This is a genomic window from Streptomyces sp. NPDC017890 (genome assembly GCF_044328675.1).
Taxonomy (GTDB): domain Bacteria; phylum Actinomycetota; class Actinomycetes; order Streptomycetales; family Streptomycetaceae; genus Streptomyces.
The window spans coordinates 1-55,018 of record NZ_JBIRHU010000020.1; the positions used below are offsets into that span (position 1 = coordinate 1).

At 72.0% G+C, this 55,018-nt stretch carries 51 protein-coding genes, 7 tRNA genes and 1 pseudogene (1 of these 59 cut by a window edge); 15 read left to right on the top strand and 44 right to left on the bottom strand.

Annotation, left to right across the window (positions count from 1 at the left end; translation table 11 throughout):
- Positions 1-154: 154 nt before the first annotated feature.
- From ACH4F2_RS25190 to pgsA, 7 genes are all read right to left on the bottom strand, one after another.
- On the bottom strand, positions 155-907 hold the full coding sequence (locus ACH4F2_RS25190) for a YebC/PmpR family DNA-binding transcriptional regulator (protein WP_398135011.1): 753 nt from the start codon (positions 905-907) through the stop codon (positions 155-157).
- Between the two features lie 51 nt (positions 908-958).
- A complete protein-coding gene (gene pdxT, locus ACH4F2_RS25195; RefSeq protein ID WP_398135012.1) occupies positions 959-1,567 on the bottom strand; it encodes a pyridoxal 5'-phosphate synthase glutaminase subunit PdxT in 609 nt (202 codons plus the stop codon).
- Between the two features lie 19 nt (positions 1,568-1,586).
- Positions 1,587-2,498, bottom strand: a complete 912-nt coding sequence (gene pdxS / locus ACH4F2_RS25200; RefSeq protein ID WP_398135013.1) for a pyridoxal 5'-phosphate synthase lyase subunit PdxS — start codon at positions 2,496-2,498, stop codon at positions 1,587-1,589.
- A gap of 123 nt (positions 2,499-2,621) precedes the next feature.
- Positions 2,622-3,164: a hypothetical protein gene (locus ACH4F2_RS25205; RefSeq protein ID WP_398135014.1), complete on the bottom strand. Its 543-nt coding sequence runs from the start codon at positions 3,162-3,164 to the stop codon at positions 2,622-2,624.
- 134 nt (positions 3,165-3,298) lie between these two features.
- Positions 3,299-4,462, bottom strand: coding sequence for a glycosyltransferase family 4 protein (locus tag ACH4F2_RS25210; RefSeq protein ID WP_398135015.1), 1,164 nt, complete (start codon positions 4,460-4,462; stop codon positions 3,299-3,301).
- Positions 4,459-5,391: a phosphatidylinositol mannoside acyltransferase gene (locus tag ACH4F2_RS25215; protein ID WP_398135016.1), complete on the bottom strand. Its 933-nt coding sequence runs from the start codon at positions 5,389-5,391 to the stop codon at positions 4,459-4,461. Before ACH4F2_RS25215 ends, ACH4F2_RS25210 begins: the two co-directional genes overlap by 4 nt.
- Positions 5,388-6,056 (bottom strand): phosphatidylinositol phosphate synthase, encoded by a 669-nt coding sequence (gene pgsA, locus ACH4F2_RS25220; protein WP_398135017.1) that lies wholly within the window; start codon positions 6,054-6,056, stop codon positions 5,388-5,390. The genes ACH4F2_RS25215 and pgsA overlap by 4 nt, the downstream gene beginning before the upstream one ends.
- 263 nt (positions 6,057-6,319) lie before the next feature.
- Between pgsA and ACH4F2_RS25225 the strand changes: the two genes are divergently transcribed.
- Positions 6,320-8,518, top strand: coding sequence for an elongation factor G-like protein EF-G2 (locus tag ACH4F2_RS25225; RefSeq protein WP_398135018.1), 2,199 nt, complete (start codon positions 6,320-6,322; stop codon positions 8,516-8,518).
- A 219-nt stretch (positions 8,519-8,737) separates the two neighbouring features.
- Positions 8,738-10,399: a hypothetical protein gene (locus ACH4F2_RS25230; RefSeq protein ID WP_398135019.1), complete on the top strand. Its 1,662-nt coding sequence runs from the start codon at positions 8,738-8,740 to the stop codon at positions 10,397-10,399.
- Between the two features lie 126 nt (positions 10,400-10,525).
- Here ACH4F2_RS25230 and ACH4F2_RS25235 read toward each other — a convergent pair whose 3' ends face one another.
- The 4 genes from ACH4F2_RS25235 to ACH4F2_RS25250 form a co-directional block, all read right to left on the bottom strand.
- Positions 10,526-11,074 (bottom strand): HIT family protein, encoded by a 549-nt coding sequence (locus ACH4F2_RS25235; RefSeq protein WP_398135020.1) that lies wholly within the window; start codon positions 11,072-11,074, stop codon positions 10,526-10,528.
- Between the two features lie 86 nt (positions 11,075-11,160).
- A complete protein-coding gene (gene thrS, locus ACH4F2_RS25240; RefSeq protein ID WP_398135021.1) occupies positions 11,161-13,137 on the bottom strand; it encodes a threonine--tRNA ligase in 1,977 nt (658 codons plus the stop codon).
- Positions 13,138-13,254: 117 nt separating this feature from the next.
- Positions 13,255-14,499, bottom strand: a complete 1,245-nt coding sequence (locus ACH4F2_RS25245; RefSeq protein WP_398135022.1) for a hypothetical protein — start codon at positions 14,497-14,499, stop codon at positions 13,255-13,257.
- Positions 14,496-15,062, bottom strand: a complete 567-nt coding sequence (locus ACH4F2_RS25250; RefSeq protein WP_210961489.1) for a DUF4365 domain-containing protein — start codon at positions 15,060-15,062, stop codon at positions 14,496-14,498. The genes ACH4F2_RS25245 and ACH4F2_RS25250 overlap by 4 nt, the downstream gene beginning before the upstream one ends.
- A gap of 171 nt (positions 15,063-15,233) precedes the next feature.
- On the opposite strand from ACH4F2_RS25250, the gene ACH4F2_RS25255 reads away from it, so the two are divergent.
- Positions 15,234-15,959, top strand: a complete 726-nt coding sequence (locus ACH4F2_RS25255; protein ID WP_398135023.1) for a 3'-5' exonuclease — start codon at positions 15,234-15,236, stop codon at positions 15,957-15,959.
- A gap of 144 nt (positions 15,960-16,103) precedes the next feature.
- On the opposite strand, the gene ACH4F2_RS25260 is transcribed toward ACH4F2_RS25255, so the two are convergent.
- The 9 genes from ACH4F2_RS25260 to ACH4F2_RS25300 all read right to left on the bottom strand — a co-directional run bounded on the left by ACH4F2_RS25260 (position 16,104) and on the right by ACH4F2_RS25300 (position 24,507).
- Positions 16,104-16,175 (bottom strand) — tRNA-Val (locus ACH4F2_RS25260).
- Positions 16,176-16,214: 39 nt separating this feature from the next.
- The gene (locus ACH4F2_RS25265; RefSeq protein WP_398135024.1) at positions 16,215-16,661 is read right to left on the bottom strand and encodes an SRPBCC family protein; all 447 of its coding nucleotides are present in this window, start codon (positions 16,659-16,661) and stop codon (positions 16,215-16,217) included.
- Positions 16,662-16,700: 39 nt separating this feature from the next.
- Positions 16,701-19,436 (bottom strand): Tat pathway signal sequence domain protein, encoded by a 2,736-nt coding sequence (locus tag ACH4F2_RS25270; RefSeq protein WP_398135025.1) that lies wholly within the window; start codon positions 19,434-19,436, stop codon positions 16,701-16,703.
- Between the two features lie 172 nt (positions 19,437-19,608).
- Complete coding sequence (locus ACH4F2_RS25275; protein ID WP_398135026.1) at positions 19,609-20,208, bottom strand: hypothetical protein; 600 nt, start codon at positions 20,206-20,208, stop codon at positions 19,609-19,611.
- A 12-nt stretch (positions 20,209-20,220) separates the two neighbouring features.
- Positions 20,221-21,114: a carbohydrate ABC transporter permease gene (locus tag ACH4F2_RS25280; RefSeq protein ID WP_398135027.1), complete on the bottom strand. Its 894-nt coding sequence runs from the start codon at positions 21,112-21,114 to the stop codon at positions 20,221-20,223.
- Complete coding sequence (locus ACH4F2_RS25285) at positions 21,111-22,112, bottom strand: carbohydrate ABC transporter permease (protein WP_398135028.1); 1,002 nt, start codon at positions 22,110-22,112, stop codon at positions 21,111-21,113. The genes ACH4F2_RS25280 and ACH4F2_RS25285 overlap by 4 nt, the downstream gene beginning before the upstream one ends.
- The gene (locus ACH4F2_RS25290) at positions 22,112-23,401 is read right to left on the bottom strand and encodes an ABC transporter substrate-binding protein (RefSeq protein WP_398135029.1); all 1,290 of its coding nucleotides are present in this window, start codon (positions 23,399-23,401) and stop codon (positions 22,112-22,114) included. The genes ACH4F2_RS25285 and ACH4F2_RS25290 overlap by 1 nt, the downstream gene beginning before the upstream one ends.
- Positions 23,402-23,903: 502 nt before the next feature.
- Positions 23,904-23,975: transfer RNA gene (locus ACH4F2_RS25295), tRNA-Val, on the bottom strand.
- Positions 23,976-24,054: 79 nt separating this feature from the next.
- Positions 24,055-24,507: a TIGR02611 family protein gene (locus ACH4F2_RS25300; protein WP_398135030.1), complete on the bottom strand. Its 453-nt coding sequence runs from the start codon at positions 24,505-24,507 to the stop codon at positions 24,055-24,057.
- 191 nt (positions 24,508-24,698) lie between these two features.
- Here ACH4F2_RS25300 and ACH4F2_RS25305 point away from each other — a divergent pair, with 191 nt between their 5' ends.
- Entirely contained in the window at positions 24,699-25,112 is a 414-nt protein-coding gene (locus ACH4F2_RS25305; RefSeq protein ID WP_004002642.1) for an SsgA family sporulation/cell division regulator, read from the top strand.
- Between the two features lie 338 nt (positions 25,113-25,450).
- Positions 25,451-26,011: a CGNR zinc finger domain-containing protein gene (locus tag ACH4F2_RS25310; protein ID WP_398135031.1), complete on the top strand. Its 561-nt coding sequence runs from the start codon at positions 25,451-25,453 to the stop codon at positions 26,009-26,011.
- Positions 26,012-26,098: 87 nt separating this feature from the next.
- On the opposite strand, the gene ACH4F2_RS25315 is transcribed toward ACH4F2_RS25310, so the two are convergent.
- Complete coding sequence (locus ACH4F2_RS25315; RefSeq protein ID WP_398135032.1) at positions 26,099-26,278, bottom strand: hypothetical protein; 180 nt, start codon at positions 26,276-26,278, stop codon at positions 26,099-26,101.
- Between the two features lie 208 nt (positions 26,279-26,486).
- Positions 26,487-26,936 carry a hypothetical protein gene (locus tag ACH4F2_RS25320; RefSeq protein ID WP_398135033.1) on the bottom strand — a complete coding sequence of 150 codons (450 nt, stop codon included), beginning with the start codon at positions 26,934-26,936 and terminating at the stop codon, positions 26,487-26,489.
- A gap of 192 nt (positions 26,937-27,128) precedes the next feature.
- Here ACH4F2_RS25320 and ACH4F2_RS25325 point away from each other — a divergent pair, with 192 nt between their 5' ends.
- Complete coding sequence (locus ACH4F2_RS25325) at positions 27,129-27,653, top strand: DsbA family protein (RefSeq protein WP_398135034.1); 525 nt, start codon at positions 27,129-27,131, stop codon at positions 27,651-27,653.
- 23 nt (positions 27,654-27,676) lie between these two features.
- Here ACH4F2_RS25325 and ACH4F2_RS25330 read toward each other — a convergent pair whose 3' ends face one another.
- From ACH4F2_RS25330 to ACH4F2_RS25340, 3 genes are read right to left on the bottom strand one after another with little or no spacing between them, the layout of a single operon-like run.
- The gene (locus ACH4F2_RS25330) at positions 27,677-28,501 is read right to left on the bottom strand and encodes a GNAT family N-acetyltransferase (RefSeq protein WP_398135035.1); all 825 of its coding nucleotides are present in this window, start codon (positions 28,499-28,501) and stop codon (positions 27,677-27,679) included.
- Between the two features lie 50 nt (positions 28,502-28,551).
- The gene (locus ACH4F2_RS25335; protein WP_398135036.1) at positions 28,552-29,373 is read right to left on the bottom strand and encodes an aminotransferase class IV; all 822 of its coding nucleotides are present in this window, start codon (positions 29,371-29,373) and stop codon (positions 28,552-28,554) included.
- Positions 29,370-30,422: a chorismate-binding protein gene (locus tag ACH4F2_RS25340; protein ID WP_398135037.1), complete on the bottom strand. Its 1,053-nt coding sequence runs from the start codon at positions 30,420-30,422 to the stop codon at positions 29,370-29,372. Before ACH4F2_RS25340 ends, ACH4F2_RS25335 begins: the two co-directional genes overlap by 4 nt.
- A 177-nt stretch (positions 30,423-30,599) precedes the next feature.
- Between ACH4F2_RS25340 and ACH4F2_RS25345 the strand changes: the two genes are divergently transcribed.
- From ACH4F2_RS25345 to ACH4F2_RS25365, 5 genes are all read left to right on the top strand, one after another.
- Positions 30,600-30,672, top strand: a tRNA-Gly gene (locus tag ACH4F2_RS25345).
- A 38-nt stretch (positions 30,673-30,710) separates the two neighbouring features.
- Positions 30,711-30,784: transfer RNA gene (locus tag ACH4F2_RS25350), tRNA-Cys, on the top strand.
- Position 30,785: 1 nt separating this feature from the next.
- Positions 30,786-30,857: transfer RNA gene (locus ACH4F2_RS25355), tRNA-Val, on the top strand.
- A 53-nt stretch (positions 30,858-30,910) separates the two neighbouring features.
- Positions 30,911-30,982: transfer RNA gene (locus tag ACH4F2_RS25360), tRNA-Val, on the top strand.
- A gap of 13 nt (positions 30,983-30,995) precedes the next feature.
- Positions 30,996-31,067, top strand: a tRNA-Val gene (locus ACH4F2_RS25365).
- 65 nt (positions 31,068-31,132) lie between these two features.
- Here the strand turns inward: ACH4F2_RS25365 and ACH4F2_RS25370 are convergent.
- The 3 genes from ACH4F2_RS25370 to ACH4F2_RS25380 all read right to left on the bottom strand — a co-directional run bounded on the left by ACH4F2_RS25370 (position 31,133) and on the right by ACH4F2_RS25380 (position 32,890).
- Positions 31,133-31,423, bottom strand: coding sequence for a zf-TFIIB domain-containing protein (locus ACH4F2_RS25370; RefSeq protein ID WP_398135038.1), 291 nt, complete (start codon positions 31,421-31,423; stop codon positions 31,133-31,135).
- 116 nt (positions 31,424-31,539) lie between these two features.
- The gene (locus ACH4F2_RS25375; protein WP_398135039.1) at positions 31,540-32,529 is read right to left on the bottom strand and encodes a phosphotransferase family protein; all 990 of its coding nucleotides are present in this window, start codon (positions 32,527-32,529) and stop codon (positions 31,540-31,542) included.
- Positions 32,530-32,707: 178 nt separating this feature from the next.
- Positions 32,708-32,890 (bottom strand): hypothetical protein, encoded by a 183-nt coding sequence (locus ACH4F2_RS25380; RefSeq protein ID WP_398135040.1) that lies wholly within the window; start codon positions 32,888-32,890, stop codon positions 32,708-32,710.
- Between the two features lie 589 nt (positions 32,891-33,479).
- Here ACH4F2_RS25380 and ACH4F2_RS25385 point away from each other — a divergent pair.
- Entirely contained in the window at positions 33,480-34,928 is a 1,449-nt protein-coding gene (locus ACH4F2_RS25385; RefSeq protein ID WP_398135160.1) for a protein kinase, read from the top strand.
- Positions 34,929-35,021: 93 nt separating this feature from the next.
- Here ACH4F2_RS25385 and ACH4F2_RS25390 read toward each other — a convergent pair whose 3' ends face one another.
- The 9 genes and pseudogenes from ACH4F2_RS25390 to ACH4F2_RS25430 form a co-directional block, all read right to left on the bottom strand.
- Positions 35,022-35,840, bottom strand: coding sequence for a TrmH family RNA methyltransferase (locus ACH4F2_RS25390; RefSeq protein WP_398135041.1), 819 nt, complete (start codon positions 35,838-35,840; stop codon positions 35,022-35,024).
- 1 nt (position 35,841) lies between these two features.
- Positions 35,842-37,074, bottom strand: coding sequence for a uroporphyrinogen-III C-methyltransferase (gene cobA / locus ACH4F2_RS25395; protein WP_398135042.1), 1,233 nt, complete (start codon positions 37,072-37,074; stop codon positions 35,842-35,844).
- A gap of 208 nt (positions 37,075-37,282) precedes the next feature.
- A complete protein-coding gene (cobT, locus tag ACH4F2_RS25400; RefSeq protein WP_398135043.1) occupies positions 37,283-41,329 on the bottom strand; it encodes a nicotinate-nucleotide--dimethylbenzimidazole phosphoribosyltransferase in 4,047 nt (1,348 codons plus the stop codon).
- Between the two features lie 397 nt (positions 41,330-41,726).
- Positions 41,727-42,953, bottom strand: a complete 1,227-nt coding sequence (cbiE, locus tag ACH4F2_RS25405) for a precorrin-6y C5,15-methyltransferase (decarboxylating) subunit CbiE (protein ID WP_398135044.1) — start codon at positions 42,951-42,953, stop codon at positions 41,727-41,729.
- A gap of 117 nt (positions 42,954-43,070) precedes the next feature.
- Positions 43,071-43,709, bottom strand: coding sequence for a GNAT family N-acetyltransferase (locus tag ACH4F2_RS25410; RefSeq protein ID WP_398135045.1), 639 nt, complete (start codon positions 43,707-43,709; stop codon positions 43,071-43,073).
- A 133-nt stretch (positions 43,710-43,842) separates the two neighbouring features.
- Complete coding sequence (locus ACH4F2_RS25415) at positions 43,843-44,670, bottom strand: MetQ/NlpA family ABC transporter substrate-binding protein (protein WP_398135046.1); 828 nt, start codon at positions 44,668-44,670, stop codon at positions 43,843-43,845.
- Between the two features lie 77 nt (positions 44,671-44,747).
- Positions 44,748-45,485, bottom strand: coding sequence for a methionine ABC transporter permease (locus ACH4F2_RS25420; protein WP_398135047.1), 738 nt, complete (start codon positions 45,483-45,485; stop codon positions 44,748-44,750).
- The gene (locus ACH4F2_RS25425) at positions 45,482-46,519 is read right to left on the bottom strand and encodes a methionine ABC transporter ATP-binding protein (protein ID WP_398135048.1); all 1,038 of its coding nucleotides are present in this window, start codon (positions 46,517-46,519) and stop codon (positions 45,482-45,484) included. The genes ACH4F2_RS25420 and ACH4F2_RS25425 overlap by 4 nt, the downstream gene beginning before the upstream one ends.
- Positions 46,520-46,943: 424 nt before the next feature.
- A pseudogene (locus ACH4F2_RS25430) lies at positions 46,944-47,171 on the bottom strand (HAD-IA family hydrolase); the annotation flags it as partial.
- 77 nt (positions 47,172-47,248) lie between these two features.
- On the opposite strand from ACH4F2_RS25430, the gene ACH4F2_RS25435 reads away from it, so the two are divergent.
- Positions 47,249-47,608: a hypothetical protein gene (locus tag ACH4F2_RS25435; RefSeq protein ID WP_398135049.1), complete on the top strand. Its 360-nt coding sequence runs from the start codon at positions 47,249-47,251 to the stop codon at positions 47,606-47,608.
- Positions 47,589-48,038, top strand: a complete 450-nt coding sequence (locus ACH4F2_RS25440; protein WP_398135050.1) for a hypothetical protein — start codon at positions 47,589-47,591, stop codon at positions 48,036-48,038. The genes ACH4F2_RS25435 and ACH4F2_RS25440 overlap by 20 nt, the downstream gene beginning before the upstream one ends.
- Positions 48,039-48,122: 84 nt before the next feature.
- Here the strand turns inward: ACH4F2_RS25440 and ACH4F2_RS25445 are convergent, their stop codons facing one another.
- The 4 genes from ACH4F2_RS25445 to ACH4F2_RS25460 all read right to left on the bottom strand — a co-directional run bounded on the left by ACH4F2_RS25445 (position 48,123) and on the right by ACH4F2_RS25460 (position 50,841).
- Entirely contained in the window at positions 48,123-48,620 is a 498-nt protein-coding gene (locus ACH4F2_RS25445; protein WP_398135051.1) for a GNAT family N-acetyltransferase, read from the bottom strand.
- Positions 48,621-48,678: 58 nt separating this feature from the next.
- Positions 48,679-49,173, bottom strand: a complete 495-nt coding sequence (locus tag ACH4F2_RS25450; RefSeq protein ID WP_398135052.1) for a sigma-70 family RNA polymerase sigma factor — start codon at positions 49,171-49,173, stop codon at positions 48,679-48,681.
- 73 nt (positions 49,174-49,246) lie between these two features.
- Positions 49,247-50,425: a glycerophosphodiester phosphodiesterase gene (locus ACH4F2_RS25455; RefSeq protein WP_398135053.1), complete on the bottom strand. Its 1,179-nt coding sequence runs from the start codon at positions 50,423-50,425 to the stop codon at positions 49,247-49,249.
- 188 nt (positions 50,426-50,613) lie between these two features.
- Positions 50,614-50,841, bottom strand: a complete 228-nt coding sequence (locus tag ACH4F2_RS25460) for a hypothetical protein (RefSeq protein ID WP_398135054.1) — start codon at positions 50,839-50,841, stop codon at positions 50,614-50,616.
- Positions 50,842-51,039: 198 nt separating this feature from the next.
- Here ACH4F2_RS25460 and ACH4F2_RS25465 point away from each other — a divergent pair, with 198 nt between their 5' ends.
- Complete coding sequence (locus ACH4F2_RS25465; RefSeq protein WP_398135055.1) at positions 51,040-51,714, top strand: lysophospholipid acyltransferase family protein; 675 nt, start codon at positions 51,040-51,042, stop codon at positions 51,712-51,714.
- A 166-nt stretch (positions 51,715-51,880) separates the two neighbouring features.
- On the opposite strand, the gene ACH4F2_RS25470 is transcribed toward ACH4F2_RS25465, so the two are convergent.
- From ACH4F2_RS25470 to ACH4F2_RS25480, 3 genes are all read right to left on the bottom strand, one after another.
- A complete protein-coding gene (locus ACH4F2_RS25470) occupies positions 51,881-53,413 on the bottom strand; it encodes an MFS transporter (RefSeq protein ID WP_398135056.1) in 1,533 nt (510 codons plus the stop codon).
- Positions 53,414-53,416: 3 nt separating this feature from the next.
- Positions 53,417-53,962, bottom strand: coding sequence for a TetR/AcrR family transcriptional regulator (locus tag ACH4F2_RS25475; RefSeq protein WP_398135057.1), 546 nt, complete (start codon positions 53,960-53,962; stop codon positions 53,417-53,419).
- A 139-nt stretch (positions 53,963-54,101) separates the two neighbouring features.
- On the bottom strand, positions 54,102-55,018 hold the 3' portion of the coding sequence (locus tag ACH4F2_RS25480; RefSeq protein ID WP_398135058.1) for an aldo/keto reductase. 55 nt of this gene lie beyond the right edge of the window; 917 of the gene's 972 nt are visible here — the last part of the coding sequence; the start codon falls outside the window, past its right edge; the stop codon is at positions 54,102-54,104.

Consider the following 55,018-nt stretch of genomic DNA (forward strand, 5'->3'; position numbering starts at 1 on the left):
GGCCCGGGGGGGGGGGGGCCCGGGGGGGGGGGGGGGGGGGGGGGGGGGGGGGGTTTCCCCCCCCCGGGGGGGGGGGGCCCCCCGGCCGGGGGGGGGGGGGGGGGGGGCCCCCCCCCCCCCCCCCCCCGCCGGAACCGTCGTGTGCGCGGCGGCGCTACGCGTCGACCTTCTCCATGACCTCGTCGCTGACGTCGAAGTTGGCGAAGACGTTCTGCACGTCGTCGCTGTCCTCCAGGGCGTCGATCAGCTTGAAGATCTTCCGGGCGCCGTCCTCGTCCAGCTCGATCTGCATCGTCGGGACGAAGTTCGCGTCGGCGGACTCGTAGTCGATGCCGGCGTCCTGGAGCGCGGTGCGGACCGCGACCAGGTCGGTGGCCTCGCTGAGGACCTCGAAGGTCTCGCCGAGGTCGTTGACCTCCTCGGCGCCCGCGTCCAGGACGGCGCCGAGGACGTCGTCCTCGCTCAGCTCGCCCTTGGGGACGATCACGACGCCCTTGCGGTTGAACAGGTACGACACCGAGCCCGGGTCGGCCATGGAGCCGCCGTTGCGGGTCATGGCGACGCGGACGTCGGAGGCGGCGCGGTTGCGGTTGTCGGTGAGGCACTCGATGAGCACCGCGACACCGTTCGGGCCGTACCCCTCGTACATGATCGTCTCGTAGTCGGCGCCGCCGGCCTCGAGGCCGCCGCCCCGCTTGACCGCGGAGTCGATGTTCTTGTTCGGGACCGACTGCTTCTTCGCCTTCTGGATGGCGTCGTACAGCGTCGGGTTGCCCTCGATGTCGACGCCGCCCATCCGGGCCGCGACCTCGATGTTCTTGATCAGCTTCGCGAAGAGCTTGCCGCGCTTGGCGTCGATCACGGCCTTCTTGTGCTTCGTCGTAGCCCATTTAGAGTGGCCGGACATCTGCCTGTCTCCTTCGCGTAACCCGTCTTTGAACGAACGAACGCAGGAATCCTACAAGGACTCCGCCGGCCGGTTCGCGCGCACCATGTCGGCGAAGAGCCGGTGCACGCGATGGTCGCCCGTCAGCTCCGGGTGGAACGACGTGGCCAGGGCGTTGCCCTGGCGGACCGCGACGATGTGACCGTCGTGCTCGGCGAGCACTTCGGCCGCTGCGCCCACGGACTCCACCCAGGGGGCGCGGATGAAGACGCCCTCCACGGGACGCCCCTCGACGCCCTTGATGCCGACGGCCGCCTCGAAGGACTCGTTCTGCCGCCCGAAGGCGTTGCGGCGCACGATCATGTCGATGCCGCCGACCGTCTCCTGTCCGGAGCGCGGGTCGAGGATCTTGTCGGCCAGCAGGATCATGCCTGCGCAGGTGCCGTAGACGGGCAGGCCGTCCCGTACGCGCGCGCGGAGGGGCTCCATCACTCCGAAGAGGACGGCCAGTTTGGAGATGGTGGTGGACTCGCCGCCGGGGAGGACCAGGCCGTCGACCTCGGCGAGCTCTTCGGGGCGCCTGACCGGCCTGGCCACGGCGTCGGCCGCGGCCAGGGCGACGAGGTGCTCCCGTACGTCGCCCTGGAGGGCCAGGACGCCGATGACGGGGGTGTCGCTCATTGGATCCGGTGTCCTCGTCCTACCAGCCGCGGTTGGCGTAGCGCTCGGTCTCGGGCAGGGTGTCGCAGTTGATGCCGACCATGGCCTCGCCGAGGTTGCGGGACGCTTCCGCGATGATCTTCGGGTCGTCGTAGAAGGTGGTCGCCTTCACGATGGCCGCGGCGCGCTTGGCCGGGTCCCCGGACTTGAAGATGCCGGAGCCCACGAAGACGCCCTCGGCGCCGAGCTGGCGCATGAGCGCGGCGTCGGCCGGGGTGGCGACGCCACCGGCGGAGAAGAGGACCACCGGGAGCTTGCCCAGCTCGGCGACCTCCCGGACCAGCTCGTAGGGGGCGCGCAGCTCCTTGGCGGCGGCGTACAGCTCGTTGTTGTCGTAGCCGCGCAGCCGGGCGATCTCGTTCTTGATCTGACGCAGGTGGCGGACGGCTTCGACGACGTTGCCGGTGCCGGCCTCGCCCTTGGAGCGGATCATCGCGGCGCCCTCGGCGATGCGGCGCAGTGCCTCGCCGAGGTTGGTGGCACCGCAGACGAAGGGCGTGGTGAAGGCGAACTTGTCGCTGTGGTTGACCTCGTCGGCCGGGGTGAGGACCTCGGACTCGTCGATGTAGTCGACGCCGAGGGACTGCAGGACCTGGGCCTCGACGAAGTGGCCGATGCGGGACTTGGCCATCACGGGGATGGAGACCGCGCCGATGATGCCCTCGATCATGTCCGGGTCGGACATCCGGGCCACGCCGCCGTCCTTGCGGATGTCGGCCGGGACCCGCTCCAGGGCCATGACGGCGACGGCGCCCGCGTCCTCGGCGATCTTCGCCTGCTCCGGCGTGACGACGTCCATGATCACGCCGCCCTTGAGCTGCTCGGCCATGCCGCGCTTCACACGGGCGGTGCCGGTCTCGGGGACCTGGTTTTCGGAGAGCGTGCTGGACACGGGTACCTCACTGAAGGAAAAGGGGGCTTCTGCAGCTCCGAGGAAACGCGAGTGGACCAGTCCACAGCAAGGGCCAATGGGCAGCCGGTGGATCCTTTTGGGCGGGGGCCCGGGCCGGAGCCGCTACGCCGCCCTGTCGACCAGGGCCGTCGGCGACTCGTCGTCCATCTCGAAGGCCAGCGGGAAGGGCGCGTGTCCGGCGAGACGGAACCAGCGAACCTTGCGGTGCTCGCGCAGCCTGCGGGCGCCTCCCACCGCGTCGTTGTGGAAACGCCGGGCCATCGGGACGCGCCGTACGGCCTCGGCCAGCTCGTGGACCGCTTCCACGCCCCCGGGCGCCTCGCGCAGGGCGTCCACCTGCTGCGGATCGGCGAACACGGCCCGCAGGGCCTGGCTCAGCTCGCTCTCGGCGACCTCACGCTGCTCCTCCTCGGCCTGCCGTGCGGCGTGCGCGGCCTCGTACAGGACGATGGAGGCCGCCGGATCGAGGACGCCCGAGGTGGCCAGTTCCTGCGCCACGGACGCCCTGCGCAGCAACTGCGCGTCGAGTGCGGCACGGGCGGCGTCGATCCGGGCGTGCAGCCGGTCGAGGCGACCCGCCGTCCAGCTCAGGTACATGCCGATCGCGACGAGGACGACCAGGATCCAGATCAGGGTTGCGGTCACGGGCCGCAACCCTACGGGAGCGCTCCGCCGGGTCGGCGGGGTGCCTCACGGTGACCGTCGCCGGGGGCTGCCGCTCCCAGACCCCCGCTTCGGCCTGGACGGCCTCGTCCTCGAACGCCGGACGGGCCGGTCACTCAGTCCCTGGCCAGTCCGAAGCGCGCCCGCAGTCCCGTCGCCCGGTCGTCCGTCGCCACCGCCGCCGCGCCCGCCGTGACCGTCTCGTAGACCGACAGGATGTCCGCGCCGACCGTGGACCAGTCGAAGCGCCGTACGTGCGCGCTGCCCCGCTCCCGCAGCGCCGCCCGGCGCTCCGGGTCCGCCAGCAGCCGCACCGCCGCGTCGGCAAGCGCGTCGGCGTCCTCGTTGGGGAACAGCTCGCCGGCCGCGCCCCGGTCCAGGACCTGGGCGAACGCGTCCAGGTCGGCGGCGAGCACGGGGGCGCCCGCCGACATGGCCTCGACGAGGATGATCCCGAAGCTCTCGCCGCCTGTGTTGGGGGCCACGTACAGGTCGACGCTGCGCAGGAAGCGGGCCTTGTCCTCGTCACTGACCATGCCGAGGAACTCCACCCGGGAACGCAGCTCGGCCGGCAGGGAGGCCACCGCCTCCTTCTCGTCGCCGCGCCCGGCGACCAGCAGCCGGGCCCCCGGGCGGGCGGCGAGGATCTTCGGCAGCGCCCGCATCAGTACCGGCAGGCCCTTGCGGGGTTCGTCGATGCGCCCTATGAAGCCGATCGTGTCGCCCTGCCACTCGGGGTTGGGCTCGGCGTCGGCGAAGAAGTCGACGTCGACACCGTTGGGGATGACGACCGCGTCCCCGCCGAGGTGCTCGACGAGGGTGCGGCGGGCGTACTCGCTCACCGCGATCCGGGCGCTGATCTTCTCCAGGGCGGCCTGGAGGATCGAGTACGCGGCGATCATCGCGCGGGAGCGCGGGTTGGACGTGTGGAAGGTCGCCACGATCGGGCCCTGCGCCGCCCAGCAGGTGAGCAGGCCGAGCGAGGGCGAGGTCGGCTCGTGGATGTGGATGACGTCGAAGGCACCGTCGTGCAGCCAGCGCCGTACCCGGGCCGCCGACAGGAAGCCGAAGTTGAGGCGGGCCACCGAGCCGTTGTACGGCACCGGCACCGCGCGGCCGGCCGAGACGACGTACGGGGGCAGCGGGGTGTCCTCGTCGGCGGGGGCGAGGACGGAGACCTCGTGGCCGAGACGGATGAAGTACTCGGCCAGGTCCCGGATGTGGAACTGGACGCCACCCGGCACGTCCCAGGAGTACGGGCAGACGATGCCGATCCTCACGAGGCGCCCTGCCCGTCGGCCGCCACGGGTGCCTTGGCGGGGTCGAGGTCCTTCAGCCACAAGCGCTGGAGCATGTGCCAGTCCTCCGGGTGGTCGGCGATCCCCGTGGCGAAGGCATCGGCCAGCGCCTGTGTCATGACGGACGTCTTCTCGGCCCGGGTACCTGACTCGGGGACCTCGACCGGCGGATGCACCCGGCCCTTCATGACGGGCGACTCGTCGTACCAGAGCGTCACCGGCAGCAGCCGTGCGCCGGTCTGCAGCGCCAGCAGGGCCGGCCCCGCGGGCATCCGCGCGGTCTCGCCGAAGAAGTCGACCTCCACGCCGGAGGCGGACAGGTCGCGGTCGGCGACCAGGCAGACCAGGCCGCCGTCGCGCAGCCGCCGGGCCAGCGTGCCGAAGGCCGTGCCTCCGCTGTGCGGCAGGACCTCCATGCCGAGGCCCTCGCGGTAGGCGACGAAGCGGTCGTAGAGAGTCTCCGGCTTGAGGCGTTCGGCGACCGTGGTGAAGGGGATGCCCAGCTGAGTGGTGACCCAGGCGCCCGCGAGGTCCCAGTTGGCCAGGTGCGGGAGGGCGAGGACCACGCCCTCGCCCGCGTCCATGCCGTCGGTGAGGTGGTGCAGGTCCTCCGCGGCGAACCCGGCCCTGATCCGCTCGGTGCTCCAGGCCGGGAGCCGGAAGGACTCCATCCAGTAGCGCAGGTACGAGCGCATGCCCGCGCGTGAGAGGGCGGCCAGGCGCTCCGGGCCCGCGCCCGGCACCACGCGCGCGTAGTTGCTCTCCAGGCGCCGTACGCCCGCGCCGCGCTGCTTCCAGGCGACGTCCGCGACGGTGCGGCCGAGCCGTACGGCGAGCGGCTCGGGGAGCTTCCTCACGGTGCTCCAGCCGGCGCCGTAGAGACCGTCGGTCAGCCGGTCCCTGGCACTCACTTCGCCGCCTCGGTGCCCTGGCTCTCCTGCGCCGCGGCGTCCGCCTCGGCGGCCTCCCGGCGGACCGTGACGACGCGCTGGACCAGCGTGACGAGGCTGCCGACGGCGACGATCCACAGGGCGACCGGCAGCAGGTACTGGATACCCGGCACGCCGAACGCGTGCAGTCCCGCGAGACCGGCCGCGACGAGCGAGACGACGAGCCGCTCCGCGCGCTCGACCAGCCCGTTGACGGCGACCGGCAGGCCGATCGACTCGCCGCGCGCCTTGGTGTACGACACCACCTGGCCGCTGGCCAGGCAGAAGATCGACACCGCGCACAGCACGATGTCGTCGCCGCCGCCCGCGTACCAGAGGGCGAAACCACCGAAGATCGCACCGTCGGCGACCCGGTCCAGCGTGGAGTCCAGGAAGGCTCCCCAGCGGCTGGAGCGGCCGAGCTGGCGCGCCATGTTGCCGTCGACCAGGTCGGAGAAGACGAAGAGCGTGATCACGACCGTGCCCCAGAAGAACTCACCCATGGGGTAGAAGACCAGCGCGCCCGCGACCACACCGGCGGTGCCGATCAGTGTGACCGTGTCGGGGCTGACGCCCCGGCGGATGAGAAACGCGGCGAACGGTGTGAGGACACGCGTAAAAAATGCACGCGCGTACTTGTTCAGCATGACCTTCCCGACGGTCGGTGTGGCCGCGGCCCCTGCTGGCCACCGGCTGGCCCATCGTAGTCACGCGCGCGCGTGGGCGACGGACGGGCACCCTGACCCCTTCGACGGGTGGCCGGTGGGCGGCGGGATCGGGGCCGTCGTATGGACGCGGCGTGACGGGAGTGGAAAGCTCGAAGAACCGCGGGCGTCGTCGGAGCCGCCAGTGCACGCGGTCCCGCGTGTCCGCGCCCACAGCGACCTCACCGTGCACGGGAGGCAAGGACATGGGCGACAAGGCTCACACCCACCCCGGAGCCGCCGGAAGGGCAACGGCGGCCGACCACCCCGCGTCCGTACGGAATGTGGTGCTGGTCGGCCACTCCGGTTCGGGCAAGACGACTCTGGTGGAAGCGCTCGCGCTGACGGCGGGAGCGGTGAACCGGGCGGGCCGCGTGGAGGACGGCGGCTGCGTCTCGGACTACGACGAGATGGAGCACCGCCGGCAGCGCTCCGTACAGCTCTCCCTGGTGCCCGTCGAGTGGGACGGCATCAAGATCAACCTTCTGGACACCCCCGGGTACGCCGACTTCGTCGGTGAGCTGAGGGCCGGTCTGCGGGCGGCGGACGCGGCCCTCTTCGTCGTCTCGGCCTCCGACGGGGTGGACGGTTCGACCCGCATGGTGTGGGAGGAGTGCGCCGCCGTCGGCATGCCGCGCGCCATCGTGGTCACGCACCTGGAGGCCGCCCGCGCGGACTTCGAGGAGATGACGCGGATCTGCGCGGAGGCCTTCGGCGGGGACGATCCCGACGCGGTGCTGCCGCTGTACCTGCCGCTGCGCGGGCCGCAGGCGCCCGACGGACACGCTCCCGTGACGGGGCTCATCGGGCTGCTGTCGCGGAAGCTGTTCGACTACGCGTCCGGCGAGCGCGAGGAGTCCGAGCCCGGCGAGGAGCACCTGCCGCTGATCGACGAGGCCCGCTCCGTGCTGATCGAGGGGATCATCTCGGAGAGCGAGGACGAGTCCCTCATGGAGCGCTACCTCGGCGGCGAGCAGGTCGACGTCAAGACGCTCGTCGAGGACCTGGAGCGGGCCGTGGCGCGCGGGGTGTTCTTCCCGGTCCTGGCCGCCGCTCCCGCGGCGGAGGGCGCCCGGCAGGGGCTCGGCACGGTCGAGCTGCTGGAGCTGGTCACGCGCGGCTTCCCGACCCCCTTGGAGCGCACGGCGCCTCAGGTCACCACCCCCGACGGCGCCCCGCGCGAGCTGCGGATGTGCGACCCGGAGGAGTCGCTGGTCGCGGAGGTCGTCAAGACGTCCTCCGACCCGTACGTCGGACGGATCTCGCTGGTCCGCGTGTTCTCCGGCACCCTGCGCGCCGACCAGACGGTGCACGTCTGCGGGCACGGGCTGGCCGACCGCGGCCACGAGGACCACGACGTCGACGAGCGGATCGGCGCCCTGTCGACGCCGTTCGGCAAGCAGCAGCGGCCGGTCTCGCACGTGATCGCGGGCGACCTGGCGTGCGTGGCCAGACTGAGCCGCGCGGAGACGGGTGACACGCTCTCCGCCAAGGACGATCCGTTGCTGATGGCCCCGTGGGACATGCCCGACCCGCTGCTGCCGCTCGCCATCCAGGCGCACAGCAAACCCGACGAGGACAAGCTCTCGCAGGGGCTCGCGCGGCTGGTCGCCGAGGACCCGACGATGCGCCTGGAGCACAACCAGGACACCCATCAGGTGGTCCTGTGGTGCCTGGGCGAGGCCCACGCCGACGTGGCGCTGGAGCGGCTGCGCGGCCGCTACGGCGTCCAGGTCGACGTCGTTCCCCACCGGGTGTCCCTGCGGGAGACGTTCGGGGACAGGGCGGCCGGGCGGGGGCGGCACGTGAAGCAGTCCGGCGGGCACGGGCAGTACGCCATCTGCGAGATCGAGGTGGAGCCGCTGCCGGGCGGCTCGGGCATCGAGTTCGTGGACAAGGTGGTCGGCGGCGCGGTGCCCCGGCAGTTCATCCCGTCCGTGGAGAAGGGCGTACGCGCGCAGGCGGCCAAGGGCGTCGCCGCGGGCCACCCGCTGATCGACGTGCGGGTGACGCTGCTGGACGGCAAGGCGCACTCGGTGGACTCCTCCGACGCCGCCTTCCAGACGGCCGGCGCGCTGGCGCTGCGGGAGGCCGCGGCTCAGGCGAGGATCCACCTGCTCGAGCCCGTGGCAGAGGTGAACGTGCTGGTCGGCGACGAGTACGTGGGCGCCGTGATGAGCGATCTGTCGGGGCGTCGCGGCAAGGTGCTCGGCACCGAGCAGACGAGCGGCGGGCGGACCCTGGTCCGGGCCGAGGTACCGGAGATCGAGATCGGCCGGTACGCGGTGGACCTGCGTTCCCTCTCGCACGGCACCGCGCGCTTCGACCGCCGTTACGCGCGGCACGAACCGATGCCGCCGCAGATCGCGGAACGTCTCCGGGAGGAGTTGCGGGCGACGTCGTAGGCACCGCTGAGACCCGCGCGGGCCGCCCGAGCCGGAGGTGTGCCACCCCGGCGCGCGACGGCGCACCCCGGGCATCAACCCGCGCGCGCGGGGGCGCCTTTACCCGTCCGGCGACGCATGTCGGTGGCGGCGGATACGCTGATGACCTGATCAACAGGTGTGCGGAACAGGGAAGTCGGGAAGGCCGCAGAACGACAGTGGTGGCGATCGGGGGCGGGAATGACCGTTGACGGCGGTTACGTGGACTTCTTCGGACCACAGGTGCCGCGTACGGACGACGGAGGGCAGACGGCCACCTTCGCGCTGGCCTCGGCTGCCTACCGGGACAGCGAGTTGGAGGAGATCAAGAAGGCCGACAACGAGTGGCATCAGACCACCGTCAACGCGGGCCGGTCCTGGGCCACGATCTTCCGTCCCAACCTCGGCGAGGCCTTCTCCCGCGCGGTGGCCGACCGCATGCTGGGCAGCGGCCGCAAGCCGCTCATCCAGTCCTTCGGGGCCGAGCCGCAGGTGGTCGTCGAGCACTGCCTGGCGGCCAACGGCATCCGCAAGGCGCGCGACGCCAAACTGTCCACGGTGATCGTGGTGTGCGGGCTGCTGTTCCTGCCCGGCATGCTGGTCTGGCTGCTCGGCTTCCAGATCCGCACCACCGTCGCCAAGGCCGAGAACAAGCAGGCCGGGGCACTGGGCACCGCGGTGCTCGTGGCGATCGCCGCGCTGGCCGTACTGTTCCTCGTCAAGATGCCCTTCAGCGGCTTCTGGGCCTGGTACGCACGGGCCGCGGTGGTGATGCCGGTCATCGGCTGGTTCTGGGCCAAGCGGATCTGCGAGGGCACGGCGAAGGATCTGCGGGGGCGCTGGGCGGGCCTCCTGTCGGGCGCGGGCGTCGGCGCCAAGGTGCCGGAGGCGGTGCCCAGCAATCCGGGCGAGACGGCGGCCGAGCAGCTGCGCCAGTCCCTGGCCAAGCTCGGCGCCGAGCAGCAGTCCAACTCCGTCTTCTACGCCGGTCCCAAGGGCATACTCGGCATGGGCACGCGCTGGGGCAGCTGGCAGCTCGCCGAGGACCTGGTGCCGGCCGACCCGACCCGGGAGATCCACCCCTTCCGCAGCTGGGACGTCATCCGGTCCATCCACGACCAGCTGCGCATGCTGGAGCGCGGCCCGCTGAACACCGGCGGTTTCCCCAAGCCGTCCATACGGCACTGGGTCGTGACCCCGATCGGGGAGAACGCCAAGGCGGTGTCCCGTCCGGAGGGCACGGAAGTCGAGGCGTACCAGGTGAAGCCGCACGCGATCCAGGACATCTGCAACAAGCAGCAGTTCAGCGCGGGCGACCGGCACTACCTGGGCGTCCAGTGGACGCTGTGGGACGGCCAGCTGGTCATCACCATGCTGATCACCGTGACCGTGCTGTACGAGACGCTGCGCATCGAGGTCACCGGCCATGCGCTGGGACCGGTGAACCCGCTCTTCACCACCGCGCCGGAGGCGCCCTCCAAGGAGGTCGCCAAGTCGTTCAAGCCGTGGGAGACGCGGAAGATCATGCTCCCCCTGGTCACCGCGAACGAGGTGGTCCGGCTCGCCGTCCGAGCCCCGCTCACCTGGTATCCGCCGCTGCTGAACTGGCTCGGCGGCACGATCGGGCTGCCGGAGCCGTTCGGGCTGCGGCACGCGTGGGCGGACCAGCCGTGGCGGCACCGCTTCATGGCCGACGACGCGTTGCGGGCGGCCACGCCGGTGCTACGGGTGGTGCACTCGGCGGCGATCAAGGTGCTGAAGGAGAACGGCGTGGACACGGAGAAGTTCGGCTCGCGGTCGGCGTTCCTCAGTACGGCCGTGCAGGATCCGGCGCCGCGGAAGGCCGACGTCTACGACGCGTAGGCCTCCGGCGGTCGTGCGGGGGTGTGGGGCCCTCCTCGAGGGCTGCGCCTCAGACCCCCGCGTCGGCCCGGACGGGCTCGTCCTCAAGCGCCGGACGGGCTGATCGATCCGCCCCCGGGCGGAAAGCTAAGCCGTGGGCCACGCCTCCGCCAGCATCTTGCGGGTGTCCCCCAGCAGCTGCGGCAGCACCTTCGTGTGGCCGACCACCGGCATGAAGTTGGTGTCGCCGCCCCAGCGGGGCACGATGTGCTGGTGGAGGTGGGCGGCGATGCCCGCCCCGGCCACCGTGCCCTGGTTCATGCCGATGTTGAAGCCGTGGGCGCCGGAGGCGGTGCGCAGGGCCGTCATCGCCTGCTTGGTCAGCTCGGCCAGCTCCGCGGTCTCCACGTCGGTCAGCTCGGTGTAGTCGGCGACGTGCCGGTACGGCACGGTCATCAGGTGGCCGCCGTTGTACGGGTACAGGTTGAGCACCGCGTACACGTGCTCGCCGCGCCGCACGACCAGCCCGTCCTCGTCGGACTTGGCCGGGATCGAGCAGAAGGGGCAGCCGTCGTCGGCGCCGGGGCCGCTCGGCTTGTTCTCGCCCTGGATGTAGGCCATCCGGTGGGGTGTCCACAGGCGCTGGAACGCGTCCTGCGTCCCCACTCCCGACTGCTGCTCCGGCTCACTCGTCATGCGTGCAGCATATGGCGTCACGTGCGGCGACAGGGAAAGGCCCCCGGATTCCCGGGGGCCTCGCCGAACCCTGTTCAGCCCTGCGGTCAGACCTGGGCCCGCTCCTCGACGACCTTCGCGATCTTCGCGATGGCCTCGTCGACGGGGATGCCGTTCTCCTGGGAGCCGTCACGGTAGCGGAAGGAGACGGCGTTGTTCGCCATGTCCTCGTCGCCCGCGATGACCATGAAGGGCACCTTCTGCTTCTGGGCGTTGCGGATCTTCTTCTGCATGCGGTCGGAGGAGGAGTCGACCTCGACGCGCAGACCCTGCTTCCGGGCCGCCACGGCGAACTTCTCCAGGTAGTCGACGTGCGCGTCACCGATCGGGATGCCGAGCGCCTGGACGGGGGCCAGCCACGCCGGGAAGGCGCCCGCGTAGTGCTCCAGCAGCACTGCGAAGAAGCGCTCGATCGAGCCGAACAGCGCACGGTGGATCATGACCGGCTGGGTCTTGGTGCCGTCCGCTGCCGTGTACTCCAGGTCGAAGCGCTCCGGCAGGTTGAAGTCGAGCTGGATGGTCGACATCTGCCAGGTGCGGCCGATGGCGTCCTTCGCCTGGACGGAGATCTTCGGGCCGTAGAAGGCGGCGCCGCCCGGGTCCGCCACGAGCTCCAGGTTCTGCTTCTCGGCGACCTGGCGCAGCGTCTCGGTGGCCTCTTCCCAGGCCTCGTCGGAGCCGACGAACTTCTCCGGGTCCTTGGTGGACAGCTCCAGGTAGAAGTCGGTCAGGCCGTAGTCGCGCAGCAGGTTCAGGACGAAGGTGAGCGTCTTGTCGAGCTCCTCCGACATCTGCTCGCGGGTGCAGTAGATGTGCGCGTCGTCCTGGGTGAAGCCGCGGGCCCGGGTCAGGCCGTGCACGACGCCGGACTTCTCGTACCGGTACACGGTCCCGAACTCGAACAGGCGCAGCGGCAGCTCACGGTAGGAGCGCCCGCGCGCGTCGAAGATCAGGTTGTGCATCGGGCAGTTCATGGGCTTGAGGTAGTAGTCCACGCCCTCGTCGAGCTGCATGGGCGGGTACATGCCGTCGGCGTACCAGTCCAGGTGGCCCGAGGTCTCGAAGAGTTTCCCCTTCGTCGCGTGCGGGGTGTAGACGAACTCGTACCCCTCCTCCTCGTGACGGCGCCGCGAGTAGTCCTCCATGACCCGGCGGATGATGCCGCCCTTGGGGTGGAAGACGGCGAGGCCCGAGCCGATCTGCTCCGGAATGGAGAACAGGTCCAGCTCGCTGCCGAGCTTGCGGTGGTCGCGCTTCTCGGCCTCGGCGAGGAACTCGAGGTGCGCCTTCAGCTCGTCCTTGGTCGGCCAAGCGGTGCCGTAGATGCGCTGGAGCATCGGGTTCTTCTCGCTGCCGCGCCAGTAGGCGGCGGCGTTGCGCATCAGCTTGAACGCCGGGATGTTGCGGGTGGTGGGCAGGTGGGGACCGCGGCAGAGGTCCTTCCAGCACAGCTCGCCGGTCTTGGCGTCCAGGTTGTCGTAGATCGTCAGCTCGCCGGCGCCGACCTCGACGTCCGCGCCGTCGTCGTGCGACGCGGAGCCCTTGAGGCCGATCAGCTCCAGCTTGTACGGCTCGTCGGCGAGCTCCTCACGGGCGGCGTCGTCGGTGACGACGCGGCGCGAGAAGCGCTGGCCGCGCTTCTGGATCTCCTGCATCTTCTTCTCGATGGCCTTGAGGTCATCGGGGTGGAAGGGCTTCTCGACGTCGAAGTCGTAGTAGAAGCCGTCCTTGACGGGCGGGCCGATGCCCAGCTTCGCCTCGGGGAACAGCTCCTGCACGGCCTGTGCCATGACGTGCGCGGTGGAGTGGCGCAGGATGTTCAGGCCGTCTTCGGAGGAGATCTCGACACCCTCGACGATCTCGCCGTCCTCGACCTCGTGGGCGAGGTCCCTGAGCTCACCGGACACGCGGGCGGCGACGATCGAGCGCTCGCCGGCGAAGAGCTCGGCGGCCGTCGTGCCCGTAGTCACCACGCGTTCTTCCCGCTCGGAATCGCGCTGGATGATCACACGGACGTCTGACACCGGTCTCTCCTGACTGAAGGTGGGGCCGCGGCGCCATACCAAAGCGCACGCATGAGGGCGATCGTACCGACCCGGGACCGTGCACCGCGAAATCATTCCCGCCGCCGGCCCCGGAGCTCAGTCGTCGCACTCCCCACCGCACGCCTCCTCGAAGAAGGCCGCCACCTCGACGTGCTCCTGCACCGCCTTCAGCAGCCGGTCCCGTTCCGCGTCGTCGACCTGCACGGGAGCGATCTCGCAGGCGCCGGTGAGCCGGCGGAATCCGCCCCGGCTCTCCAGCCGGCCGAGCACCCGCACCGGCAGCCCGACGAGATGGGCGTGCCCGGCGATCCGGTAGGCCTCCTCGTCCAGTGTGATCCGCACGTGCGGGACCTCGGCGCCGGCCAGCACCCGCAGTCTCACGGTGCCCGCGCCGCGCGGCCCGGGCCGGCGCATCCGGACGACGGTGCCGGTGATCCGCACCGGCACGGACGGCTCCACGCGCTGGTAGCGGGCGGCGGCCTCGCGCAGGGCGGGCAGGTCGCCGGGCGAGAACTCGACGGGCTCGGTGAGGGCGGCGCAGCCCTCGGGGGCACCGGCGGCCGGTGCCCAGTCGACGGCGACCCGCGCGCCCTCCGTGCCGCGGACCAGGGTGACGAGCGCCTCGGTGAGTTCGTGGCTGACGCCGGCCGCGACGGCCGTGTCGAAGGCCTCCATGCCGCCGGTGGCCCGCCGGTAGTCGACGGCCTCACGCGCGGCGTGCAGCGCCTGGTGGAGGCGCAGGGCGAGAGGACGGCCGGGGGTGACGGGCACGAACGCGGTGAGCCGGCGGCCGCCGGGCGCGGGGGCGACCAGGACGTTCTCCAGGACCTCGGCGGCGGCACGCCGGTGCCGGGCGCCGTAGTAGCCCGCCCGCGCGCGCGTGGCGAGCGCTCCGGCGAGCAGCATCCGGCGGGCGGCGGAGCGCAGCTGCTCCTCCACGGTCCAGGACGGGGTGTCGCCGGGGCCGGTCGGCACGTCGCGCGCCCAGCGGATCTCGTCGCTGGGTACGGCGAGGGAGAGCAGGATCTCGCGGGCGGCGGGCGTGCCGCTGCGGGACAGGGCGAGCAGGGCCTCGCCGAGCAGGTCGTCGCTGTCGGGGAAGGCCCGGCCGACGGGCACCAGCAGGCTGGTGGCGCCGGCACCGGGGCCGGGCGGGGTCCAGCGGCCGTAGCGGCCCGGGGCGCCGCCGCGCCGCCGCCAGCCGTGCCGGTGGAGCAGGGCGGTGAGGACCGCGGGGTCGACGGTGCCGGGCTCGGGCGGGTGGTCCGCGCTCCGGGCGGCGCCGTCGGCGGGGTGGGGCCGCACGGCGCCCCATGGCTCCCCGGTCGGGCGGTGCGTCATGGTTTCCCTCCCGTCCCGACCCGCGTCATGATCTCGCACAGCGCCCGGTCGTCGAAGACCCGCGCGGTCGGTATCCGCACGGTGGTGCGCCGCCGGCCGGTGACCGGGTGTCCGGCGAGGTTGGTCCAGTAGCAGCAGTGTCTGAGATCGAGCCGGTCGTGGCCGGCCCGCAGCCACTGGTCCCGGGACCGGGGGACGATCATCACGACCAGGATCTTGTGCACCGAGACCGGGGTGCGGGCGAGCTTCGCCAGATGGTCGTTGTCGAGCGTGAAGGAGAAGAAGCGGCCGGGCGGGCTCGGCGGGATCTGGTACGTCGCCTTGAGCTGCACCTTGATGGTGACCTCGTCGTCGACCGTGTGCCCGGGGGCGCTGTGGCTGACGTGCCAGTCGATGCCGTTGTCCGGAAAGGGCTGGGAGAGTGAGCAGCCCGCCGCCGCCGCGACCGCGTGGAGGTAGCCGACCTGCAAGGTCTCCATGCAGGCGGTGGTGGCGAGAGAGCCGCGAGAGGGCGCCGTGCGCTCGGGCAGCAGCCCGCCCCGTTCGGGCTGCGCTATGGCCATGGCCAACAGCCTTCCAGAACTGGTGTATCCCCGCTGCGGGTCGCTGAACTGCGCATACCCGTACTCCTGTTGTGTCCTTCCGGCGTACGTCGCAAACAGCCCGGGTATCACCGAACCGGGACAGAAGACGGCGCGTCAGCTGCCGTGTCCGGATGAGGAGTTGAGTGTCCTATGACGAGCTGGTTCGAGGGGCCGCTGGCCGCCTTCGACACGGAGACGACGGGTGTGGACGTCGAGGCCGACCGGATCGTGTCGGCAGCCCTCGTCGTCCAGGACGCGCCCGGCCTGAGGCCGCGCGTGACCCGGTGGCTGGTGAACCCGGGCGTGCCGGTGCCCGAGGCGGCGACGGCTGTGCACGGGCTGACGGAGGAGCATGTGCAGCGCCACGGCCGTTGGCCGGCGCCGGTGATGTGGGAGATAGCCGAGGCGCTGGCCGAGCAGGCCCGCGCCGGGCGTCCGCTCGTGGTGATGAACGCGCCGTTCGACCTCACGCTGCTGGACCGGGAGTTGCGCCGGCACCGCGCTTCCTCCCTCGGCCGCTGGCTGGAGCGGACGTCACTGCACGTGCTGGATCCGCGGGTGCTCGACAAGCACCTGGACCGCTACCGCAAGGGCCGTCGCACCCTGACCGACCTGTGCGCGCACTACGGCGTCGAATTGGAGGGCGCGCACGACGCGGCGGCCGACGCGCTGGCGGCGCTGGAGGTCGTACGGGCGGTGGGCCGCCGCTTCCCTGGACGGCTGGAGCCCCTGTCCGCCGCCGAGCTGCACACGCTCCAGGCGGTGTGGCACGCGGGGCAGGCGCGGGGGCTCCAGGCGTGGTTCGCGCTGAACGGGACCGAGGAGGCGGTGGACCCGGCCTGGCCGTTGCGGCCGGACCTGCGGGCGGCGGCGTGAGCACACCGATTCCGGCCGAGGGCGACGCCGGGCACTGGAGGTGTGGGGGGCGGAGCCCTCACTTCTGCGCGGCGAAGCCGCGCAGAACACGAAAAGAGCGACGTGGTCCGCATTGTCTGCGGACACACGCCGCTCTCGCGAGCGTGGGCGATACTGGGTTCGAACCAGTGACCTCTTCGGTGTGAACGAAGCGCTCTCCCACTGAGCTAATCGCCCGGGAACGCACTGAACAATACAGGGCCCGGCACGCACTCTTCAAACCGCTTGCAAATGAGTGGCCAGTCCACGCCCTCCCGCCCGCATCATCAGCCGGTGGTTGGCCCGGAACAGGAACCTCCCGGGCACGGCGAACCGGCGCAGCAGCGGCTTGCGTACGTCGACCTCCTGGTCGTACCGGACGAGGGCACCGAAGCCGCTCGGGGTGACCGTCCAGCGCGCCCAGCCCTCGATGTCGCCGTTCATCGCGACCTCCAGCACGCCCGCCGCCGGGTCGCGCCGTCGCTCGCGCAAGGTGGTGGTCAGGTCGTACGGGAGGAGCGAGCGGATCCGGACGACCCCGCTGGTCTCGCCGAGCCGGGTGACCTGGCGCACCTGGGGCCACCAGTCGGGGTAGTCCTCGATCCGTTCCAGCGAGCGGTAGACGGCCGGGACGAGCGCGGGCAGGGCCCACAGGCTGCGGAATCGGTAATGGTTCCAGTCCACCTGTGGAGTGTGCCCGGGCCCGCGTCCGTCACGTACCGGTTACGGCATCCTGTCGCCCAGCAGCGCCAGGTTCTCGATGGCGGCGAGGCCGTAGAGGGCGGTGTCGTTGGTGGAGACCCAGGTCGCCTCGCTGCCCGGCACCAGCGTGAGGGGGCCGCTCAGTTTCTCCGTCTTCCAGGGCGCCGACTCCTTGTAGCCGTCGGAGGCGTAGAACTTCTGCCACGCGCGCGCGGCGAGCTTCTCGTCCCCGGTCTGTACGGCCGCGTAGGCGTCGAGGCGCGAGTGGCCCTGGAAGAGGATGAGGCTGCCGAAGTTGCTGCCGTAGCGTGCCGCCTGTTCGGTCTTGGAGGCGTTGAAGTAGCGGCAGTAGTCGTAGTACGCCTCGTTGAACTCCGGCATGTCGACCAGGTCGATCAGTTCCGCGCACAGTTCGTTGAGGCCGAAGACGGCCGACAGGTGGGAGACCTCGACCTTCGGGGTGTCGGCGACGGCGAACTTCCCGGTGTCCAGGTCGTACAGGCCGCTGCCCTGGACGAAGCCGTTGGGCTGGGCGGCGATGGTCTCCATGGTGGACAGGACGCGGGCCCTGGCCTTCTCCCACTTGGGGCCCTTGCGTTCCCACTCGGTCAGCCACGCCGAGACCAGGCCGCTCCAGTCGGTGCCGAAGCCGACCGACAGGGCGTGCCGGTCGGGCGTGTAGGGCTCGGTGCGGATCTTGCGGATCGGGTCGAGGACGAGGAACGTCTCGTCGGAGTCGACGTTGGCGTGCATGAGGTCGCCGACGCGTTCGTCGGCGGTGAGGAAGTAGTAGTAGCGCCGGTAGGTGGTGTTGGCGATGCGCTGCTGCTTGGCGCTGTCGGCGTAGTGCTGGACGCCGTGCCGGGTGCCGAGGCCTGCCCATTCGCCGAGGTGGTAGACGTCGACCTCGCCGGTGTGCCGGGTCATGGCCTCGGCGAAGCGGAAGATGTCGGCGCGGCCGGAGCGCAGGTAGGCGTACCAGAGCCAGAGGTCCGGGGAGAGTTCGGAGTTGTCCCAGGCATAGCCGCCGATGTCGTAGCGCCACTGGTGGCGGACGGTGTCGTACGTGTGCATGATGTCGCCGTAGTCCCAGAAGCCGTACCAGCGGCGTTGCTCCACCTGGTCCTTGTAGTAGGTGAAGAGGAAGTCGAGGTGGTCCTCGATCTTCGCCTTGGCGGGGGTGGAGCGGTCGGGCTCGGAGTAGAGGCCCGGTCCGAAGACGCCGGCCTTGATGAGCTGCTTCGGCGGGGCGGCGAGCTGCGGCAGTACGCGCACCGCCTCGACCTGTTCGGCGAGCGTCTCGGCGCTCGGTGTCGAGGCGTTGGCCCAGAACATCAGCTCCGAGGTGCGGGCGATGCCGTAGGGGGTGCCGAACCCGGGCTCGTAGTCCTCGTAGGTGATGTTGAGGCCCTCGATCTGTTCGGGGAAGGTGTCCTGGCCCATGCCGTCGTGGTAGAAGCGCAGGTCCATGGGCTGGGCCTCGGGCGACCAGAGCCAGAGGGTGACCTCGGCCTCGTCGGTCTGGGCGTCGCGGATGTCGAGCTGGGCGGGGTGCTTCTCCCAGAAGTCGCGCAGCCCGAAGGAGAGTCCGCCGCTCGTCCCGCCGACGTAACCGAAGCCGGAGGCGCGCCGGCCGCCGCCGGCGCCGATCCAGCCGTGGCCCTTCTTGGTGCGCTTGCGCAGGGAGAAGCCGTCGGCGGAGAGCTGGGAGAGGGTGTAGTCGCCCCACTCCGGGATGTACTGCAGGCGGGTCGTGACCCGCTGGTCCCACGTGGACGGGTCGGGCAGCTTCTCCCCCGCGAACTGTGCCGCCTGTACGGCCGCACCGGGGTCGCGGCGCAGCCCGGTGATGCCCTTGACGGCCTCGCGCAGCAGCCCGGTGCCCTCACCGCCGATGCGGATGTGCCGGTCGTAGGACTCGTCGCGCATCGGCACCGTGAAGCGGACGCCGAGGCCGCGGATGAAGTCGCCGCTCGCCTTGCCGGGCTCCTGCTTCCCGTCGAACGTGATCGTGTGCACCATGCGGAAGGAGTCGGCGCCCGCGTAGAAGTAGAGGCGGATGGAGAAGGGCAGCCAGCTCCGGCCTCCCTTGCGGTGCCTGCCGTCGATGCGGACGACGGCGCGGACCGGGCCCTCCTGCTCGACCTTCACCTCGTCGATGGCGCCGTCGAAGCGCTCGTACTTCACCGTGCCCTGGTCGCCGTCCTCGATCTCGGGCTGGCGCAGCAGGACGAGGCGGCCGTTCCTGGCGATCTCGGTGGAGCCTCTGGTGACCGACTTGACGAGTGTCGACCCCGACGTGCCGATTCTGGCGGTGATGGCGCCGGTCGATATGTCGATGGTGCCGCCGCGCTGGTCGACGGTGACCTTCCGCGCGGGCGCGGCGGGGGTGCCGGCGGCGAGGGTGAGTTTCCCGTTGCCGGAGCCGACGGCGTGTGCGGTCCACTTCAGGGAGCCGTCCGGCCAGTAGGCGAGGGGCCAGGACTGCGAGGGCACGGCCTTGCCGTCCGCGTCCGTGACGGCGAACGACTGGCCCTCCTGGTACGTGCCCCTGGGCCACGGGACGCCGACGGTGGAGCCGGGCGCGGCGCCGAGGCCGCCGTCCTCCAGCCAGGTCAGGGTGACCGGGTCGGCGTCGCCGTCCTTGGCGGCGGGTGCGGCCTGGGCGGTCTTTGCGCCCAGTGCCCAGCTGAACTGGGCGGCGGCGCCGGCGACGGCCGCCGCCTTGAGGAGGGACCTGCGGGGGATGGGGGACATGGCCTTTCCTTTCCGTTCCGTGCGGATGCGGGGGGTGTCAAGGGCATGGCTGCGATGCGCGATGAGATGTCAAGGGCATGACAGAGGGAGCCCGACGCCGACGCGCCGGTTCCGGTAGGCGGGCACCGCCGTCAGCGGCGCCGGTGGCCGGTTCCGCCGGGCGGCACCGCCGTCAGCGGCGCCGGTAGCGCTCCTCCACGGCGACGGCCGCCGCCGCGACGGCGCCGAGGACGGCGACCGCCAGCGGCGCGCTGAACCAGGCCGAGCAGACCACGACGGCCAGCCCGCCGACAATGAGGAAGGAGCCGGCGGGGTCGAGCACGGTACGGCGCCCGGCCTGCGCGAGCAGCGACCGCCAGGAGGCGCCGGGCCGCCAGGCCGCCGCCGCGCGCAGCCCGGCCACGGCCGCGCCGATCAGGGCGGTCACCCCGACGGCACCCACGAACGGGCCGCCCGGCAGACCGCTGCGTACGGCCTGCACATCCACCCACACCGCGGCCAGGGCAGCCCACCCGGCGAGTCCCACGAGCCACCCGCGCCGCACCGCCACCCGGAAGTCGGCGGTGAACTCCCGCAGGCCGCCTCGCTCGTGGGCGAGCCGGCGCCCGAGGTGCCGCGCGCCGGCCGCGAACGCGGCGGGGTAGGTGACCAGCGGCAGCGAGGCCACCGCGATCCACACTCCGGTGAGCAGGCACTCGGCGAACAGGGCGAACCCCTCGGCGAACCGTGACTCCCCCCGCTCGGTGCGGGCCTCGGCGCGTGCCTCGGTCATGATCGGTTCACCTCAGCCCTTCAGACCGGACGTCGCCATGCCGTCGATCAGATAACGCTGGAAGGCGAGGAAGAAGGCGAGTACGGGCAGCAGGGCGACGAGCGACATGGCGATCATGCCTCCGTAGTTCGCCAGCCCCTCCTGGTCCACGAACATCTTCAGGCCGAGGGAGACCGTGTACTTACTGGGCTCGTTGAGGTAGATCAGCGGGCCCATGAAGTCGTTCCAGGAGTTGATGAAGGTGAAGATCGCGCTGGTGATCAGCGCCGGCCGGCACAGCGGAAGCACGATCGACCAGTAGATGCGGAAGTGCCCGCAGCCGTCGAGGCGGGCCGCCTCGTCGAGTTCCTTGGGCAGGTTGCGCATGAACTGCACCATCAGGAAGACGAAGAACGCCTCCGTGGCCAGGTACTTCCCCAGCAGCAGCGGGGTGTACGTGTTGATCATGTCCATGTTGCGGAACAGCACGTACTGCGGGATCAGCAGCACGTGGTACGGCAGCAGCAGCGTGCCGATCATCAGGGTGAACAGCAGATTGCGGCCCGCGAACCTGATCTTCGCGAAGGCGTAGGCGGTCAGGGAACAGGACACCACGATCCCGACCACCGAACCGACGGCGAGGAAGAGCGAGTTGAAGAAGAACGTGGAGATCGAGATGTCCGCGATGCCGTCGGCGAGGCTCGTGTAGTTGGAGACGATCGGGTCGGCCGGGAAGAGATCCAGACTGCCGACGATGTCGCCGCTCTCCTTGAAGGAGCCGCCGATCACCCAGAACACCGGGTAGAGGATCACCGCGAGGATCGCCAGCGACCCGAGATGCCAGGCGAGCGACCCGGGCAGTCTGCGCCGGAGCGCAGCCGCCCTGGTGGACGGGGCCGGCGTGACATCGGTGGCCTGCGCGCTCATCGGCCGCCCTCCTCGTAGTGCACCCAGCGCTTCTGGGACCAGAACAGCACCGCGGTGACCAGGGCGACCGCGACCAGCAGCATCCACGCCATGGCGGAGGCGAGGCCCATCCGGCTGTTCTCGAAGCCCTGGACGTACAGGTAACAGGTGTAGACCATCGTGCCGTCCGCGGGGCCGCAGGCGTTGCCCCCGGCGCCGCCGCCGACGATGTAGGCCGAGCTGAAGATCTGGAAGGAGTGGATGGTCTCCAGCAGGACGTTGAAGAAGAGGACCGGGGAGATCATCGGCAGCGTGATGTTCCAGAACTGCCGCAGCCTGCCCGCCCCGTCCACGTCGGCCGCCTCGTACAGCTCACGCGGCACCTGCTTGAGGCCGGCCAGGAAGATGACCATGGGCGCGCCGAACTGCCAGACGGTGAGCGCCACCAGGCTGTAGATGATCAGGTCCGGGTCGCCGGTCCAGCCGCCGACGTCGATCCCGAAGAGTTTCTGCGTACGGTCGACGACCGCGTCGTCCGAGAAGATCGCCTTCCACACGATGGCGATGGACACGCTCGCGCCGATCAGCGACGGCGCGTAGAAGGCAGCCCGGTAGAAGGCCTGCCCGCGCCGCTTCTGCGCCAGCAGCAGCGCGACACCGAGCGCCGCGACCAGCTTGATCGGCGTGCCGACGGCGACGTACCAGAGGGTCACCTCGACCGAGTGGCGCCAGCGCGGGTCGCCGAACATCTCGGAGAAGTTGTCCAGGCCGATCCACGTGGGTGCGTCGAAGAGGTTGTAGTCGGTGAACGCGAAGTAGAGCGAGGCGACCATCGGTCCTGCCGTCAGCAGCAGGAAACCGGCGATCCAGGGGGACATGAAGAGGTAGCCGGCCAGGTTCTCCCGGCGGCCCCGCCGTTTCAGCTCGGCGGGGCGCGGGGACTTCACCGGACCGTGCCGCGGCTCGGAGTCCTTGACCAGGTCCTCCGTCGCAGGGGCGTGTGTCACGGCGCTTCCCATCAGCCGGCGAGAGCCGTCTTCGACTCGGTGAAGAACTGCTTGACGGCGTCGTCGACCGAGCGCTCACCGAGCGCCATCTCCTCGGCGACGCGCAGGAAGGCGGCCTCACAGATGTCGGCACCGTTCGGGTGCGGGGTGATGGTCTCCAGGACGCCCGCCTCGACGAGGGACTCCTCGTAGGCGGCGATCGCCTTGTTGACCGGGTCGGTCGGCTGGTAGGCGTCGTACTGGGCCTGCGTCGTCGGGACGCCGCGGTCATAGCCCATGATCTTGGCGACCTCGGGATCGTGGACCATGAAGTCGATGAACTGGGCGACTTCCTTGGGGTGCTTGGTGCGCTTGGAGGCGCTGAGCATCAGGGAGCCCAGGTACTGGCCGGTCTTCTTGCCGTCCGTGGTGGGGATGGGCGCGAGACCGTATTCGCTCTTGCCCTCGGAGGTGTAGCGGACGGTGAAGTTGTCCCAGGTGAATTCGCTGCCCGCGAGCTCCGCGGCGACCGCCGACTTGGGCTTGACCTGGACGACCTTCTTCGGGTCGGCGAACAGCCCGGACTTCACGCCCTGCTCCGCCTTGGTCCACCACTGGGTCAGGTCCGCCTCGGTGAAGCCGAGTCCGTCCTCGGTGAAGAAGGCCTTGCCGTTCTGGCGCAGGTACAGGTCGTAGAGGTACATGACGCCGTACATGCCGCTGTCGCCGGCCCGGCCGGTCCTGTCACGGATCTTCGTCATCGCCTGGTCGAATTCGTCCCACGTCCAGCCCTGTTCGGGCTTGACGCCGGCCCGGGTGTAGACGGGCTTGTCGATGACGATGGCCATCGAGTTCGAACCCACCGGCACCCCGAGGAGCTTGCCGTCGATCTCACCGAACTTCTCCAGGCCCGCCCGGAATCCGTCCATGGACAGGTTTCCGGCCTCGACCTGCTCGCTCAGGTCGAGCAGGACATTCTTCGCGTCGTATTTGCGGAGAAATCCGATGGCATTCTGGAAGACATCCGGCGGATTCCCGCCGGAGGCCTGCGTGTTGAACTTCTTCCAGAAGTCGGTGTACTGCTGGAAGTCGGTCTTGACCTTGATCTTCGGGTACTTCTTCTCGAAGAGCGCGATGGTCTTGTTGATGCGTGCGGCCCGGTCCTCGGCACCCCACCACGAGTAACGGATTGTCACCGTTCCGTCCCCCGAGCCGCTGCCTCCGCCGCACGCGGTGGCCGTCGCGCCCAGCCCCGCGACGGCCAGCGAGGCCCCCGCCGCTTTGAGGATCGTCCGCCTCTCCACATTCCTGCCCTGCTGCATATGAGCCTCCCCGCGACGTTGCGTCCGCCTCATGAATCGTTTCAAGTAAGCGCTTGCTGGCACAAGCTACGGAGGGCCCCGGGGCTCGTCAATGATTCGGACAGGAATTCATGGGCGCCGGGCTCGCACGGCGGAGCCGGCCACTCCGGCCTCACCGCCGACAACGAGGGAAAACGACCAGGTCGGGGAGGCGTGGCCGACGGACCGAACACCGTCGGCGGCGCCGGGGCGGGCGGCACGGAAGGTCACGGTTGGATGAAGACGCGCGGAAGCGGAACGGCGGGGCGCCCGGCCGGGACGGGCGGCGGAGCCGACCCGGGACACGCCGCGCGGGCACACCGGGCGTCCCGCGCGGCCCCCTGGAGACGGCCCGCGCGGACACACCGGGCGTCCCGCGCGGCCCCCTGGAGACGGCCCGCGCGGGACGTGGGCCACAGCTCGCGCCCGCGCACGGCAAAGCGGCCCGGCTCACGATGGTGAGCCGGGCCGCCTGATGATCCGGTGGGCGATACTGGGTTCGAACCAGTGACCTCTTCGGTGTGAACGAAGCGCTCTCCCACTGAGCTAATCGCCCGGACGCAGGAAGAACATTACCCCATGTCAGGGGGTGCCCGTGACCAGCGGGGGCCCGGCCGACGGACCCCCCGCCCGGATCACTGGTCCTCGATCTTCCAGGGCATCTGAAGGCCGAACTTCCACAGGTAGATCCCCGCCAGCGCGGCCACGATCACCAGCCCGATCGAGGTCAGGATGATGTTCCGACGCCGCACCTTGGGATCGAGGGCACGCTGCGCCGCCTCGGTGACCTTGCGCTTGGTCCAGCGCAGGACCAGCTGGGCCCAGACGAACTCGGTCGCCCAGATCGCCATGCCGCCGAAGATCACGACCCAGCCCGGCCCCGGCAGCACCAGCATGGCGGCGCCGGCCGCGACGACCGCCAGTCCGACGATGAAGACGCCGACCTGCCAGCTCAGATGGAGGACGCGGCGCGCCCTGATGAATGCCGGCGCCCGCGAGCCCAGCGCGCGGTCGGCCGCGGCCTCGTCCGTCCCCGTACGGTCCTCGGCCACGGCAGCCTCGCCGTGCTTGTCACTCCCCGTGTTCATACGGCCAAACACTACCGGAGCGAAACCTGTCACCGGAATGGGCGCACGACCCGAACGATCTCTCGGCCGGAAGAGTTACGTAAACACACGCAAAACACTCAGAGGGGTTTACAACGGCACCGTAGGTGGCATGTCGATTTCGCCGACGTGCGAATCCCCGAGCGCACACTGAGCGAAAGGCCCTGGCGCTTATGAACACCACGGTCAGCTGCGAGCTGCACCTGCGCCTCGTTGTGTCGAGCGAGTCCTCCCTGCCTGTCCCCGCAGGCCTGCGGTACGACACGGCCGACCCCTACGCCGTGCACGCCACCTTCCACACCGGAGCCGAGGAAACCGTCGAGTGGGTGTTCGCCCGCGACCTCCTCGCCGAAGGCCTCCATCGCCCCACCGGCACCGGCGACGTCCGTGTCTGGCCGTCCCGCAGTCACGGCCAGGGCGTCGTGTGCATCGCCCTGAGCTCTCCGGAGGGCGAGGCACTGCTCGAGGCCCCGGCACGGGCTCTGGAGTCCTTCCTGAAGCGCACAGACGCCGCCGTGCCGCCCGGCACGGAGCACCGGCATTTCGATCTCGACCAGGAGCTCTCGCACATCCTGGCGGAAAGCTAGGGCGAGGCCCCGTGAAGCCGCCCGTCGCCGTCGACTCGGGGTGACGGCACGGGCCCGGACAACCGCATACGGCACACACCGGCGTCGTCGCCGCGGAACTCCGCGGTGGCGGCGCCGGTGCGTGTGCGGGCCGCGGGCCCTCGGCCGGCCGGCCCCGCCACCTTCTGCCCCTCTCCCGCCACACGCCTCCTGCCGGGGAACGAAGGCCGGTCGGCCGCCGTTGTTACGGGCATCCGACGGCGGGGACCGGGACGCGAGCCGGTTTCGCCCGCCGCGGAAGCCACTACCATCGGCCAGCATCGGCGGGCGCCCGCCCGACCCCAGCCAGGGAGCGAAATGTGCTGATCACCCACGACACCCGGTGCGCCCTCGACACCGTGGTGGATCTGGTGAACACCGTCCCGGAGGACGAAGCGGCGCCGGACGGACTGCCGGACGTCGCGGCCCTCCAGGAATTCGTGGGAACGCACGAGATCAGCGACATCGGCGTGCTCTGCGAACTCGACCTCTCGGCGGTACGCAAGATCCGCGGCCGGTTCGCGGCGGTCTTCGCGGCGTCCGAGCCGCGGGCCGCGGCGGGACTGATCAACGATCTGGTCGCCGCTGCCGGAACCACGCCCCGGCTCACCGACCACGACGGCTACGACTGGCACATCCACTACTTCGCGCCCGGCGCCTCCGTCGCCGACCACCTGGCCGCCGACTGCGGAATGGCCCTGGCGTTCTTCGTGGTCGCCGGGGAGCAGGAGCGGCTGCGGCGGTGCGAGGCTCCCGACTGCCGCCGCGCCTTCGTCGACCTCTCCCGGAACCGCTCCCGGCGGTACTGCGACAGCCGCACGTGCGGAAACCGCTTGCACGTGGCCGCCTACCGCGCGCGGCGCAAGGAGGCGGCGGGCTGAAGCCGCTGTACCGGGCCGGGCGCGGGCACCGGCGCCCCGGTGTCGACGCGTTCCCCGGCGGGTGGCGCCGGGGAACGCGGGTACGGCTCACAGCAACAGCAGATCGTGCAACGCAGCCATGAGCAGCAGACACCCGATCACCGCAAGGAAGATCATGAGCGGTGGCTGGGAAAGGGCGAAGAGGCAGCCGCGCGGTTCGCTCTGCGCCCGCGCGGTTTCGCTCTGTCTCGTGTCCAGCTGGGTATCCAGCTGAGTGGTGTCCTGCATCTCGCCGCGATCATGACGCAGCGTCCAGGGCCTGGGCGATCAACACGCCCGCTTCGACCTGGGGTCCCCGCAATTCCGCGATGTCCGGTTCACGTTGTGACCGTTCTGGAGCACGCGGTGACGCGCTCGGACCACTCTGCCGTTGAGGCGGGGCAGCCGACGACGCTCGCGCCGTGGTGTCTTCCCACGCGTTCCGTGGGCGAGGGGGTCAGATGCCGTGCTTCTTCAGAATCGCCTCGATGTCGCTGAAGTCGTCCTCACCGCGGGACGTGTTCGCCGGACGGGAGGCGGGCCGGGGCATCGGCCGGGTACCGGGGCCGAGGGAGGGTTCCGAGGCCGCCGGGGCGACGGCGTCGCGCCGTGCCGCGGCGCGGGCCTCCTTGCGCTCCTTGCGGGTGCCGCCGCGGCGGCGCTCCACGGTGCGCGTGGTCATGAAGAGGAGCCAGGACACGCCCAGCACCGCGAAGCCGGCCCACGCCACCGGGCTGAAGGCCGTGTCGGCCAGCCACTCGACGACCCCGGTCATCACCAGGCCGATCGGGACGAGTGAGTAGGCGGCGATGCGGGCTGCGGTGAGAAAACGCCTGCGGTACGCGGTGACCACCGCGATGCCCAGGCCCGCCGCGGACACCGCGGAACAGACGGTCTCGGCAATCATCCGGTCCTCCGGGCTGGGCTCGGTCGGGCATGAGTGCTTCTGTCCCTTCCATCCTGCACCGTCCGAACGCCGTGATGCCATGGTCCGGCCCGAGATCAGGGAGATCTCGGGGGTCGGCTCCTCCCCAGGTGCCGGGTGGCCGCCGTACGACGATGGTCGGGGCGTCCTCCCGTGGGCTGGGAGAATGGGGCCATGAGCGACTCCTCCCCCGCCCGTCCCGTCCCGCCCGTCCTCGACGTCTGGTGCGAGCTCCAGTGCCCGGACTGCCGCACCGCCCTGGACGACCTCCGTGCCCTGCGCGCCCGCTACGGCGACCGTCTGGAGCTGCGGCTGCGGCACTTCCCGCTGGAGAAGCACAGGCACTCCTTCGCCGCCGCCCAGGCCGCCGAGGAGGCCGTGGCCCAGGGGAAGGGATGGCCGTACGCCGAGGCCGTGCTGGACCGGGTCGCGGAGCTGGACCGCGAGGGAGAACCCCTCCTGGTCGAGGTGGCCCGGGAACTGGGACTGGACGCCGAGGAGTTCGACACGGCGCTGATCGATGGCCGGCACATCCTGATCGTCGACGCCGACCAGGCCGAGGGCAAGGCGATCGGCGTGACCGGCACCCCCACGTACGTGATCGGCGGCGAGCGCCTCGACGGCGGCAAGAGCCAGGAAGGGCTGCGCGAGCGCGTCGAGGAGATCGCGGACCGGCTGCTGGCCGGGCAGCGGGACTGACCGGGGACTGCCCCCACCCGCCGTTACTGCAACGGTTTGTAGAAGCTGTACCGCGTGGTCTCGTAGCCGAGCGACTCGTAGAGCCGCTCGGCCGCGGTGTTGCCCGCGAAGACGTTGAGGCCGATCAGTGGCCGTCCGGCGGCGATCGCCTGGCTCTCGGCCAGCAGCATCAGCGTACGGCCGTGGCCCCGGCCGCGGTGGGCCGCCTCGGCCTCGACATCGAAGACGTAGGCCCGGTCCTCGCTCAGCGCCAGCCACAGGACGCCGACCCGCGTCCCTTCGTGCTCCAACACGCTGAACAGCATGTTCTCGGTGTCCAGCCCCCGCGGCAGCAGCGTCTCGTGATCGCTGCGCGCCTTGGCGTACGCCTCGGTCTCGGGCACGCCCCGCTCGATCCAGGTACGGGCGTACTGCTCCGACTCGTAGGCCTGCCAGGCCCCGAACTCGTCCGGTCCCATGGGCCGTGCGCGACTGTCCGCGGGCAGCGTGGGCGGGGTGTCGCCGAGCGGCTTGGTCATGCCCCGGGTGCGCAGGACGTAACCGAGCGCCGAGGCGAGTCGCAGGCCCGCCTCGGCGTCGGGGGCGACGCTCGCCTCGATCTGCCGGCAGCCCCAGCCCCGCGCGATCTCCTCGGCCGCGAGCGCGGCCACCGTGCCCCGGCCGCGTCGGCGGTCCGGTTCGTCGATGCGCAGCTTGTGGATCACGGCGACCGAGCCGCCGAAGGCACGTGAGGTGCCGAGGTGTATCGCGCCGGCGCGACGGCCGTTCACGCACACGTGGTAGCGGCGTGAACGCGTTCCGTCGGCGGCGCGCTGAAGCGGCTCGGTCGGCCGCAGGGTCGTGGTCATCACGGGTGTTCTACCCGCCGGGGATGCGATGTGCAGCCGAATATCCGCGGTCACGGATCCAGGTCGTCCCCGGACCGCTCCTCGAAGATCCGCATGGCCTTCGCGGTCACCGGGCCCGGGGCGCCCGGCAGTTCACGGTCGTCGACGCGGTGCACGGCCTGCACGTCGCGGAGAGTGGAGGTCAGGAAGACCTCGTCGGCGCGGTCCAGGACGTCCAGGGGGAGGTCCGTCTCGCGGGCGCCGGTCCACTCGACGGCCAGGGCCCGGGTGATGCCGGCGAGACAGCCGGAGGTGACCGGCGGAGTGTGGATCTCACCGTCGAGGACGACGAAGACGTTCGACCCGGTGCCCTCGCACAGTTGCCCCACCGTGTTGCCGAACAGCGCCTCCGTGGCGCCCCGTTCGCGGGCGCGGGCGAGGGCGACGACGTTCTCGGCGTAGGAGGTGGTCTTCAGGCCGGTGAGCGCGCCGCGCTCGTTGCGGGTCCAGGGCACCGTGATGACGGCCGTGGAGTCGGGGCGGCGCCCGCTCTCGCCGAGGGCGACGACCAGGGTCGGGCCGTGCTCACCGCGGTCGGAGCCGAGCGGGCCGTGGCCGCCGGTGTAGGTGACGCGCAGCCGGCCCAGCGGCACGGGGTTGGCCTCCAGGACGGCGGCGCAGGCGCGGCGCACCTCGTCCAGGTCGGGATCGGGCAGCCCCAGGCCGCGGGCCGAACGGGTCAGCCGGTCGAGGTGCCGGGTCAGCGCGAACGGCCTGCCGTCCACCGCCTTCACCGTCTCGAAGATGCCGTCGCCCACGGTCAGTCCGTGGTCGAGGACGGAGACGCGGGCGGACTCGATGTCCTGCAGCCCGCCGTCGAGCCAGATCTTCACGTCAGTAGTGCCTCTCCGCTTCCGTTCACCTCGTACGCGCCCGACGCTACCGCGAGCAGCCGGGACGCCTTGAGTTCGGTCTCCCGCCACTCCCCCTCGGGGTCGGACCCCCAGGTGATGCCGGCGCCGGTGCCGAAGCGCAGCAGCCCCGCGGCCCGGTCGATCCAGAAGGTACGGATACCGACGGCCAGTTCCCCGGTCCCCCGGTCGGCGTCGACCCAGCCGATTCCGCCGCAGTACGGGCCTCGGGGCGCGGTCTCCAGCGCGTCGATGATCCGCAGGGCGCTCGACTTGGGCGCGCCGGTGACGGATCCGGGCGGGAACGCCGCGTCGAGCAGCTCCGGCCAGCCGGCGTCCGCGCGCAGCTCGCCGCGTACGGTCGACACGAGGTGCACGAGACCCGGGTGCTTCTCGACGGCGCACAGGTCGGGCACGGTCACCGTCCCCGTGGCGCAGACCCGCCCGATGTCGTTGCGGACCAGGTCCACGATCATCACGTTCTCGGCGTAGTCCTTCTCCAGCAGGTCGGCCTCTGTCCGCCCGGTGCCCTTGATCGGCCCGGACTCGACGGTCCGGCCGTCCCGGCGCAGGAACAGCTCGGGCGACGCGGTGGCTGTCTCCACGCCGTGTCCGGGGAGCCGGATCGTCCCGGCGTACGGTGCCGGGTTGCCGCGGGCCAGCAGGGCGGTGAGGGCGTCCACGTCGGCGCCGGGGGCTACGGGCGCCGAGAGCACCCGGCAGAGGTTGGCCTGGTAGACCTCGCCGGCGGCTATGTACTCACGGATGCGCCGTACGGCCGCCGTGTACGCGGCGCGGTCCAGGGAGGACGACCAGTCACCGACAGCCGGCCCCCGCCACGCACCCGGTACCGGGGCCGGTACCGGCTCGGTGCGCATCTCCGCGAAGCGTGCGCAGGTCAGACGGCCTTCGAAGTCCGCGCATACGGCCCAGAAACCCTGGGAGGCGAGTGCGGCGGGATCGCTCGTGACGTCGAGGAGACCGGTGGCGAACCGGTCGCCGAAGCGGGCGAGGGGAGGGAGGTCGAGCACGTGGTCGAGTCTAGGCCGGTGGCCCCGAGGTGACCCGAACGTGTCCTTCCGGGTGCCCTGACCAGGTCCGCGAGCGGACGCACCGCAGCACGCTGCGCAAACGCGTTTTTGTGCTGGCCCCGGAATCCGCTAGAGTTCATGACGTCGCCGGGACGCGCAAGCGGACCGAACCGACAGGCGGACGTAGCTCAGTTGGTAGAGCGCAACCTTGCCAAGGTTGAGGTCGCGAGTTCGAACCTCGTCGTCCGCTCGCAGGAACAGAGGGCCTCCCGGGTCCTCTACACTCCTGGTGGAGTGGCCGAGAGGCGAGGCAACGGCCTGCAAAGCCGTCTACACGGGTTCAAATCCCGTCTCCACCTCCAAGGACGATTAGCTCAGCGGGAGAGCGCTTCCCTGACACGGAAGAGGTCACTGGTTCAATCCCAGTATCGTCCACTGATCCGCAAGGATCACCGACCCGTATGGATCATCGGTCCGTATGGATCCCCGCGCGATTAGCTCAGCGGGAGAGCGCTTCCCTGACACGGAAGAGGTCACTGGTTCAATCCCAGTATCGCGCACGCAGCACTCCCAGGACGATTAGCTCAGCGGGAGAGCGCTTCCCTGACACGGAAGAGGTCACTGGTTCAATCCCAGTATCGTCCACATCCACCGGAGCCCCCGGCCGTCTCGTACGGCCGGGGGCTCCGTCGTGCCCGTGCTCGGCCGGATCAGCTGGAGAAGAGCATGCGGCCGAAGCTCTTCTGGCGGTGGTGACCGTGGTGGCCGTGGCCGTGACCGGCGTGCGGGGCGCCCCAGGCGGGGGCCGGAGCGGCCGGGTAGGCCTGCGGGGCGGCGGGCGGGGCCGGCGGAGCGGGCTGGGACCACTGGGCCTCCAGGCGGGTCAGCGACTCCAGCTCGCCGTAGTCGAGAAAGATCCCGCGGCAGCCACTGCACTGCTCGATCTGAACGCCGTTGCGGTTGTAGGTGTGCATCGGTGCGTGGCACTTGGGGCACTGCATGCTCGGCTCAACTCCTCGCCGGTCGGTCCTGCTTCGCGTGTCGCCAGGACAGACTCTGTCCGGCTACGGGTCGGTTGCACCCTACTTCGCGGAACTTCGGCTCGACCGCGTGGGGCTCAGGGGCGGACGGAAGCCATCCGCGCGCATGCGTCGACCAGTGACTGTTCCACCTCGTCCAGGGGCCGGTCCGCCGCGACCGCCTTGGTGACGGCCCGGGCGGCGGTCTGCGCGGTGAGGGCGCGGGCCGGGACGTCCAGTGCGGCCCAGGGGTCCGCGCCCGACGGGACGGCCGGGCCGCCGGCCGTGCGGTAGGCGGTCAGGAAGCGGTGCCACTCGTCCGGCGCGAGCAGCCCGCAGGCGTACCAGGCCGCCGGGCGGGCCAGGTCCCAGGCCGGGACGCCGGTGCCGAGGTCGTCGACGTCGATCAGCAGCCAAGGGCCCTCGGGCGCGGGGTGGCGTATGAGCTGGCCGAGGTGGAGGTCGCCGTGGCAGAGGGTGGTCGTGTCCGGCATGGCGGCCTCGCCGCGTGCCCAGGCGGGAAGAGTGGCCCAGGCGCCCAGCACGGGGGCGGTGGCGGGGTGGCGCGGGGCGGTGGCCCGGAGGAGGGCGACGGCTCGGGCCGCCTTCGCGGGGCCGCGCATCGGAGGTACGGCCGCGGGGGCCGGCGTCCGGTGGAGGCGGGCGAGCAGAGTGGCCGCGGCCTCCCAGGGCGCCGCTTCCGGGTCCTCCGGTTCCACGGGGGTGCCGTACGGCCAGTACGTGACGAGCCGCCCACGCAGTTCGACGGGCGTCGCGGCGAGCGGGGGCAGGAGGATGCCGGGGAGCCGGGCGGCGACGGTGACACGGAGGGCCAGCTCGGCGGGGTCGGTATCCACCGCGTGGGCCTTGGCCACGGTGTCGGCGTGCCGGACGACGGTGGCATCGGGGCGGTCGGCGAGAGTGGCGTCGGTGAGGGCCGCGCCGGAAGTGGTTGTGCCCGAGTGGGCCGGCTCCGAGAGGGCTGTCCCCGAGAGGAGGGTCGCACCGCAGGGGCAGGCCGGGGTACGGGCGTGGGCCGTTGCCCTGACGCGGGCGGTGAGGGCGGGGAGGAGGGCGTCCGTGGTCACCGGGTGAGGGTATGCGGGTGTCCGCCCGGTCCGCCCCGTCGGCCGCGGTGGCAAAAGCAATGCCGGCGCAGCTCCCCAGCTGCGCCGGCATTTTGCCGTCCGCCGCACCCCCGTCCCCACGGGGTTTCATGGATGGATGTCCCCACCCGGACCGCTCTTCCGGGCCTGGGGACGCCGCTCAGCGCCCCAGCATCACACCCACGGACGACGCCTGTGTGGCCACCGTCTCCCACCCGTCGAAGACGAGGAGGAGCAGGACCGCCAGGGGCAGGGCCATGAGCGTCGCCACCAAGGGGTGGCGGCGTCCCTGACGGCGGCTTTCCCGTGTGCGGACCAGCGTCCGCGGTACCGTCTGGGCCATGGTCCCTCTCCTGACCGTTTCCGTTGTCTTGTGCAGCGGCGGGCGTCTGACCTCGGGGGACGAGTACTGCACCCGCCGCTTGACCTCAAATCTAGGCGGCCGGCGATCGCCCGGCGTCATGCCCTCGTACCGAATGCCGGGCCTCCCGGAGGATGAGCCACGACCCGCGGTGTACTCCCCTGGGTGGAGACCGGTTCCCGCGCCTCGGGGTCTTCCCGGAGGGGGCGCCCGCCGTGCCCCGGTATCTCCGCGCTGTCCGGTGACATCGCTCACTTCCGCCGGGTCCCCGCGCGCCCCTGCCCCGGCCCGGCACGGGACCTCGCCCGCCACCACGTCGTGGGTGGGGGGCGTCTTGGCGGTATCTCCCACCGTGTCCACCAGAACGTCCCTTCCTGGTCCAATGCCCGTCCCACGGCGGGCGATTGGGCGCACCGGTGGATCGGGGCCGGCCCGCTCCCGTAGTGCCTGACCGTTCCTCAACTCTCCCGTCCCGCACTGACAATCCGTCGCGCGCAGAGGGCGCGGCCTCTGCGCGCGGGCGGCCGTGGAAACGTAAGCTGTGGCTCGTCACAGGGACCGGGCAGCGGGGATGAACATGGCGATGATGCGCCTGAGGCGCGAGGACCCGCGCGTCGTCGGCTCGTTCAGGCTTCACAGGCGGCTCGGCGCGGGTGGAATGGGCGTGGTCTACCTGGGCTCCGACAAGAAGGGGCAACGGGTCGCGCTGAAGGTCATCCGGCCGGACCTGGCCGAGGACCAGGAGTTCCGCTCGCGGTTCGCCCGCGAGGTCTCGGCGGCCCGGCGCATCCGCGGCGGCTGCACCGCGCGGCTGGTCGCCGCGGACCTGGAGGCGGACCGGCCCTGGTTCGCCACGCAGTACGTGCCCGGCCCCTCCCTGCACGACAAGGTCGTCGACGGGGGCCCGCTCGGCGCGGCGGACGTCGCCGCCGTGGGCGCCGCCCTGTCCGAGGGACTGGTCGCGGTGCACGAGGCCGGTGTGGTGCACCGGGACCTGAAGCCGTCCAACATCCTGCTGTCCCCGAAGGGGCCGCGGATCATCGACTTCGGCATCGCCTGGGCGACGGGCGCCTCGACGCTCACGCACGTCGGCACCGCGGTCGGCTCCCCCGGGTTCCTCGCGCCGGAGCAGGTGCGCGGGGCGACGGTCACACCGGCCACGGACGTGTTCTCGCTCGGCGCCACACTGGCGTACGCGTCGATGGGCGATTCGCCCTTCGGCCACGGCAGTTCCGAGGTGATGCTCTACCGCGTGGTGCACGAGGAGGCCCAGCTGCAGGGTGTCCCCGACGCCATCGCCCCGCTGGTGCGGGCGTGCCTGGCCAAGGACCCCGAGGAGCGCCCCAGCACCCTGCAACTGTCACTGCGGCTCAAGGAGATCGCCACCCGGGAAGCCCAGGGGCTGGCCGACGTACGGCCGCCCGCGCCGCGCAGCGCGGAGGCCGACCTGCCCACGGGACGGCTCGCCGACACCTATCCGGAGCGTGGTCAGCGGCGTCCGCAGGGCCGGCCGGGCGCGCCCACGCCGCGGAGCGGGTCGGGGGCGGGGCGGGGCCAGGCGCCCGCGCGCGGCGGCGATCCGTCACGCGGTGGCGCCCCCTCGCGCGGTGGCACGCCGGCGCGCGGCGGATCCGCCGCCCGGGGCACGGGCGCCTCGCGCGGCGGCGGAGCGGGTGCCCGGTCCGGGTCGCGGCCCACGCCCTCCTCCCGCAACAACACCGGCCGGAACACCTTCCGCAACGACAGCGGCGGTCGGCCCGCCCCGCGCGGCGGAGCCGGGCGTACGGCGCCGAGGACCACGGGGACCGGATGGCGGCGGCCCGCCAACCCGCGGCTGCTGCGGCAGCGGCTGTTCGTGTTCGTGGTCGTCACGCTGCTGGTCGCGCTGGGTATCGCCGCCGCGCAGGGCTGCCAGGGGCCGTCGCAGGGGCTCGGTGACGACCGGAACGGCGTTCGGACGCAACAGCTACAGGTGGACGTACGGAGTGACGCTCCCGGACGGCAGGCTTCCGGACTGTAGGGCCCAGGGCAACGCCGGCCGATGAAGCCGTAGCTGCCGGGCGGGTCGCGGTTCCCGTGCTCGGGCGAGGGGGAACGAGGCGGCCGGCGACGGCTAGGCCGAGGGCCGGCCCGTCGCCACCGCGTAGAAGGCGACCGCCGCCGCCGCGCCCACGTTGAGGGAGTCGACGCCGTGGGACATCGGGATGCGGACCCACTTGTCGGACGCCGCCAGAGCTCGCCGGGACAGTCCGTCGCCCTCGGCGCCCAGCATCAGGGCCACCCGGCCCATCCGGTGCGGGGCGACCTCGTCGAGAGCCTCGGCCCGGTCGTCGGGGGTGAGGGCGAGGAGCGTGAAGCCCGCCTCGCGAACCGTCCCCAGACCGGCCGGCCAGGTGTCGAGGCGGGCGTACGGCACGGAGAAGACCGCGCCCATCGACACCTTCACGCTGCGCCGGTACAGGGGGTCCGCGCAGTCCGGGGAGAGCAGGACCGCGTCCATGCCGAGGGCGGCGGCGGAGCGGAAGATGGCGCCGATGTTGGTGTGGTCGTTGACCGACTCCATGACGACGACGCGGCGGGCGGCGGACAGCAGGCCGGCCGCGGCGGGCAGCGGCTTGCGCTGCATGGAGGCGAGCGCGCCGCGGTGCACGTGGTAGCCGGTGACCCGTTCGGCGAGCGCCGGGTCGACGACGTACACCGGGGCGGGGGCCTCGTCGATGATGTCGCGCATCGTGTCGACCCACTTGGCCGAGAGCAGCATCGACCGCATCGCGTAGCCGGCCTCGCCGGCCCGCCGGATGACCTTCTCGCCCTCGGCGATGAACAGGCCCTCGGCGGGTTCGCGGCGGCGGCGCAGTTCGACGTCGGTCAGGCCGGTGTAGTCGTGCAGGCGCGGGTCGTCGGGGTCGTCGATCATGATCAGGTCGGCCATGTCACGCCGTCCCGTGCGGGCCGACGCCGACGACCTCGCCGACGACGATGACGGCGGGCGGCCTGACCTCCTGTGCGACGACCGTCCCGGCGACGGTGGCGAGGGTCGCGTCGACCCGGCGCTGGGCGGCCGTCGTGCCCTCCTGGACGAGGGCCACCGGGGTGTCGGGGGACTTGCCGTGCGCGACGAGGGTCTCGGCGATCCGGCCGATCTTGTCGACGCCCATGAGGATCACGAGCGTGCCGGTGAGCTTGGCCAGGGACGGCCAGTCGACCAGGGAGCGCTCGTCGTCGGGGGCGACGTGCCCGCTGACCACGGTGAACTCGTGGGCGACGCCCCGGTGGGTGACCGGGATGCCGGCCGCGCCGGGGACCGAGACGGAGCTGGAGATGCCAGGGACGACGGTGCACGGGATGCCCGCCTCGGCCAGCGCCTGCGCCTCCTCCATGCCCCGGCCGAAGACGAACGGGTCGCCGCCCTTCAGCCGTACGACGGCCTTGCCCTGCTTCGCGTGCTCGATCAGCGCGTTGTTGATGGCCTCCTGGGCCATGAAGCGGCCGTACGGGATCTTCGCCGCGTCGATGACCTCGACGTGCGGGGGCAGCTCGGCGAGCAGGTCGCGCGGGCCGAGCCGGTCGGCGATGACGACGTCGGCCTCGGCGAGCAGGCGGCGGCCGCGGACGGTGATCAGGTCCGGGTCGCCGGGGCCGCCGCCCACCAGGGCGACTCCGGCGCTGCGCGTGCGGTGGTGTGGGGCGACGAGGGTGCCGTCGCGCAGGCCCTCGACGACCGCGTCCCGGATGGCGGCCGTGTGGCGGGGGTCCCGGCCGCGCGCGTTCGTCGTGAGCACGGCGACGGTGACGCCCTCGCTGTGGCCGGTCGCCGGGGTCCATGCCGTGGCACGGTCGGCGTCGTCGGAGCGGACGCACCACACGCGGTGCCGCTCGGCCTCGGCGGAGGCGGCGGCGTTGGCCTCGGTGTCGCTGGTGGCGATCAGCGCGTACCAGGCGTCCGCGAGGTCGCCTTCCGCGTAGGCGCGCCGCTCCCACGCGATCTCGCCCGCGTCCGCCATGGCCTCGACCGACGGGGTCGCCTCGGGAGAGACGAGGCGGACGTCCGCGCCCGCCGCGATGAGGGCGGGCAGGCGGCGCTGGGCGACCTGACCGCCGCCGAGGACGACCACGCGACGGCCGGTCAGGCGGAGGCCTACGGGGTAGGCGGGGTGTTCGGCCATGAGGGAGGGCTCCTCGTCCTGGCGGTGCGGTGGGCGCTGCGGCTCTGGAGCGGCCCTGACGTGCGGATTCTATGAGACGTACGGATGTGCGGGTATCCGTGAGGCGTACGGACGCCCGGTGATCCGGGGACCTGCGGTGCGACAGGTACGGCGGGGGTGGGGCGGCGGCGCTGGTTCTCCGCCGCGCCGTCCCTCCCCCGCCGCGGGGCTACTTCTCGGTGACGCCCGCCGAGTCGAACGTCGCCACCTCGTGCATGGCCCGCGCGGTGCTCTGCACCATCGGCAGGGCGAGCAGCGCGCCGGTGCCCTCGCCGAGGCGGAGGTCGAGGTCGACCAGCGGGCGCAGGCCCAGCTTGCCCAGAGCGGCGACATGGCCGGGCTCGGCGCTGCGGTGGCCGGCGATGCAGGCCGCGAGGACCTCGGGGGCGATCGCGCGGGCCACCAGGGCGGCGGCACCCGCGCTGACGCCGTCCAGGATCACCGGCGTACGCAGGGAGGCGCCGCCGAGCAGCAGGCCGACCATGGCCGCGTGCTCGAAACCGCCGACCGCGGCGAGGACGCCGATCGGGTCGGCCGGGTCGGGCTGGTGCAGCTCGATCGCCCGGCGTACGACCTCGGTCTTGCGGACCAGGGTCTCGTCGTTGATGCCGGTGCCCCGGCCGGTGACCTCGGCCGGGTCCGCGCCGGTGAAGACGGAGATGAGCGCGGCGGACGCGGTGGTGTTCGCGATGCCCATCTCGCCGGTGAGGAGCGCCTTGTTGCCGGCCGCCACCAGGTCGCGGGCGGTCTCGATGCCGACCTCGATGGCCTGCTTGGCCTCCTCGCGGGTCATCGCGGGGCCGGCGGTCATGTCGGACGTGCCCGCGCGGACCTTGCGGGGCAGCAGGCCGGGCGTGGCGGGCAGGTCGGTGGCGACCCCCACGTCCACGACGCACACCTCCGCGCCGACCTGGGTGGCGAAGGCGTTGCAGACCGCTCCCCCGCCCAGGAAGTTGGCCACCATCTGGGCGGTGACCTCCTGCGGCCAAGGAGTGACGCCCTGGGCGTGCACCCCGTGGTCACCGGCGAAGACCGCGACGGCCGCGGGCTCCGGGATCGGCGGCGGACACTGGCGGGACAGGCCGGACAGCTGAGCGGAGATGATCTCCAGCATGCCGAGCGCGCCGGCCGGCTTGGTCATGCGCTTCTGCCGCTCCCAGGCCTCACCGAGCGCCTTGGCGTCGAGCGGGCGGATCTGTGCGACGGTCTCGGCAAGCAGGTCGTGGGGGTCCTCTCCGGGCAGGGCGCGTCGGCCGTACGTCTCTTCGTGCACGACCCACGACAGCGGGCGCCGCTTCGACCAGCCCGCCTGCATCAGCTCGGGCTCGTCCGGGAACTCGTCGACGTAGCCCACGCACAGGTACGCGACGACGTCCAGGTGCTCGGGCAGGCCGAGGGCGCGGACCATCTCGCGCTCGTCGAAGAAGCTGACCCAGCCGACGCCGAGGCCCTCGGCGCGGGCGGCGAGCCAGAGGTTCTCGACCGCGAGCGCGGAGGAGTACGGCGCCATCTGGGGCTGGGTGTGCCGGCCCAGGGTGTGCCGGCCGCCGCGGGTCTGGTCGGCGGTGACGACGATGTTGACCGGGGTGTCGAGGATGGCCTCGATCTTCAGTTCCTTGAACTGCTTGGCCCGGCCCTTGGGGAGGGACTTCGCGTACGCGTCGCGCTGGCGCGTCGCCAGTTCGTGCATCGTGCGGCGGGTGTCGGCGGAGCGGATGACGACGAAGTCCCAGGGCTGCGAGTGGCCGACGGAGGGCGCGGTGTGGGCGGCCTCCAGGACCCGGAGCAGCACCTCGTGCGGGATGGGGTCGCCGCGGAAGCCGTTGCGGATGTCACGGCGTTCCCGCATGACCTTCAGGACGGCCTCGCGTTCGGCGTCGTCGTAGGCGGGTGCCGCCGGGCCGGCGGACTGCCGTACTTCCGCCACCGCGGCCGTGCTCACGTCGTGCGGGTCTTCCTGGCCTTCGCCGGCTTCCCGGTGCGCCTGGCCTGCCTGCGCCGGCTCGGCCGCCTGCGCCGCGGGGTCTTCCTGGTCGGCGGCGTGGGTGTCCAGGTCGTCGACGCTCTGGACGAGTTCCGGGTCGGCCTCGCCCGGGACGGCGACCTCGACGACGGGGCCGGGCGCCTGCCCGGCCGCCTGGGCCTGCGGGGGAAGGACGGGAGCCTCGGGCTGTGCCGGGGCGAGGCGCGGGGTGGTGGGCACCTGACCGCCGCCGACCGGCACGAACTGGCCTACGGACTCGGCGGGGTACTGCCCGGCGGCCTGGTCGGGGTTCTGCCTCACGGCCTGGTCGGGATGGGGACCGGCGGCCTGGTCGGGGTGGACCGCCTCCGGCTGGACGGTGCCCGCGGGCGACGTGTCGGTTTCCGCGGGCTCGGGCGCGCTGTGGGGCACGTCCGCTTCCCGGGGTACACCGGCGTCCATCAGGGACTGGGGGCCCTGGGCGGGCTGCGGGCCACCCGGGTCCGGCTGGTGCGCGGTGGGTCCGCTGCCCGGCTGGTGCGCGGTGGGTCCGCCGCCCGGCTGGTGCGCGGCGGCGGGCCTGGAGTTCGGCTGGTCCTGGGCCGCGGGCCGGCCGTCCGGCTGCGACACGGTGGTGTCCTGCGGCGCGGGCTGGACATCCGGCTGCGGCGTGGTGGCGTCCTGCGTCGCGGACTGCGAGGCGGTGGCGTCCTGCGGTGCCGCGTGAGCGTCGGGCCGCGGGTGCGCGGCCTCGGCCGGGGCGGGCTGCACGGTCGGCTCGGGCTGCGCGGCGGCTTCCTGTACCGGTGCGGGCTGCGGCGCCGCGGCCGGTGTCTCCGGAGACGGCTGCGGGTGCGCGGCCTCTGCCGGAGCGGCCTGCGCGTCCGCCTGCGGGTGCGCGGCCTCTGCCGGCTCGGGCTGCGCGGCCGTTTCCTGCACCGGTGCGGGCTGCGGCGCCGCGGCCGGTGCCTCCGGGGACGGCTGCGGGTGCGCGGGCTCGGGGGCGGCCACGTCGGAGGCCTGGACAACCGCGGGTACGTCGTCGGGATGCTGGACGTCCAGGACCGCGGGTGCCTCGGCGAGCGGGGCTTCCTGCGGCTCGGGAGCCTCGGCCGGCTCCACCGCCTGGACGGGTTCGGGGCCAGGTGCCTCGGCGGCCTCGGCCGCCGCCTGGAGATCTTCCGGCACCGGCTGTTCCGTGATCTCTTGGACGGGCTCGGTCGCGGGCTCCGAGGCGACCGCTTCGGGGGCCGCCGGGACGGCTTCCTCCGCCGGCTCGGGGGCCGGTGCCGGGGCGGGCTCGGCGGCCTGCTCCGCTCCGGCCTCCGGAGCGGGCGGCGCGACGAAGGCCGGTGCGGCTTCCGGCGCCGGTGCCTCCTGCGGTGCGGACACGTCGTCCGCCACCGTCCCGGCCACGGCCGCGGGCTCGTGCGCCGCGTCACCGACGGCCGGTGCCTCGGGGCCGTACGTCACCTCGTTGCCCGGCACGGCGTCGGACCCGCCGGCGTCGTCGGCCACGGTCTCGGGCCGGGTCTCGGCGAAGGCCGGCGCGTCCCCCGCCTGAGCCTCGGCTTCCCCGCCCGTCGCCGCCACGGCCTCGGTCGCCACGCGGGTCACGAGCGCCTGGGCCGCGCCCACCGGCTCGGGCACCCGTACCGGCACGTGCTCCGAAACTTGTTCCGGTACCGGAACAACCGTTTCCGCATGCACGGCCCCGGCGTTCATCGGGGTTCCCGGTGCCTGCGGAGCAGCCTGCGCGCCCCAGGGCGCCGCCCCCTGCGGCGGCATCGCGGTGGCCTGCGGGACGTCGAGGTACTCGGGACCGGTGGTCTGCGGGCCGGCGGGCCGGACCGGTGCGTCGGCCGGGCCGCGGTCGGCGAGGGAGCGGACCGGGCTCGCGGAGGTGTCGGGGATCGGCGGACCGAGGTGCAGGGGCCTGCGCGGCGCAACCGGGGCGGACGCGGGCGCCGGGTCGGGCAGGCGGACGCCACCGAGGTCGACCGAACCGCTGTCGCGGCCTGACATCTCGTGCGGGCCCGGCTGGTGCACGGTCTCGACGACCGGCTCCGGCGCGGGGGGCGCGACCTCGTTGCCCCAGGCACTCTGGGCTCCCGGCAGCAACAACAGGTCCTCGTCCTCGGCGGTGGTCTCGGAGAGGTAGGTGTACGCGCCGGGTGCGGGGACACCCGGCTGCTCCACCATGCCTGCGTTCTCCGGCAGCCCCTCGCCCGGGATCTGGCCGGTGTCGGTCATGCGTAACCCCTCGCCCATCGGTTAGTGCTTCTACGACCAGCTACACCCAGGACGGCGCACCGACCGCCCCGTAGTGGAGAACGAGCGTGCGTGCCCAGCGGCACGAACGACCCGCCGGAAAAGACGACAAAGCCATTGAGTGGCATTGTCGCGGTCGTTCCCCCGTCACGACAGCTTGATCCGCGACGGCCCGCTGTGGACTGCGCCACGTTGCGCGTCCTCCGGTTCTGCCGTACCACACCCACCCCGCAACGGGCGGGTTTCTACGGACATTGACCGACGAATGGCCGGGTGTCCGAGTGCGGTACAACAATCCGCCAGCCTACCCCGCGCGGTATGACAAGCCGATCACGGGGCGCGGTCCGGGAGTCCCGCCCGTCGCCCGGGCCACCACCCCTCAACGAGGCGCTTCGCGCCGCAGGATCTCCCCGCTGAGCAGGAACGCGACGCTCCGCTCCGTCTCCGTCCAGGCCCGGGTGTCGAGTCCGACGGACTGCAACAGAGCGCACTCGACCCGGTAGCCGTGCTCCGTCAGGTCCCTGCCGACGAGTTCGGCCGCGTCACGGGTCGCGGCGTGCGCGACGATGCGTTGCGGCCGCCGGTCGGCGACCGCGGAGACCACGGCCGCTCCCCCGCCGCCGACGCGGACGACGTCGGGTTCGGGGAGGTCCTCCAGGACGTACGGGGCGGTCCCGTGCACGATCTGGAGCTGGGCGCCGAAGTGACGTGCGGTGGCCTCGGTGCGGGCGCAGGCGTCCGGGTCGCGGTCGACCGCGATGACGGCGGCGCCGGCGCGGGCGGCCTCGGTGGCGAAGGCGCCGCCGCCGCAGCCGATGTCCCACACGAGGTCGCCGAGGCGCGGTCCGAGCCGGGCGAGTTGGGCCGTGCGGAGCAGGTCGGTCTCGCCCTCGCCGAGTTCGCCGCCGTACGCCTCGGCCGGCAGGGCCCAGCCGCGCGGTCCGGTGGCGGGGTCACGGCCGGCGATCCAGCCGGCGCCGTCGGTCGCGGTGCCGGGGCCTGCGCTCCCGCCGACGACGATGACGACGTTCGGGTCGCGCCAGGTGTGGTCGGCGGCTTTGTCGGAGGTGACGACGGTGACCCGTTCGCGGGTGGTGCCGAGTTCCTCGCAGATGACGAAGGTCCGGTGGACGCCGTCCATCAGCAGGCCGAGTTCGGCGGGTCCGGCGCCCGGGGAGGTGAGGACCGCGACCTTGGTGTGGGCCCGGCACACGTTCACCGCGCGTCGCAGGGTGCGGGGATGGGCGACGACCACATGGGCGTCGTCCCAGGGCATACCGGCGCGAGCGAAAGCGGTGGCCACGGAGGAGACCGCCGGGACGACTTCGACCTCCAGGCCGAACTCGGGGGCCCGCAGCGTGCGTACGACGCCGAAGAAGCCGGGGTCGCCGTCGGCGAGGACGACCGCCGTGCCGCGGTGGCCGGCGATGCGGCGGGCGGCGAGGGCGACGCTGCCGAGGCGGATGCGTTCGGCGGCGGGCGGTACCTCGGGAAGTGCCAGGTGGTGGGCCGCGCCGGCCACCAGTGTGGCGGCGCCCAGCGCGGAGCGTGCCGCGGCGGTCAGCGGCGAACCGTCCCAGCCGATCACCGTGACCCGGTCGGCCATCGTCGTCAGTCTCCAGGGTTTTCGCAGGTCGTGGTCGCAAAACCGTACGCGGCGCGCCCTCGTGAGGGTACCTGGTGCGGCCTGGGGGCGGGCGGTGACGGAGTCGGCCCCCGTGGATCAGTTCCAGTCGGTGAAGGTGGTGAAACCGTCCGTGTCGCTCAGCTGCCCGGCCGTGCCCTCGAGGTCCTCCGGCAGCAGGCTCCACACGATGAAGTCGGTGCGTATGTCCGTCCAGACACCGTCGTCGGCGCGTACGCGGGCTATGCAGGCGTTGCGCAGGACGCCCTCGCTGATGCAGCCGATCTTCTGGGCGACCTGCTGGGAGGCGGCGTTGTCGGCGGCCGTGCGCAGCTCGATGCGTTCGAACTTCTGGTCGTCGAAGAGCCACTGGGCGGTGGCGAGCGCCGCCTCGGAGGCGTAGCCCTCGCCCCTGGCCCAGGGGGCGACGATGTACGACAGCTCGGTGGACCGTACATGCCAGTCGGTCTTGGTCAGCTGGACGGTGCCGACCAGCCGCTGGGTGAGGAACTCGGTGACCGCGAGGTCGAGGCCCCGGCCGGCGGCGCGTTCGGCGGGGGCGTACTCGCCGATCCAGGTGCGTGCGCCCTGCTCGGTGAAGGGCTGCGGGACGTGGGTCCAGGCGGCGACCTGCTCGTCGTTCATCATCGCGGTGAGGGCGGGGACGTCGTCCTCGTCGAGGGGGCGCAGCACCAACCGCTCCGTGCTGATGGAGATGTTGGGGAAGGTGCTCGTCATGCGCCGCTCCGTAACCTGTGTAACCGTCAGGGCCTGCTCGAACTGCCCAGCATGCAGCATGCGAGCACGCAACCGCACCACCGGGTCCGCCCCGTGTTCAGGGAGCGGACCCGGTGGGGGCGCGGGGTTCGGATCAGAAGGTGGGGAGCACGGAACCGGCGTAGTTGTCCTCGATGAACTTCTTGACCTCGGGCGAGGTGAGGAGCTTGGCGAGCTTCTTCACACGCGGGTCGTCCTCCTGGCCCTCCTTGACGACGAGGAGGTTGACGTTCGGGTTGTCCTCGGCGGACTCCAGGACGAGGGCGTCCTCGGCCGGCTTGAGGTCGGCCTCCAGGGCGTAGTTGCCGTTGATGACCGCCGCGTCGACGTCGCCCAGGGAACGGGGGGTCTGGGCCGCCTCCAACTCCTTGAACTCCAGGTCCTTCGGGTTCTTGGTGATGTCGGCGGGGGTGGCCGAGTTGCCGACGCCGTCCTTGAGGGTGATCAGGCCCTCCGAGGCGAGCAGTTGCAGGGCGCGGGCCTCGGTGACGGTGTCGTTGGGAAGGGCGATGGTCGCGCCGTTCTTCAGGTCGCCGGCCTTGTCGGCCTTCTTCGAGTAGAGGCCGAGCGGCTCCAGGTGCACCGAGACGACGGACTTCAGGTGGGTGCCGTTCTTCTTGTTGAAGTCCGCGAGGTAGGGCTCGGTCTGGAAGTAGTTGGCGCCCACCGAACCGTCCTCCGTCGCCGTGTTCGGCGTGACGTAGTCGGTGAACTCCTTGACCTCCAGGTCGAGGCCCTCCTTCTTCGCCAGGTTGTCCTTGACGTAGGTGAGGATCTCGGCGTGCGGGACGGGCGTCGCGGCGACGACCAGCGGGCCGGAGGTGTCGGAGGCGGAGTCCTTGTCCGAGCCGCAGGCCGAGAGGCCGAGGGTGAGGGCTCCGGCGGCGAGGACGGCGGTGGTGATCTTGGCGGCGTTACGCACGAAAAGTGCCTTTCCTGAGGTGGTGCGACCCCGTCACGGGTACAACGGGGAGTCTGGGGAGGGGAACGCGTGGCGGGTTACGCGACCTTGCTCACGTCGGCCGCCGCGGGCTCCTTGGCCTTGAGCAGCCGGAGCCCGGGCGCGCCGCCCCCACGGCCGCCGCGGCGGTGCAGGTAGCGGGCCGCGTAGTCGCCGGCGAACTGGATGAGCGAGATGACGACGGCGAGGAGTGCGACGGTGACCCACATGAGGCCGGTGTCGAAGCGCTGGTAGCCGTAGCGGACGGCGAGGTCGCCGAGGCCTCCGCCGCCGACGGTGCCGGCCATGGCGGAGTAGCCGATGAGGGCGATGATCGTGGTGGTGGTGCTGGCGATCAGTGACGGGAGCGCTTCGGGGACCAGTACCTTGCGGACGATGGTCCAGGTGTTGCCGCCCATGGCCTGGACGGCCTCGACCAGCCCTCCGTCGACCTCGCGCACGGCGGTCTCGACGAGCCGCGCGAAGAAGGGGATGCCGCCGATGGCGAGCGGCACGATCGCGGCCTCGCTGCCGATGGTGGTGCCGGTGATCCAGCGGGTGAAACTCATCAGCGCGACCATGAGGATGATGAACGGCATCGAGCGGCCGATGTTCACGATCTGGCCGATGACCTTGTTCACCACGACGTTCTGCAGCAGTCCGCCCCGGTCGGAGAGGACGAGGAGCACACCGAGCGGGAGCCCGGCCACGACGGCGATCAGGGTCGACCAGCCGACCATGATCAGGGTCTCCCAGGAGGCCTGCTCGAGCAGGGGCTGCATCTGCGACCAGGTCACTTGGCACCTTCCTTCACCAGCACGGACGGCTCGTCGTTGATCACGTCGATCTGGAGGCCCTGTTCGCGCAGGAAGCCGACGGGCACGACGTTGTCCTCGTAGCCGCCGGGCAGTTCGATGCGCATCCGGCCGACCTGGAGGCCGCCGACGGTGTCGATGGCGGCACCCAGGATCGATATGTCGATGTTGTAGGTGCGGGACAGCTGGGAGATGACGGGCTGGGTGGCGGCCTCGCCGTGGAAGGTGACGTCGAGGACGGTGCGGTCGTCGCCGGACGCGTCGCCGCCGACCGGGAAGAGTGCGGCGGCCAGCTCGGAGCCCGGGGTGGCGAGCAGCTCGCCGACCGTGCCGGACTCGACGATGCGGCCCCGGTCCATGAGGGCGGCCGAGTCGCAGACGCTCTTGACGACGTCCATCTCGTGGGTGATCAGCAGGACGGTCAGGCCGAGCTGCCGGTTCAGGTCGCGCAGCAGCTGGAGGATGGAGCGGGTGGTCTCCGGGTCGAGGGCGCTGGTGGCCTCGTCGGAGAGCAGGACCTTGGGGTCGCCGGCCAGGGCGCGGGCGATGCCGACGCGCTGCTTCTGGCCGCCGGAGAGCTGGGCGGGGTAGGCCCTCGCCTTGTCTGCGAGACCGACGAGGTCGAGCAGTTCCAGCGCCTTGCGGGAACGTTCCTTCCCGGACTTGCCGAGGATCTCCAGCGGCAGTTCGACGTTGTCCTGCACGGTCCGGGAGGAGAGCAGGTTGAAGTGCTGGAAGACCATGCCGATCCGGCTGCGCGCCTGCCGCAGCTCCCGGCCGGCGCGGGGGCCGCGGCCGGCGAGCGCGGTGAGGTCCTGGCCGGCGACGGTGACCGTGCCGGCGGTGGGACGCTCCAGGAGGTTGACGCAGCGGATGAGCGAGGACTTGCCGGCGCCGGACTGGCCGATGACGCCGTAGACCTCGCCCTCGCGGACGTGCAGATCGACGCCGTCCAGGGCGGTGACCTCGCGGCCGCCCGAGCGGTAGACCTTGGTGAGGCCCGATGTGGTGATCACGTGGGTTTCCGTCACTGTCGAGTGCGCGGCGCGGTGGTGTGCGCCGGGCACGGGGCGTTGTTCTTCGGGGTCTTGGGTCCTTCGGAACGCGGCACGGTTCTCGCGGTGGCGATGCGCGGTGATCCGGGGAGAAACGTGTGCGCGGGGCGTGACTCAGCCGCGGGCGCGGGGCGCGGGCGCGGACATGAGCGGGCGCTCGCTTCGGGGCGCGAGGCTCAGGTGGTGCAGGGGCCCTCTAGAAGGCGCACATTCGACACATACAACGAGCACCGGGCGTCATCGTCGCCTCGGTCGCAGGGGTGCGGTCGCTCGTCGTGCTCATGCGATCAGTAAAGCAGACGTGTGCTTCTGACCGGACACCGCTGTCCGAATGCTGGACAGCGGTGGGCGGTGGACAGTCGGTGACCGGCCTCGGGGGCGCGGATCAGTCCCGGACGGAGCTCTCGACGCCCGCGTCGCCGGCCAGTACCGACAAGGCCGACAGGTCGTCGACCACCAGGTCGGCGTCGAGTTCACCGGCCCGGTGGGTTGTGGCCAACGCCACGGTGGTCATGCCGGCGGCGCGGCCGGCCCGGAGCCCGGCGGGGGCGTCCTCGAGGACGACACAGGCGGCCGGGTCGGCGCCCAGGGCTCGGGCCCCGCGCAGGTAGGGCCTGCCCGGACGGACGGTGCGGCGGCCGGCGGGGCCCGGGGGCGGCGGGGCTTTTCGGGCGTAATAGGGTCGCTGCCATGCTTGACGTCCTGACGCTGGTGACCGGCGTCGCCGCGCTGCTGCTCGCCGCCTGGTGCGGCTGGGCGGCCTACCGTGACCAGCCGACCAAGGACTGGCACTTCATCGGCATGGCCGTGGTCACGGCGCTGGCGCTGGTCCAGCTCGTGGTCGGGATCGTGCGGCTCGCGCGGGGCGCGGAGCCGGAGCAGGGCACGACGATCTTCGTGGCGTATCTGCTGGGCGCCTTCGCCTGTGTCCCGGCGGCGGGGTTCATGTCGCTGGCCGAGCGCACCCGCTGGGGCTCGGTGACGGTCGCTGCCGGCGGTGTCGTCCTCGCCGTCCTGGAGGTGCGGCTGTATGACATCTGGGGAGGCTGAGACGGTGGCCACGGAGGCGGAACCGGACCGGAGGCGTCTGATCGGCGGGCCGGGCATCCTGCTGGTGTGGCTGTACGGGGTGATGGTCGTGGGCGCGGTGTCCCGGTCCGTGTACCAGATCGCGGCCGAATTCGACCGGGCGCCGCTCCCCTACACGTTGTCGGCCGTCGCGGGCGTCGTCTACGGCTTCATCACGTACACCCTGGTACGCGGCGGCGAGACTGCCCGCAGGGCGGCGCGGGTCTGCTGCGCGGCCGAGCTGGTGGGTGTGCTGGCCGTGGGCACGTGGTCCATGGTCGAGCCGTCGGCGTTCTCCGACGCGACCGTGTGGTCCGACTTCGGCATGGGCTACGTCTTCATTCCGGTGCTCCTGCCGCTGTCCGCGCTGTACTGGCTGCGGAAGGGTGCGCCTCACGGGGATGCCGCCTGAGGTCGTCAGGCGGCTGACGCCCGTCTGCGGCTGACCGCGCCCACGTGTACCGGCACGGTCCCGCGCCCTGGGAGCGTTCGGTCCTCAGGCCGTCGTCGCGTACGCCCCGGCCGGCTTCTCCAGGACGATCATCGGGACGCCGTCCGCGCCCTCGGCCGTGCCCACCGTCTCGTAGCCGACCCGGCGGTACAGCCGCAGGCCGCTCTCGCTGCGGTGCCCGGTGTGCAGGCGGAAGCGCTTGGCTCCCCGGTCCCCGGCGAGCGCCGACTCGGCGGCCCGCAGCAGGCGGGCGCCGATGCCGTGCCCCTGGAGCCGCGGATGGACGCACAGCTTGCCGATGGACGCCGCCCCGTCCTCGGTCACCCGGCCGCGCACCGAGCCGACGACCTCGTCGCCGAGCCGCGCCACGAAGACGCAGTCGGCCGTGACCTCCTCGCGCACGGAGTCGAGGGTCTGGACGAGCGGGTCGATGCGGTAGTTGCCGTAGAGCGCCGCCTCGCTCTGGAAGCAGAGGTACTGCAGCCGGAAGATCTGCTCGGCATCCTGCTCGGTCGCCACCGAGATGGTCACACTCATGCCCATGTGCGCACGCCTCCCGCTCACCTGATCACCTGTGGTCCCCCACTCCTACTCCCCGTCCTCAGCGAGCCGCAACCTCCGGCGCCAGTAATCGGCGCAGACATCCCAGACATCTGGAACGTTCCGGGCCAAGACTCCCTTGTGAGATACCCAACTCCCCCGCGATCTCCCGGTATGTGAGGTCTCTCGGCGACAGCAGAGCCTCCATGAGCCGGGGGCAGCGGCCGGGCAGCCGGCGCACGGCGTCGCGCAGGGCACGGCGGCGGGCCGCGGCGAGCGCGAGCTCTTCGGGCTCCTGCTCGGCGGCGCCGGCGGGTTCGGTCTCGTACGGCCGCTCGTCGCGGCTCGTACGGCGGGTGCGGCGGGCCTCGATACGGACGGCGCTGCGCAGCCACCGGTGTGGGTCGTGGGGCGGGCCGACGGCCTCCAGACGTTCCAGCAGACGCAGCCAGACCGCCTGCTCGAGGTCGCCGGGTTCGACTCCTGACGCATATGCCTCGGCCGCGACCTCGGCGGTGAGCAGTGGGCGCAGGTGGGTGACCAGGTCGTGCGTCATATGCAGATCGACGCGGCCGCCCGGACGGTGGTTGCCCGGGCGGCCGGCCTTCACCCCAACCGGGGGTTGGGGCTCAGCTGTTGACGAAGTCCTCGCGGGCCAGCACGCCGGTGTCCGGGTGGTCGGTGAAGACACCGTCGATGCCGGTGGCGAAGTAGGCGCGGAACGCGCCGAAGACGTCGCCGTACGCGTCCCGGTCGCTGCCCCTGCGGAAGTCCGCGGGAAGGAAGGGGTTCTCGTTGCGCATCGTGTACGGGTGCAGGATCAGGCCCGCGCGGTGGGCGTCGCGGACGAGCGCGGTCGGTTCGGTGAGCCGGCCGGCGGAGTCCCGCGGGATGATCAGGTCCAGGGTCGGGCCGATGCCCTGCGCGTAGGAGGCGATCTCCTTCAGGCCCTTCGGCGTGATGAGGTCGGCCGTGGTGCGCGGGTCGCCGGTCTCGACGAAGTCCCAGGGGCGGCTGCTCGCGCCGGACAGCAGGACGGCGAGGGGGTTGCCGACGAGCCGGTTCATCCGCTGGATGCTGGTGGGCTCGAAGGACTGGATGATGACGGGCGAGTCCTTCCGGTCCTTGCCGTACTTGCGCAGCAGCCGCGCCAGGCGCTCCTCCGTACCCAGGCCCAGCTTGCGGAAGTAGGTGGGGTGCTTGAGTTCGGGGTAGATCCAGACCTGCTTGCCGCGCTTGCGGGTCTGCTCGTTCTGCCAGCGGAGCACCTCTTCGAAGGTGGGGATCTCCCAGCGGCCGTCGTAGAGGGTGTTGTGCGGTCGGTTGGCGGGGATGCGCTCGGTCGCGCGGAGCGTCTTGAGCTCGGCGAGCGTGAAGTCCTCGGTGAACCAGCCGGTGACGGAGGCGCCGTCGAGCAGCTTGGTGCGCTTGCGGTCGGCGAACTCGGGGTGGTCGGCGACGTCCGTGGTGCCGCCGATCTCCGGTTCGTGCCGGCAGACGAGGTGACCGTCCCTGGTCGGGACCAGGTCGCCGGCCTCGACGATGTCGGCGCCCATGTCGAGGGCGAGTTCGTAGGCGCCGAAGGTGTGCTCGGGGCGGTAGCCGCTGGCGCCGCGGTGGCCGATGACCGTCGGGACGGGCAGGCTTTTCACGCCGCCGCCGTGTCCCCCTCCGTGCCGGGTGCCGGCGGCTCTCGCCGTGCCGGACAGGCCGAGGACGGCTCCGCCCGCGCCGAGCACCGCCGCTCCGAGGAGCGCCCGCCGTCCGGTGCCGCCGCCTGCCTGCTCGTCCGACTCCTGCGTTCCCATCAGGGCCCTCCTGCCGTTGACCGTCAGTGCGGGCCGATCGTAGGGGCGCGTACATGACGAGCGGGAGACCGCGACCGGAACACGCGGGTGCCGGAGCATGTCGTATGAGGCGTACGGGCATGAAGGGGCCGGTGGCGCTGGATGTCTGACGTGCCGTCGGCTTCGTGGCGGCCGGGCGGGGTACGCGGTCAGTGGCCGCGTTCGTCGTGGCGGTGCCGGACGAGCCCCGTGGCCACGGAGAAGGGGTCGGCGGCACGGCTCCAGCGGCGCGCCTCGCGCAGTCCGCTCGCCGCCCGTGCTTCGATCCGGGCGGTGTCCGCACCCGCGGAACAACGACGCCGGTCCCTGCGGATCAGGACGGTGACGGCGGCGGCCATGACGAGACAGAGCACGGCGAGTGCGGCGAGGACCGGCACACGGCTCCTTCCCGGCGGACGCGACGTGCCTCACGTCCTCGTGCGGGCGTTACGGCCGCGCAACAGCCCTGCACCGCAGGTGAACACATGTCAACACTGCGTAAGACCCGGGTGACCCGACGTGCGCGACCCCCTGGGCCGCGAGTAATGTCCTCACCTGCACAGACTCATACCGCATCCCCGACACCGGAGGACCCGTTGTCCCGCTTCGCGCTCATCAAGGCAGTGCTCGGCCCGATCATGCGCCTGATGTTCCGCCCACGGGTGGAGGGCGTGGAGAACATCCCGGGCGACGGTCCGGTGATCCTGGCCGGCAACCACCTCACCTTCATCGACTCGGTGATCATGCCCCTGAAGTGCGACCGGCAGGTCTTCTTCATCGGCAAGGACGAGTACGTCACCGGCAAGGGCCTCAAGGGGCGCCTGATGGCCTGGTTCTTCACCGGCGTCGGCATGATCCCGGTCGACCGGGACGGCGGCCGGGGCGGGGTCGCGGCGCTGATGACCGGCCGCCGCGTGCTGGACGAGGGCAAGGTCTTCGCCATCTACCCGGAGGGCACCCGCTCCCCCGACGGCCGCCTCTACCGCGGCCGCACCGGCATCGCCCGGCTCACCCTGATGACCGGGGCCCCCGTCGTCCCGTTCGCCGTGATCGGCACCGACAAGCTCCAGCCGGGTGGCGCGGGCCTGCCCCGGCCGGGGAAGGTCACGGTGCGCTTCGGCGAGGCGATGGAGTTCTCCCGCTACGAGGGCATGGACCGCGACCGCTACGTCCTGAGGGCCGTGACCGACTCCGTGATGACCGAGGTCATGCGGCTGTCCGGCCAGGAGTACGTGGACATGTACGCGAGCAAGGCGAAGGAAGCGGCGTAGGGCCGCGCAGCGTACGGACACGGACGGCGGGCCGCTCGGGGAACGGCCCGCCGTCCGTGTGTGCCGGCTGCCGGGCGCGCCGCGGGCGGCGGAGCCCTGGCACCGACGACGCCGCGGATGTGCCTGCCGCACCCCGCGACCCCGGCAAGAACCGGACGACGCCCCCCTAGAGGTGCTTCACCCCGTCCTCCAGGCGCTGGCCCCTCAGCAGGAACCAGGAGGCCACCGCGGCGGCCAGCAGGACGGCCGCGCCGACGCCCGCCGCGAGGGTCAGGCCGTCGACGAAGGCCTGACGGGCGGCGTCCAGCAGGGGCTCGGCCGTGTGCGCGGGGAGGCCGGAGGCCGCCTCGACCGCGCCGCCCAGCGACTCGTGCGCCGCGGCCGGGGTGCCGTCCGGGCCGGTGAAGTCGCGGTAGACGCCGGTCACGATGGAGCCGAGCACCGCGATGCCGAGGGCGGCACCGAGTTCGTACGCCGTCTCGGAGACCGCGGAGGCGGCTCCCGCCTGCTCGCCCGGCACGCTGGACAGGATCACGTCGGCGGTGACGGTGAACGCGAAGCCCGCGCCGAGGCCGACGACCAGCAGGGCCGCGCCGAGCAGCGGGTAGCCGGTGTGCTGGCCGATGACGGTCAGCGCGGCCAGCGCGAGGCCGACGGCGGCGAGGCCGCCGGAGACCACGGCACGCACCGAGAAGCGCCGGGCCGCGCGACCGGCGGCCAGGCCGGCCACCACCGCGCCGACGGCGGCGGGCAGTTCGGCCAGGCCTGCTTCGAGCGGCCGCCTGCCCTGGACGAGTTGCAAGTACTGGGAGAGGAAGAACACCAGTCCGGACAGGCCCAGGATGGTCAGCAGGTCGGCCAGGACCGCGCCGCTGAAGCCGCGGTTGCGGAACAGCCGCATGTCGAGCAGCGGGGTCGGCATGGTCAGCTGACGGCGGACGAACCCGTAGAGCGCGGCGGCGCCCAGCAGACCCGCGGCGAGCGTGGCCCACGCGACGCCGTGCGCGGCGGCCTCCTTGACGGCGTACACGACACCGACCATGCCGATGAGGGAGAGCGCGACGCTGAGCAGGTCCCACGGGCCCGGGTCCGGGTTGCGGGACTCGGGCAGCAGCTTGACGCCGACGACGACCAGGACGGCCATCACGGGCAGGTTGATGAGGAAGACCGAGCCCCACCAGAAGTGCTCCAGCAGGAAACCGCCGACGACCGGGCCGACCGCCGCGCCGGCCGAGGCGGCGGCGCCCCAGATGCCGACGGCGAGGCTGCGCTCGCGCGGGTCGTGGAAGAGGTTGCGGATCAGGGCGAGGGTGGCGGGCATCAGGGTGGCGCCCGCGACACCGAGCAGGGCCCGGGCGACGATCATCAGCTCGGGCGTGGACGCGTAGGCGTTGAGCACCGAGATCGCGCCGAACGCCGTGGCGCCGACGAGCAGGATCCGCTTGCGGCCGATGCGGTCGCCGAGGCTGCCCATGGAGACGAGCAGACCGGCGATGACGAAGGAGTAGACGTCGCCGATCCAGAGCAGCTGGGTGCCGGACGGCGCCAGGTCCTCACTGATGTAGGGGGTCGCGAGACCGAGAACGGTCGCGTCGACGGCCACCAGCAGCACGGCCAGTACGAGGACGGACAGCGCGAGCCAGCGGCCGGGGCGCTTCACCGCCTCGGGTGACTGCGCCGACTGCAGGGTGCGGGTCATGGTTCACTCTCTCCGAAGTGCGCCGCCGAGCAGCAGCTCGACGATCATGCGGGTCAGGTCTTTGCGGGCCACGCGGCCCTCGGTCACCGCCCAGGCGCCGGAGGCCAGCAGGCCGTAGAGCGCCTCGGTGAGCCAGGCCGGGGTGAGGTCGATGCGGAACTCGCCGCTCTCCTGGCCGCGGCGGAACACCGCGGCCATCCGGGCGTCGATGCGGGCCCAGCCCTCGTTCTGCTCCACGCCCTCGAACAGCTGGTTCTCGGTGTAGAGGAAGGCGAGCAGACCGGCGGCGGGCTCGATCTCGCGCACGAGCCGGCGCACCGCGTCGGCCGCCGGCCCGTCTTCCAGGCGGGCCGCGTCGAGGGCGGCCTCGCACTCGTCGATGCCGAGCGACTCCAGCGCCCGGACGAGGGCGTCGCGCCCGGCGAAGTGCCGGTGCAGCGTGGCGCGGCTCAGCCCGGCCGCCCTGGCGACCTCGTCCATGGTCGCGGTGGCTCTGCGGGTCAGCAGGGCCGCCGCGCTGCGCAGTACCTGGTCTCGATCAACAGCCATGAGACAAACGTACCCCACATGAGACATGCGTGTCTCATGCGGGGCATGCGTGACTCACCTCTCAAGGTCAGTCACGGCTTGTCGGGACGGTACGGGGCAGCTTCGTCGCCTGGGGATTCCCGCCCGCTCCGGAGCGGGCTCAGTGCCAGGGCAGCCGTGCGCGCCGCTCCCAGTAGGCGTGCGGCTCCTCGACGAGTGCGCCGAGGCGGGCCACCTGGTCGTCGTCGAGGTCGACGACGGCGGCGTGCAGGTTCGAGCCGAGCTGGTTCACGGTCGCGGCGCCGGAGAGCACGACGCCGGCCCAGGACTGCCGCAGAACCATCGCGAGGGCGACCGCGTCACAGCCCAGGGCCGTCTCCTCCGCGACGGCCTCGAGGGCACCGGGTGCGTGCGGCTCCGCGAGGCGGCCGTTGGCCATGCCCTCCTTGATGATCACGGTGAGCCCTGCTTCGTGCGCCTCGGCCAGCGCGGGCCCGGCGGAGGTCTCCAGCACGTTGTACGTCGACTGCACGGTACGGAAGAGGGGTTCGCCGTCGACGGTCACCGCGAGCGCGGCACGGATCGCGTCGGCCTGGGCGGGGCCGCTGGTGGAGAAGCCGACGGTGACACCGCGCGCGGCGGCTTCGGCCAGCTTGGCGTGCAGTTCCTTGTCGGTGAGGGCCGGGCTGTCGGGGGTGAGGGAGTGGATCTGGTAGAGGTCGAGCCGGTCGCCGAGCAGGGCGCCGGTCTCGGCGTGCTGGCGCTCGTACGTCGCGACGCCGTGGTCCTTGACCTCGTGCTGCTCGGCGTCGGCCGACCAGTCGGCCGTGTAGGTGTAGCCCCATTTGCTGCCGACGACCACGTCGTCGACGTCGGGGCGGTCCCTGAGCCAGCCGGCGAGGAACTCCTCGGAGCGCCCGTAGGAGCGGGCCGCGTCGAAGTACCGGACGCCCTGCGCGTAGGCGGCGTCGAGCAGGTCGTGGGTGCGCTCGCGCATCTCCTCGACGCCGCGGTCGGCCGGCAGGTCCCGGTCACGGCCGAGGTTGATGTAGCCGGGGCGGCCGACGGCGGCGAGTC

Bases quoted from the DNA above. Each gene is read 5' to 3' on its own strand.
- ACH4F2_RS25190 (WP_398135011.1), bottom strand. From the start codon at position 907: ATGTCCGGCCACTCTAAATGGGCTACGACGAAGCACAAGAAGGCCGTG.
- pdxT (WP_398135012.1), bottom strand. From the start codon at position 1,567: ATGAGCGACACCCCCGTCATCGGCGTCCTGGCCCTCCAGGGCGACGTA.
- pgsA (WP_398135017.1), bottom strand. From the start codon at position 6,056: ATGCTGAACAAGTACGCGCGTGCATTTTTTACGCGTGTCCTCACACCG.
- ACH4F2_RS25225 (WP_398135018.1), top strand. From the start codon at position 6,320: ATGGGCGACAAGGCTCACACCCACCCCGGAGCCGCCGGAAGGGCAACG.
- ACH4F2_RS25230 (WP_398135019.1), top strand. From the start codon at position 8,738: ATGACCGTTGACGGCGGTTACGTGGACTTCTTCGGACCACAGGTGCCG.
- ACH4F2_RS25235 (WP_398135020.1), bottom strand. From the start codon at position 11,074: ATGACGAGTGAGCCGGAGCAGCAGTCGGGAGTGGGGACGCAGGACGCG.
- ACH4F2_RS25245 (WP_398135022.1), bottom strand. From the start codon at position 14,499: ATGACGCACCGCCCGACCGGGGAGCCATGGGGCGCCGTGCGGCCCCAC.
- ACH4F2_RS25250 (WP_210961489.1), bottom strand. From the start codon at position 15,062: ATGGCCATAGCGCAGCCCGAACGGGGCGGGCTGCTGCCCGAGCGCACG.
- ACH4F2_RS25255 (WP_398135023.1), top strand. From the start codon at position 15,234: ATGACGAGCTGGTTCGAGGGGCCGCTGGCCGCCTTCGACACGGAGACG.
- ACH4F2_RS25270 (WP_398135025.1), bottom strand. From the start codon at position 19,436: ATGTCCCCCATCCCCCGCAGGTCCCTCCTCAAGGCGGCGGCCGTCGCC.
- ACH4F2_RS25275 (WP_398135026.1), bottom strand. From the start codon at position 20,208: ATGACCGAGGCACGCGCCGAGGCCCGCACCGAGCGGGGGGAGTCACGG.
- ACH4F2_RS25280 (WP_398135027.1), bottom strand. From the start codon at position 21,114: ATGAGCGCGCAGGCCACCGATGTCACGCCGGCCCCGTCCACCAGGGCG.
- ACH4F2_RS25285 (WP_398135028.1), bottom strand. From the start codon at position 22,112: ATGGGAAGCGCCGTGACACACGCCCCTGCGACGGAGGACCTGGTCAAG.
- ACH4F2_RS25290 (WP_398135029.1), bottom strand. From the start codon at position 23,401: ATGCAGCAGGGCAGGAATGTGGAGAGGCGGACGATCCTCAAAGCGGCG.
- ACH4F2_RS25300 (WP_398135030.1), bottom strand. From the start codon at position 24,507: ATGAACACGGGGAGTGACAAGCACGGCGAGGCTGCCGTGGCCGAGGAC.
- ACH4F2_RS25305 (WP_004002642.1), top strand. From the start codon at position 24,699: ATGAACACCACGGTCAGCTGCGAGCTGCACCTGCGCCTCGTTGTGTCG.
- ACH4F2_RS25315 (WP_398135032.1), bottom strand. From the start codon at position 26,278: ATGCAGGACACCACTCAGCTGGATACCCAGCTGGACACGAGACAGAGC.
- ACH4F2_RS25320 (WP_398135033.1), bottom strand. From the start codon at position 26,936: ATGATTGCCGAGACCGTCTGTTCCGCGGTGTCCGCGGCGGGCCTGGGC.
- ACH4F2_RS25325 (WP_398135034.1), top strand. From the start codon at position 27,129: ATGAGCGACTCCTCCCCCGCCCGTCCCGTCCCGCCCGTCCTCGACGTC.
- ACH4F2_RS25330 (WP_398135035.1), bottom strand. From the start codon at position 28,501: ATGACCACGACCCTGCGGCCGACCGAGCCGCTTCAGCGCGCCGCCGAC.
- ACH4F2_RS25370 (WP_398135038.1), bottom strand. From the start codon at position 31,423: ATGCAGTGCCCCAAGTGCCACGCACCGATGCACACCTACAACCGCAAC.
- ACH4F2_RS25380 (WP_398135040.1), bottom strand. From the start codon at position 32,890: ATGGCCCAGACGGTACCGCGGACGCTGGTCCGCACACGGGAAAGCCGC.
- ACH4F2_RS25385 (WP_398135160.1), top strand. From the start codon at position 33,480: ATGAACATGGCGATGATGCGCCTGAGGCGCGAGGACCCGCGCGTCGTC.
- ACH4F2_RS25390 (WP_398135041.1), bottom strand. From the start codon at position 35,840: ATGGCCGACCTGATCATGATCGACGACCCCGACGACCCGCGCCTGCAC.
- cobA (WP_398135042.1), bottom strand. From the start codon at position 37,074: ATGGCCGAACACCCCGCCTACCCCGTAGGCCTCCGCCTGACCGGCCGT.
- cobT (WP_398135043.1), bottom strand. From the start codon at position 41,329: ATGACCGACACCGGCCAGATCCCGGGCGAGGGGCTGCCGGAGAACGCA.
- cbiE (WP_398135044.1), bottom strand. From the start codon at position 42,953: ATGGCCGACCGGGTCACGGTGATCGGCTGGGACGGTTCGCCGCTGACC.
- ACH4F2_RS25410 (WP_398135045.1), bottom strand. From the start codon at position 43,709: ATGACGAGCACCTTCCCCAACATCTCCATCAGCACGGAGCGGTTGGTG.
- ACH4F2_RS25435 (WP_398135049.1), top strand. From the start codon at position 47,249: ATGCTTGACGTCCTGACGCTGGTGACCGGCGTCGCCGCGCTGCTGCTC.
- ACH4F2_RS25440 (WP_398135050.1), top strand. From the start codon at position 47,589: ATGACATCTGGGGAGGCTGAGACGGTGGCCACGGAGGCGGAACCGGAC.
- ACH4F2_RS25445 (WP_398135051.1), bottom strand. From the start codon at position 48,620: ATGGGCATGAGTGTGACCATCTCGGTGGCGACCGAGCAGGATGCCGAG.
- ACH4F2_RS25450 (WP_398135052.1), bottom strand. From the start codon at position 49,173: ATGACGCACGACCTGGTCACCCACCTGCGCCCACTGCTCACCGCCGAG.
- ACH4F2_RS25455 (WP_398135053.1), bottom strand. From the start codon at position 50,425: ATGGGAACGCAGGAGTCGGACGAGCAGGCAGGCGGCGGCACCGGACGG.
- ACH4F2_RS25470 (WP_398135056.1), bottom strand. From the start codon at position 53,413: ATGACCCGCACCCTGCAGTCGGCGCAGTCACCCGAGGCGGTGAAGCGC.
- ACH4F2_RS25475 (WP_398135057.1), bottom strand. From the start codon at position 53,962: ATGGCTGTTGATCGAGACCAGGTACTGCGCAGCGCGGCGGCCCTGCTG.